Annotated in this window: 40 protein-coding genes and 2 tRNA genes; 7 read left to right on the top strand and 35 right to left on the bottom strand. The window is 71.4% G+C overall.

Features of this window, described 5'->3' with window-relative positions; all coding sequences use genetic code 11:
* Positions 1-106 precede the first annotated feature (106 nt).
* The 3 genes from ACZ5FU_RS16915 to leuS all read right to left on the bottom strand — a co-directional run bounded on the left by ACZ5FU_RS16915 (position 107) and on the right by leuS (position 4,920).
* On the bottom strand, positions 107-952 hold the full coding sequence (locus ACZ5FU_RS16915) for a DegV family protein (RefSeq protein WP_451528213.1): 846 nt from the start codon (positions 950-952) through the stop codon (positions 107-109).
* Positions 953-1,045: 93 nt separating this feature from the next.
* Entirely contained in the window at positions 1,046-1,783 is a 738-nt protein-coding gene (locus tag ACZ5FU_RS16910; RefSeq protein ID WP_469045490.1) for a hypothetical protein, read from the bottom strand.
* Positions 1,784-2,043: 260 nt separating this feature from the next.
* Entirely contained in the window at positions 2,044-4,920 is a 2,877-nt protein-coding gene (leuS, locus tag ACZ5FU_RS16905) for a leucine--tRNA ligase (RefSeq protein ID WP_469045489.1), read from the bottom strand.
* Between the two features lie 413 nt (positions 4,921-5,333).
* Between leuS and ACZ5FU_RS16900 the strand changes: the two genes are divergently transcribed.
* Positions 5,334-6,626 carry a cytochrome b/b6 domain-containing protein gene (locus ACZ5FU_RS16900; protein WP_469045488.1) on the top strand — a complete coding sequence of 431 codons (1,293 nt, stop codon included), beginning with the start codon at positions 5,334-5,336 and terminating at the stop codon, positions 6,624-6,626.
* Complete coding sequence (locus ACZ5FU_RS16895) at positions 6,623-8,233, top strand: NADH-ubiquinone oxidoreductase-F iron-sulfur binding region domain-containing protein (protein ID WP_401469612.1); 1,611 nt, start codon at positions 6,623-6,625, stop codon at positions 8,231-8,233. Before ACZ5FU_RS16900 ends, ACZ5FU_RS16895 begins: the two co-directional genes overlap by 4 nt.
* A gap of 167 nt (positions 8,234-8,400) precedes the next feature.
* Here the strand turns inward: ACZ5FU_RS16895 and ACZ5FU_RS16890 are convergent.
* The 4 genes from ACZ5FU_RS16890 to ACZ5FU_RS16875 form a co-directional block, all read right to left on the bottom strand.
* Positions 8,401-8,473 (bottom strand) — tRNA-Ala (locus ACZ5FU_RS16890).
* Positions 8,474-8,593: 120 nt separating this feature from the next.
* Positions 8,594-8,827 carry a hypothetical protein gene (locus tag ACZ5FU_RS16885; RefSeq protein WP_003976229.1) on the bottom strand — a complete coding sequence of 78 codons (234 nt, stop codon included), beginning with the start codon at positions 8,825-8,827 and terminating at the stop codon, positions 8,594-8,596.
* Between the two features lie 3 nt (positions 8,828-8,830).
* Positions 8,831-9,004, bottom strand: a complete 174-nt coding sequence (locus ACZ5FU_RS16880; protein ID WP_451528209.1) for a hypothetical protein — start codon at positions 9,002-9,004, stop codon at positions 8,831-8,833.
* A 69-nt stretch (positions 9,005-9,073) separates the two neighbouring features.
* Positions 9,074-10,438, bottom strand: coding sequence for an MFS transporter (locus tag ACZ5FU_RS16875; RefSeq protein ID WP_451776188.1), 1,365 nt, complete (start codon positions 10,436-10,438; stop codon positions 9,074-9,076).
* 199 nt (positions 10,439-10,637) lie between these two features.
* Between ACZ5FU_RS16875 and ACZ5FU_RS16870 the strand changes: the two genes are divergently transcribed.
* Positions 10,638-11,534 carry a helix-turn-helix transcriptional regulator gene (locus ACZ5FU_RS16870; RefSeq protein ID WP_451528208.1) on the top strand — a complete coding sequence of 299 codons (897 nt, stop codon included), beginning with the start codon at positions 10,638-10,640 and terminating at the stop codon, positions 11,532-11,534.
* A 54-nt stretch (positions 11,535-11,588) separates the two neighbouring features.
* On the opposite strand, the gene ACZ5FU_RS16865 is transcribed toward ACZ5FU_RS16870, so the two are convergent.
* The 7 genes from ACZ5FU_RS16865 to ACZ5FU_RS16835 all read right to left on the bottom strand — a co-directional run bounded on the left by ACZ5FU_RS16865 (position 11,589) and on the right by ACZ5FU_RS16835 (position 16,046).
* Positions 11,589-11,661 (bottom strand) — tRNA-Ala (locus tag ACZ5FU_RS16865).
* 93 nt (positions 11,662-11,754) lie between these two features.
* The gene (locus ACZ5FU_RS16860) at positions 11,755-12,435 is read right to left on the bottom strand and encodes a histidine phosphatase family protein (protein WP_451528207.1); all 681 of its coding nucleotides are present in this window, start codon (positions 12,433-12,435) and stop codon (positions 11,755-11,757) included.
* Positions 12,432-12,875: a ribosome silencing factor gene (rsfS, locus tag ACZ5FU_RS16855; protein WP_451528206.1), complete on the bottom strand. Its 444-nt coding sequence runs from the start codon at positions 12,873-12,875 to the stop codon at positions 12,432-12,434. Before rsfS ends, ACZ5FU_RS16860 begins: the two co-directional genes overlap by 4 nt.
* Positions 12,876-13,009: 134 nt before the next feature.
* Positions 13,010-14,779, bottom strand: coding sequence for an LCP family protein (locus tag ACZ5FU_RS16850; RefSeq protein ID WP_469045487.1), 1,770 nt, complete (start codon positions 14,777-14,779; stop codon positions 13,010-13,012).
* A gap of 16 nt (positions 14,780-14,795) precedes the next feature.
* A complete protein-coding gene (gene nadD, locus ACZ5FU_RS16845) occupies positions 14,796-15,434 on the bottom strand; it encodes a nicotinate-nucleotide adenylyltransferase (RefSeq protein WP_451528204.1) in 639 nt (212 codons plus the stop codon).
* A 78-nt stretch (positions 15,435-15,512) separates the two neighbouring features.
* Positions 15,513-15,677, bottom strand: coding sequence for a hypothetical protein (locus ACZ5FU_RS16840; protein ID WP_451528203.1), 165 nt, complete (start codon positions 15,675-15,677; stop codon positions 15,513-15,515).
* 207 nt (positions 15,678-15,884) lie between these two features.
* Positions 15,885-16,046 (bottom strand): hypothetical protein, encoded by a 162-nt coding sequence (locus ACZ5FU_RS16835; RefSeq protein WP_451528202.1) that lies wholly within the window; start codon positions 16,044-16,046, stop codon positions 15,885-15,887.
* A gap of 140 nt (positions 16,047-16,186) precedes the next feature.
* Here ACZ5FU_RS16835 and ACZ5FU_RS16830 point away from each other — a divergent pair, with 140 nt between their 5' ends.
* Positions 16,187-17,281 (top strand): M48 family metallopeptidase, encoded by a 1,095-nt coding sequence (locus tag ACZ5FU_RS16830; protein ID WP_468836121.1) that lies wholly within the window; start codon positions 16,187-16,189, stop codon positions 17,279-17,281.
* A 229-nt stretch (positions 17,282-17,510) separates the two neighbouring features.
* Here the strand turns inward: ACZ5FU_RS16830 and ACZ5FU_RS16825 are convergent, their stop codons facing one another.
* From ACZ5FU_RS16825 to proB, 5 genes are all read right to left on the bottom strand, one after another.
* A complete protein-coding gene (locus tag ACZ5FU_RS16825; protein WP_469045486.1) occupies positions 17,511-18,584 on the bottom strand; it encodes an SCO2583 family membrane protein in 1,074 nt (357 codons plus the stop codon).
* 88 nt (positions 18,585-18,672) lie between these two features.
* Positions 18,673-19,260 carry an SCO2584 family spore wall biosynthesis protein gene (locus ACZ5FU_RS16820; protein WP_469045485.1) on the bottom strand — a complete coding sequence of 196 codons (588 nt, stop codon included), beginning with the start codon at positions 19,258-19,260 and terminating at the stop codon, positions 18,673-18,675.
* A 104-nt stretch (positions 19,261-19,364) separates the two neighbouring features.
* The gene (locus ACZ5FU_RS16815; protein WP_451528198.1) at positions 19,365-20,651 is read right to left on the bottom strand and encodes a glutamate-5-semialdehyde dehydrogenase; all 1,287 of its coding nucleotides are present in this window, start codon (positions 20,649-20,651) and stop codon (positions 19,365-19,367) included.
* Positions 20,652-20,846: 195 nt separating this feature from the next.
* A complete protein-coding gene (locus tag ACZ5FU_RS16810) occupies positions 20,847-21,359 on the bottom strand; it encodes a hypothetical protein (RefSeq protein ID WP_451528197.1) in 513 nt (170 codons plus the stop codon).
* A gap of 165 nt (positions 21,360-21,524) precedes the next feature.
* Positions 21,525-22,685, bottom strand: coding sequence for a glutamate 5-kinase (gene proB / locus ACZ5FU_RS16805; RefSeq protein WP_451528265.1), 1,161 nt, complete (start codon positions 22,683-22,685; stop codon positions 21,525-21,527).
* Positions 22,686-22,945: 260 nt separating this feature from the next.
* Here proB and ACZ5FU_RS16800 point away from each other — a divergent pair, with 260 nt between their 5' ends.
* Complete coding sequence (locus tag ACZ5FU_RS16800) at positions 22,946-24,340, top strand: polysaccharide pyruvyl transferase family protein (protein ID WP_451775759.1); 1,395 nt, start codon at positions 22,946-22,948, stop codon at positions 24,338-24,340.
* 73 nt (positions 24,341-24,413) lie between these two features.
* Here the strand turns inward: ACZ5FU_RS16800 and ACZ5FU_RS16795 are convergent, their stop codons facing one another.
* From ACZ5FU_RS16795 to ACZ5FU_RS16750, 10 genes are all read right to left on the bottom strand, one after another.
* On the bottom strand, positions 24,414-25,628 hold the full coding sequence (locus ACZ5FU_RS16795) for a glycosyltransferase family 2 protein (RefSeq protein WP_451775760.1): 1,215 nt from the start codon (positions 25,626-25,628) through the stop codon (positions 24,414-24,416).
* 201 nt (positions 25,629-25,829) lie between these two features.
* Positions 25,830-27,899, bottom strand: a complete 2,070-nt coding sequence (locus ACZ5FU_RS16790; protein ID WP_468836141.1) for a hypothetical protein — start codon at positions 27,897-27,899, stop codon at positions 25,830-25,832.
* A 156-nt stretch (positions 27,900-28,055) separates the two neighbouring features.
* Positions 28,056-29,555, bottom strand: a complete 1,500-nt coding sequence (locus ACZ5FU_RS16785; protein ID WP_451528193.1) for a D-ribitol-5-phosphate cytidylyltransferase — start codon at positions 29,553-29,555, stop codon at positions 28,056-28,058.
* Between the two features lie 837 nt (positions 29,556-30,392).
* Positions 30,393-31,838 (bottom strand): GTPase ObgE, encoded by a 1,446-nt coding sequence (obgE, locus tag ACZ5FU_RS16780; protein ID WP_451528192.1) that lies wholly within the window; start codon positions 31,836-31,838, stop codon positions 30,393-30,395.
* 125 nt (positions 31,839-31,963) lie between these two features.
* Positions 31,964-32,218 carry a 50S ribosomal protein L27 gene (gene rpmA / locus ACZ5FU_RS16775; RefSeq protein WP_040253648.1) on the bottom strand — a complete coding sequence of 85 codons (255 nt, stop codon included), beginning with the start codon at positions 32,216-32,218 and terminating at the stop codon, positions 31,964-31,966.
* Positions 32,219-32,232: 14 nt separating this feature from the next.
* Positions 32,233-32,553 carry a 50S ribosomal protein L21 gene (rplU, locus tag ACZ5FU_RS16770; RefSeq protein WP_007381993.1) on the bottom strand — a complete coding sequence of 107 codons (321 nt, stop codon included), beginning with the start codon at positions 32,551-32,553 and terminating at the stop codon, positions 32,233-32,235.
* 218 nt (positions 32,554-32,771) lie between these two features.
* Positions 32,772-33,005, bottom strand: coding sequence for a hypothetical protein (locus ACZ5FU_RS16765; protein ID WP_468836146.1), 234 nt, complete (start codon positions 33,003-33,005; stop codon positions 32,772-32,774).
* 2 nt (positions 33,006-33,007) lie between these two features.
* Positions 33,008-39,934, bottom strand: a complete 6,927-nt coding sequence (locus ACZ5FU_RS16760; protein ID WP_468836151.1) for a polymorphic toxin-type HINT domain-containing protein — start codon at positions 39,932-39,934, stop codon at positions 33,008-33,010.
* 145 nt (positions 39,935-40,079) lie between these two features.
* On the bottom strand, positions 40,080-43,748 hold the full coding sequence (locus ACZ5FU_RS16755; protein ID WP_468836154.1) for a LamG domain-containing protein: 3,669 nt from the start codon (positions 43,746-43,748) through the stop codon (positions 40,080-40,082).
* Between the two features lie 252 nt (positions 43,749-44,000).
* On the bottom strand, positions 44,001-45,503 hold the full coding sequence (locus ACZ5FU_RS16750) for a VCBS repeat-containing protein (protein WP_451775769.1): 1,503 nt from the start codon (positions 45,501-45,503) through the stop codon (positions 44,001-44,003).
* 273 nt (positions 45,504-45,776) lie between these two features.
* Between ACZ5FU_RS16750 and ACZ5FU_RS16745 the strand changes: the two genes are divergently transcribed.
* Positions 45,777-46,379, top strand: a complete 603-nt coding sequence (locus ACZ5FU_RS16745; protein ID WP_366057503.1) for an acyltransferase — start codon at positions 45,777-45,779, stop codon at positions 46,377-46,379.
* A gap of 121 nt (positions 46,380-46,500) precedes the next feature.
* Positions 46,501-47,667 carry an acyltransferase family protein gene (locus ACZ5FU_RS16740; protein ID WP_451528188.1) on the top strand — a complete coding sequence of 389 codons (1,167 nt, stop codon included), beginning with the start codon at positions 46,501-46,503 and terminating at the stop codon, positions 47,665-47,667.
* 89 nt (positions 47,668-47,756) lie between these two features.
* On the opposite strand, the gene ACZ5FU_RS16735 is transcribed toward ACZ5FU_RS16740, so the two are convergent.
* From ACZ5FU_RS16735 to ACZ5FU_RS16710, 6 genes are all read right to left on the bottom strand, one after another.
* Positions 47,757-49,040: a nucleotide sugar dehydrogenase gene (locus ACZ5FU_RS16735; protein ID WP_451526752.1), complete on the bottom strand. Its 1,284-nt coding sequence runs from the start codon at positions 49,038-49,040 to the stop codon at positions 47,757-47,759.
* Between the two features lie 36 nt (positions 49,041-49,076).
* Complete coding sequence (locus ACZ5FU_RS16730) at positions 49,077-50,771, bottom strand: glycosyltransferase family 2 protein (protein WP_451526751.1); 1,695 nt, start codon at positions 50,769-50,771, stop codon at positions 49,077-49,079.
* Positions 50,768-52,351: a glycosyltransferase family 4 protein gene (locus ACZ5FU_RS16725; RefSeq protein ID WP_451526750.1), complete on the bottom strand. Its 1,584-nt coding sequence runs from the start codon at positions 52,349-52,351 to the stop codon at positions 50,768-50,770. The genes ACZ5FU_RS16730 and ACZ5FU_RS16725 overlap by 4 nt, the downstream gene beginning before the upstream one ends.
* A gap of 20 nt (positions 52,352-52,371) precedes the next feature.
* A complete protein-coding gene (locus ACZ5FU_RS16720; RefSeq protein WP_451526749.1) occupies positions 52,372-54,957 on the bottom strand; it encodes a glycosyltransferase family 4 protein in 2,586 nt (861 codons plus the stop codon).
* 83 nt (positions 54,958-55,040) lie between these two features.
* Positions 55,041-56,015 carry a Gfo/Idh/MocA family protein gene (locus ACZ5FU_RS16715; protein WP_451526756.1) on the bottom strand — a complete coding sequence of 325 codons (975 nt, stop codon included), beginning with the start codon at positions 56,013-56,015 and terminating at the stop codon, positions 55,041-55,043.
* Between the two features lie 38 nt (positions 56,016-56,053).
* Complete coding sequence (locus tag ACZ5FU_RS16710) at positions 56,054-57,169, bottom strand: DegT/DnrJ/EryC1/StrS family aminotransferase (protein WP_451526748.1); 1,116 nt, start codon at positions 57,167-57,169, stop codon at positions 56,054-56,056.
* Between the last annotated feature and the right edge of the window lie 502 nt (positions 57,170-57,671).

The following is a 57,671-nucleotide window of genomic DNA, read 5'->3' as shown; positions in this document are numbered from 1 at the left end:
GGCAAGCCGGACCAGCGGCCGGACGGACCGACGCGCCGACCCGCGTCACTGCGCCGAACAAGTCGATGGGCCGACCCGCGTCACCGAGCCGAAGCCCCGGCCCGCCTCACCGTGCCGCGACCACGACCCCCAGCAAGCCGGGCCCGGTGTGCGCCCCGATCACCGCACCGACCTCGCTCACGTGCAGCTCCCCGAGTCCGGGCACCCGCGCCCGCAGCCGGTCCGCCAGGGCTGACGCCCGGTCGGGGGCCGCGAGATGGTGGACGGCGACGTCCACACGGGCGCCGCCCGCGCGGTCGGCGGCCAGTTCCTCGAGGCGGGCGATCGCCCTCGATGCCGTCCGCACCTTCTCCAGCGGCTCGATGCGCCCCCCGTCCAGCTGGAGCAGCGGCTTCACCGCGAGCGCGGAGCCGAAGAGGGCCTGGGCGGCGCCGATGCGGCCGCCGCGGCGCAGATAGTCGAGGGTGTCGACGTAGAAGAAGGCGGAGGTGCCGGAAGCGCGTTTCTCCGCGGCCGCGACCGCCTCGTCCACCGTGCCGCCCGCTTCCGCCGTCTCGGACGCCGAGAGCGCGCAGAACCCGAGTGCCATCGCGATCATGCCGGTGTCCACCACCCGCACCGGGACCGGGGCCTCGCGCGCCGCGAGGACCGCCGCGTCGTGAGTGCCCGACAGTTCGGCGGACAGGTGGAGGGAGACGATGCCGGTGGCGCCGGCCTCGGCGACCCTGCGGTAGGTCTCCGCGAAGACCTGGGGGCTGGGGCGCGAGGTGGTGACGGAGCGTCGCTTCTGCAGGGCCAGGGCCAGGGATCGGGTCGAGATCTCGGTGCCCTCTTCGAGTGCCCGGTCGCCGAGGACGACGGTCAGGGGCACCGCGGTGATGCCGTGGCGCTCCATCGTCCGCTGCGGCAGGTAGGCCGTTGAATCCGTGACGATAGCGACATGGCGGGACATGAGCTGGAGGTTACCTGCCGTATCCGCGGGACGGGAGTCCGGGACCTCGCGGCCGGGAGGCAGTTGACCGGATCGGGTACCGGGCCGGGCGGCTCAGGTGGTGCTCTCGGGCCGGGGCTTCTTCTGCCAGGGGTGGACGGGGCGCGGCCCCGGCGGGGTGATGGCGGGCCGTGCGGGAGTCTCCGCCGGGCGCGGGGCGGTCGTCTCCGACCAGGTCTGGTCCCCGGCCGCGCCGCCGGTCCCGGGGGCTTCGGGCCAGGGCGAGGGCGCCCGCACCGGGTCGTCCGCGGTGGTCCAGTGGCGCAGGGCGCCGGCCTCGACGTCGATCTGTGCGTGGAGGGTGTCGAGGTCGTCGTCGGCGAAGCGGTGGGCCCGGTCACGGGCGGCCCAGCGCAGGGAGTCGGCCGACGACGTGATCCGCCCGGTGCGCTCGCGCAGCGACGGCAGCCGCTCGGCGAGGGCGGCCCGGTCGGGTTCGGACTCCAGTCGCTTGAGTTCGTCGTCCAGTTCGCGCCCGTGCCCGCTGAGGCGCGCGAAGAGGGCGAGGGACTCCTTGAGGGACTCGTCCTCGGCGACGCCGGTCTGGAGCGCCTCCTGGGTGGCCCGCATCGAGGTGCGCAGCGTGAGGCGGAGCTGGGCGATCTCGCCGGCCGGGCCGGGCTGGGCGAAGGACTTGGCCCGCAGGGTGTGGTCCTCGACGGTGCGGCGGGCCTGGGTGAGGGTGCGGTCGACGCCGCGCTTGGCGGCACCGACGACCTTCACCGTCGCATAGGCCCCCACCGCCAGGAAGAGCACGAAAAGCAGGGCAAAGATCGCGATCACTGCTTCCACGAGCTCCTCCTCCGGTCCGACACGGCGCGCCACGCGCCGCTCTTCAACGGTAAACGCAACGGGCAGGCGCGGAGTTCCGCCGGAACCCCGAACCTGCCCGTAGGGGACCACCCCGAAGCGGGTGCCGGCCGGAGCCGCGCGCACCGGCGCCCCTCAGCCGTCGGCCGGAGCCGCGCGCACGGGGCACCCCGCGCACCGGCCCCGGCCGCACGCCCTCCGCGACGCTCGAACGCCGGCCCGGCCGTACCCGCCCGTGTTCGTCAGGCCGGCACGATGTTGACCAGCTTCGGCGCCCGCACGATCACCTTGCGGATCCCGGCGCCGCCCAGCGCGCCGACGACGTTCTCGTCGGCCAGCGCCACCTTCTCCAGCTCCTCGTCGGAGATGGCCGGCGACACCTCCAGGCGCGCCTTGACCTTGCCCTTGATCTGCACCACGCAGGTCACGGTCTCGTCCACGACGTACGCCGGGTCGGCCACCGGGAAGTCCCGGTGGACGACGGAGTCGGTGTGGCCCAGTTTGCGCCACAGCTCCTCGGCGATGTGCGGGGCCAGCGGCGCCACCAGCAGCACCAGGGCCTCGGCGACACCGCGCGACAGCGGGCCGCCGGCCTTGGTCAGGTGGTTGTTCAGCTCGGTGACCTTGGCGATGGCGGTGTTGAAGCGCATGCCCTCCAGGTCCTGGCGCACCCCGTCGACGGCCTTGTGCAGGGCGCGCAGGGTGTCCTCGTCCGGCTCGGTGTCGACGACGGTGACCTCACCGGTCGCCTCGTCGACGACGTTGCGCCACAGTCGCTGGAGCAGCCGGAACTGGCCCACCACCGCGCGCGTGTCCCACGGCCGCGAGACGTCCAGCGGGCCCATCGCCATCTCGTACAGGCGCAGGGTGTCGGCACCGTACTCGGCGCAGATCTCGTCCGGGGTGACCGCGTTCTTCAGGGACTTGCCCATCTTGCCCAGCAGCCGGGAGACCTTCTCGCCCTGGTGGTGGTACGCCCCGTCGCGCTCCTCCACCTCGACGGCCGGTACGGCGATGCCGCGGCTGTCACGGTAGACGTAGGCCTGGATCATGCCCTGGTTGAACAGCTTGTGGAACGGCTCCGCGGACGAGACGTGGCCCAGGTCGAACAGGACCTTGGACCAGAAGCGGGCGTACAGCAGGTGCAGCACGGCGTGCTCGGCACCGCCGACGTACAGGTCGACCCCGCCGTGCGGCTGTCCCGCACGCGGGCCCATCCAGTACTGCTCGATCTCGGGGTCGACCAGCTTCTCGGAGTTGTGCGGATCCAGGTAGCGCAGCTCGTACCAGCAGGAACCGGCCCAGTTGGGCATGGTGTTGGTCTCGCGGCGGTACTTGCGCGGGCCGCGGCCGTCCCCCAGGTCCAGGGTGACGTCGACCCAGTCCTCGTTGCGCGACAGCGGCGTCTCGGGCTGCGTGTCGGCGTCGTCCGGGTCGAAGGTGCGCGGCGAGTAGTCCTCGACCTCGGGCAGCTCCAGCGGCAGCATCGACTCGGGCAGCGCGTGGGCGACGCCGTCCTCGTCGTAGACGATCGGGAAGGGCTCGCCCCAGTAACGCTGACGGCTGAACAGCCAGTCGCGCAGCCGGAAGTTGACCGTGCCCGCGCCGAGGCCGGACCGCTCCAGCCACTCGGTGACGCGCTCCTTGGCCTCGGCGACGCCCAGGCCGTCCAGGGAGACCCGCTCGTTCGACGAGTTGACGATCCTCGCGTCGTGGGAGGCGAAGGCGTCCTCCCACGTCGAGGTGTCGGTGCCGCGGCCGTCGGTGGGCTCGACGACGCAGCGGATCGGCAGCTCGAAGGCGCGCGCGAACTCGAAGTCGCGCTGGTCGCCGGCCGGGACGGCCATGATCGCGCCGGTGCCGTAGCCCATCAGGACGTAGTCGGCGATGAAGACGGGGACGCGCTCGCCGTTGACCGGGTTCGTCGCGTACGCGCCGATGAAGACGCCGGTCTTGTCCTTGGCCTCGGCCTGGCGCTCCACGTCGGACTTGGAGGCGGCCTGCGCGCGGTACGCGGCGACGGCGTCGGCCGGGGTCGCGTGGCCCCCGGTCCACACGTCGTGCGTGCCCTCGGGCCAGGCGTCCGGGGTGAACTTCTCGACCAGCGGGTGTTCGGGGGCGAGCACCATGTAGGTCGCGCCGAACAGGGTGTCGGGACGCGTGGTGAAGACGGTGATGCGCTCGCCGTCGATCGGGAAGTCGACGCGGGCACCCTCGGAGCGGCCGATCCAGTTGCGCTGCTGGAGCTTGATGGCCTCGGGCCAGTCCAGCGCGTCCAGGTCGTCGAGCAGCCGGTCGGCGTAGGCGGTGATGCGCATGTTCCACTGGCGCAGCTTGGCCTTGAAGACCGGGTAGTTGCCGCGCTCGGAGCGGCCGTCGGCGGTGACTTCCTCGTTGGCCAGCACGGTGCCCAGGCCGGGGCACCAGTTGACGGGCGCGTCGGAGGCATAGGCCAGGCGGTACTCGCTCAGGACGTCCGCGCGCTCCACCTCGCTCAGCTCGCCCCAGGAGCGGTCGCCGGGCAGGCTCCGCTCACCGGACTCGAACCGGGCGACCAGTTCGGCGATCGGGCGGGCCTTCTTCGCCTCGTCGTCGTACCAGGAGTTGAAGATCTGCAGGAAGATCCACTGGGTCCACTTGTAGTAGTCCGGGTCGATCGTGGCGAACGACCGGCGCCTGTCGTGGCCCAGGCCCAGCCTGCGCAGCTGGGACTTCATGTTGCCGATGGCGGCCTCGGTGGTGATCCGGGGGTGCTCGCCGGTCTGCACGGCGTGCTGCTCGGCGGGCAGGCCGAAGGCGTCGAAGCCGAGGGTGTGCAGGACGTTGTGGCCGGTCATCCGCTGGTAGCGGGCGAAGACGTCGGTCGCGATGTAGCCCAGGGGGTGGCCGACGTGCAGGCCCGCACCCGAGGGGTACGGGAACATGTCCATGATGAACTTCTTCGGCCGGGCGACGACCGCAGGGTCGCCCGCCAGGTCGCCCTTCGGGTTCGGTGCCGCGTACGTGCCGTCGGCGTCCCAGACGTCCTGCCAGCGTGCCTCGATGTCGGCCGCCATGGCGGCCGTGTACCGGTGCGGCGCGGCCACCTCGACGGGGGCGGCGGGGTTCGTCTCGCTCATGTCCTCAAAGCTCCATCGATCGTCTCTGCCAGCGGCTGCCACTCGGGAAACGAAAAATCCCCTCGCACAGGAGGGGACGCCGCGCCGATTCCGAACCGTCCGGTTCTCCGGTGTTCGGGACTGATCAGCGCGGCTCGCTAAGCAGAAGGCGTACGGCACGCATGACCTCAGGGTACCGCAGGGCTTGAGCAAGCCGCGACGCGCTTGCGTATGCCTGGTCGACACGTACGCACCACGCCACAACTGAACCAAGGTCAGGGATTACTTCGCGTAACAGCCACTAAGGGACACCGGCCACGGTCGCATTGTCCTTTGATAACAACGCAATAACTCAAACCTCGTACCCATCGGTATGGCGCCCACTTAGAGTTCGGCATCGGGACCGCTTTCCCGAACTGCTCGGAGTTGCCCCCATGAACCCTCTTCGTAGTAACAGCTCGCTCCCCCAGCCCGGCCGGTCGGCCTACGGGGTGGCGTCCGCCGTCGTCCTGCTCCTCATACCCGTGGTCGTGCTGGTCGGAGGCGACCAGTTCCGCGCGTTCCTGAACTTCGGCGCGGGCGTGCTGTCCCTCGTCTCGCTCAGCTGCTCGGTGATCTGGGGTCTGGTCGCCCAGGACCGGATCTTCCTCAACACGCGCCAGCGGCTCATCGGCCAGGCCGTGCACCGGACGACGGCGGTCGCCTCGATCGCGTTCCTGCTGCTGCACATCACCACGAAGATCGCGCTGGACCACACCCAGCTCATCGCCGCGGTCATCCCGTTCTCGCTCGGCGTCACCGGAATCGCCGGCCTGATCGGCCTCGGCTCGCTGGCCGGACTGCTGATGATCTTCGTGGGCATCACCGGCGCGCTGCGCAGCCGGTTCGCCTCGCCCGCCCCGGTGGCCGCCCGCTGGCGGGCCATGCACATGCTGGCCTACCCGGCCTGGTGCGCCGCGCTGATCCACGGACTCTACGCGGGTCGCGCGGCCAAACCGATCTTCACCATCCTCTACAGCCTGTGCCTGCTGGGCGTCATGGCCGCCCTCGCCCTGCGCTCCGCACCGCGCCCCTTCAAGCGCCAGGTCGCCGACCGCATCGCCACGGTCCTGGGCACCGACGAGCCGGCCGGCCGCGACGCCCTGGACGCGAGCCGGGCCCGGATGGCCGAGTCCCAGTCGCTGCCGGGCTACGGGAGCCGCCCCGGCCGGGGGGCGGACACGGCGGACTCCGGGCGCGGCACGCCCCCGTCGTCGCCCCTGTTCGACACCCCCGCGCCCGAGCCGGCGAACGGCTTCGCGGCCGCCTACCGCGCCGTCTCGACGCCCCCGCGCGCGGAGCAGTCGTTCGCGTCCGGCCAGACCGCGCGCATGGACCTCCCGTTCGACCTGCAGGCCACCGAGGCCGTCCCGCGCGTGGACGGCGGCGGCAGCACCTCCGGCAGCTGGCCGATCCCCTCCCCGCCACCGGTCGGCGAGGCCCCGCAGTCGGTCTACGACCCGCTCCAGGACACGGGATTCACCATCCCGGTCTATGGCAATCCGGGCACCGGCGGGTACGGCGGGAGTGATGTGTACGACACCGGTGAGACAAACACCCGGTATGACGCGTACAACCCGAACGACACGTACAACAGCGGTCCCGCCGATGAACCATCCCCCGGGGCGTCCTTCGACGCGCCGGGTTCGGGCGAACCTTGGAACATGCCTTCCGGAGGCTATAGGTGAACGAGGCCCTGCCCGACGTCCCGGAAGTCCGCGTGGTCGGCCTTCCGCAGCTCACGTCGGGCTTCGACCTTGTCGAGAGACTCGATCTGCCCATGCACCTGAAGGTGCACGGGCCACTCGAACCCATGGGCGGGGAGAAACTCGCGCAGCTCTCGGAACGCATCAACCTCAAGGGCCGCGGCGGCGCGGGCTTCCCCTTCCACAAGAAACTGCGTTCCGTCGCCGACGCGGCGATCAAACGGGGTGTCCGGCCGGTCGTCGTCGTCAACGGCAGCGAGGACGAGCCGGCCTGCCGCAAGGACACGGTCCTGATCAACCGTGCCCCGCACCTCATCCTGGACGGCGCGCTGCTGGTCGCGGAGGCGCTGGGTGCCCGCACGCTCGTGGTGGCGGTCACCCGCGAGTCGACCCAGCGCTCCATGGAGGCCGCACTGGCCGAGCGCGGCCTCAGCAACGGCCGCCGCTCGGCACTGAAGGCGTTCGTCCAGCGCAACCCGATCCGCATGGTCACCGGCGCCGCCGCGTCCGTGATCCGCTCCATCGACGGTGGTCCGGCGATCCCGCCCGGCCGCAAGGTCAGCGCCTCGCAGAACGGCGTCGGCGGCGCCCCGACCCTGCTGTCCAACGCCGAGACGTTCGCCCAGCTGGCCATCGGCGCCCGCATCGGCCCCGAGCGCTACGGCAACACCGGCCTGTACGACGAGCCGGGCACCGTCATGCTGACGGTCTCCGGCGCGGTCGCCCGCCCGATGGTGATCGAGGTCCCCACGGGCGTCCCGCTGCGCTACGTCCTCCAGCTGGCCGGCGCCCCGCCGGTCCCGCAGGGCGTGCTGACCGGCGGCTACCACGGCAAGTGGATCGACGCGGCGACGGTCAACGAGGCGGTCGTCTCGCGCAACTCCCTGGACGCGGTGGGCGGCGCGCTCGGCGCCGGCGCGATCCTGCCGATCAGCCAGGAGACCTGCCCCCTGGGCGAGTCCCTGCGCGTGGCCCAGTGGCTGGCCGAGGAGAGCGCGGGGCAGTGCGGTCCCTGCTACCTCGGCCTGCCGGCCGCCGCCCGCGGCCTGGAGGACATCATCAACGGCGGCGGCCCGGCCGCCCTGGAAGCGCTCAAGCAGGTCGCCAAGAACGTCAAGCGGCGCGGCGCCTGCTCGCACCCGGACGGCTCCGCGATGTTCCTGGAGTCGACCATCAAGGCGTTCACGGACGACCTCGCGGCCCACGTCCTGGGCAACGGCTGCGGACGGCCCGTGGAGGGCGTCCTGCCGCTCTTCGAGGGCGGCATGGCCCCCGCGGGCATCTCGGCCGGCGGAGCGCCCGAGGACGCCGGGGACAGCCGTCAGAAGATCTTCGTCGACTGGACCCTGTGCCGTGGCCACGGCCTGTGCGCGGACATCCTCCCGGAGGTCTTCCAGCTCGGTGCCGACGGCTTTCCGACGGTCGCGCAGGCCAAGGTGCCGCGTTACGCGGAGGCGAAGGCGCTGCGCGCGGTGCGTCGCTGCCCGGCGCTCGCCCTGCGCATCGAGGAGGACACGCGCGCGAAGGAGCCCTCCCGCAACCTTCCGGTCCTCTCCCAGGGCCGCGGCCGCCGCGCCCTGGGCCGCTGACCGCCGCCGGCCGCCGCCGCGCTCCCGTCGCCGCGGCGGCACCGGGAGGGGCCGCACCGCGCGGAGCGCGGCCCCTCGGCCCGTTTTCCGCCGTACGCGCGCGGGGGGCACGAGCGGGGGAACACGAAAAGATCCCGCCGGGTCTTCCGACCCGGCGGGATCCACTGTGGAGCTAAGGAGAATTGAACTCCTGACCTCCTGCATGCCATGCAGGCGCTCTACCAACTGAGCTATAGCCCCTCGCACTGCCCTCCGGGCTTCCCTTGCGGGTTTCCCTGGCGGCGACGCCAACATTACACGGTCCGGGGGGTGCACCACCAAATCGTTTCCGTTCTGCCCGGTTTCGAACGGAATGCCGCTTCAGGCGGTGACGAACGAATAGAACCGCTTGAGGGTGCAGTGCTCTTCGAGGAGCCGGCCGTAGATCGGCTCGCCCTCCAGCTCCCGGTAGGTCTCGATCGGGTCGCCCTTGATGATCAGCGCCCGCGCGCACTCCTCGCACCAGTACTGGTAGTCGGGGTTGACCGGCTCCATGTCGCGGACGATCGGGGTGCCACTGCCGCACCAGTCGCACTTTCGCCTGTGGGCACCCATCGATCAGCTCCAGCTGTGGCCGCAGGCCGTGCACACGTAGGAGATCCCGCCGTTGTCGCCGAGGACCTGGGCCACGAACGCGGAACCGCAGGAAGGGCAGCCGAGCCGGGTGGCCGTGTTCCGTGCCACCGCCGCTCCGGAGAGGTGGCCGCCCTCTCCGAGGATGCTCGCAGGCATCGCAACTCCCTCCCGTCGGGCCGCGCCCCCTTCCGGCCGTTTGATTCTGCCACGGCCGGGCCGATACGGTCAGCGACGCCTGAGTACCGGTCCGGACGCGGCACCCAGCGCGGCCGTCGCGGCGAGCGCGGACATGCATGTGAGCAGCGCTTGTGAAGAGGTATACGCCGCCGGGCCCCCGAGTGACTCAAGCCGGCCGAGGAAGAGTGTGCCGAAGGCCGCGACCCCCGTCAGCTGCCCGAGCTGCGTGACCGTGGCCAGCAGCCCGCTGGCGTCCGCCGCGTCCTCGGGGCGCACGGCGGCCAGGGCCCGGGTGAGCGTGGGACTGAACGCCAGCGCGAGCCCCGCCCCCACTCCGGCGTACGCCGGATACAGCCACACGCCCCCGTGGCCGCCGCCCCTGAAGACCAGGCCCACCGCCGCCATCGAGACGGCGGTGAGCGCGAACCCGGTCGGGGCGAGCGCCCGTTGCCAGGCCACGGGCCACCTGCGCCAGGTCAGACCGACCGCGCCGAAGACCACCGCGGTCGGCGCGAACGTCAGACCGGCGCGCAGCGCGCTGTATCCCAGGCCCGCCTGGACGTGCAGGGTGAGGACGAACAGGAAGCCGCCGTTGACCGCCATGACGGCCGCGATCCGCAGCACGGCGAGCCCCATGCCGGGCAGGCGCAGCACGCGGGGCGCGATCAGCGGGGCACCGCCGCGCCGGGCGAGCCGGGACTCGTGGCCGCGGAACACGACGAACAGCAGCGCGCCGACGGCCGGCGAGAGCAGGGTCCACGACGGCCAGTCCTCCTCCTGGCCGAGCACGAGCGGCACGGTGACCAGGGAGACGGCCGCGCCGAGCAGCACCAGGCCGGGCACGTCCAGGCCGCGGGCCCGCTCCGACGGTGCCCCGGTGTCACGCGGCAGGACCCGCCCGCCGACGGCCAGCAGGAAGATCCCCACCGGCACGTTCACCAGGAACACCGGCCGCCAGCCGGTGCCCAGCAGGTCGGCACCGACCAGCACACCGCCGACGACCTGGCCGGCCGCCGCGCCGACGGCGAGGACCGCCGCGTACGCGCCGAGCGCGCGGACCCGGGCCTCGCCGCCGAAGGTGCGCTGGATCAGGCTCAGCACCTGAGGGATCATCACCGCCGACCCGGCGCCCTGCACCAGCCGGAACGCGATCAGCTCGGTGCTGCCCCGCGCCAGCCCGCAGGCCAGCGAGGCGGCGGTGAACAGGGCCAGCCCGGCGAGGTGGACCCGCCCGTGACCGAACCGGTCGCCGAGCCGCGCACCGGTGATCAGCAGCACGGAGTAGGTGATGGCGTAGCCCGCCACGACCAGCTGGAGTTCGGCTCCCGAGGCGTTCAGGTCGGAACCGATCGCGGGGGCCGCGACGTTCACGATGAAGACGTCCAGCAGCGCCATGAACTGGGCGGCGAGCACGACCGCGAGCAGGCGCCGGGCCCGGTTGTCGGTGCCAGGGTCTTTACTGGTGACAGGAGTTGGAGCGGGCACGGAAGCCGGGCCCGTCCTGGGTGAGGTCGTCATGCCGCCGAGCCTGACGCGATGTCGGTACGGGTGCCGAGAGCCCGCTGATGCTGGTACCGACAGCACCTGGCAGAGGAGGAACGGGGGACCGACGATGGCGGACGTGACGACGCGGACGAGGACGGCCGCGGACTCGGGGAGCGGGTCGGCGCAGCGGCGCCGGCCGGAGCTCGCGGCCTTCCTGCGCAGCAGGCGGGCCCGGGTCACACCGGCCGACGTCGGCATGCCGCCCGGCCCGCGGCGCCGCACTCCGGGGCTGCGGCGGGAGGAGGTGGCCCAGCTCTCGGGTGTGGGCGTCACCTGGTACACCTGGCTGGAGCAGGGCCGGCCGATCAACGCGTCGGCCCAGGTGCTGGACGCGGTGGCGCGCACCCTGCGGCTGGACCCGCCGGAGCGGGAGCACCTCTACCACCTGGCGGAGGTGCCGTGCGCGCCCGCGCCGGAATCGCTCGCGCGGAGCGTGGGCCCGGAGGTCCGGGGCATCATCGACGCCCTCGCGCCCCGGCCCGCGGTGGTCTACAACTCGCGCTACGACATCCTGGCCGCCAACGCGGTGTACGAGAGCCTGTTCCTGACCCCGGCACGGGCGTCGGCCGGGACGCCGGCCAACGCGCTGCGGATGCTGTTCACGGTGCCCGAGGAGGACTGCCCGCTGCTGTTCCGGGAGACGGAGCTGCCGGTGATGGTGGCGATCCTGCGGGCGGCGTACGGCCTGCACGCCGGAGAGCCCGTCTGGGAGGACTTCATCGGCGCGCTGTCGGCGGCGAGCCCGTTGTTCACGCGACTGTGGGAGTCCGGTGACGTGGCGGAACCGGGGCGCCGCGTGAAGGTCTTCCGGCACCCGGCGGTGGGCGAGCTGCGCATGACGTCCATGTCGCTGTCGATCGACGGGATGCCGGAGTGCCGCATCGTGGTCTACACGCCGGAGGACGAGGAGACGGCGCGGCGGGCGGAGACACTGCGCGCGCAAACGGAAGATCCCGCCCCCTGAGGGACGGGATCTTCCCGAAACCGATCTTTGACCACTCGACAGAGTGCCGATCAGTGGAGCTAAGGAGAATTGAACTCCTGACCTCCTGCATGCCATGCAGGCGCTCTACCAACTGAGCTATAGCCCCTTGCGTTCTTCCCGCTCGGCGGGGCGAACAAGAAGAACTTTAGCCTGCGACCTGCCGGAAAGTGAAATCCGGGGCCGGGCCGCCCCGGGACGCTCAGTCGTCGTCGCCGAGGACCGGCTCCGGCAGGGTGCCGGCGTTGTGCTCGAGGAGCCGCCAGCCTCGGGCGCCTTCACCGAGGACGGACCAGCAGCAGTTGGAGAGGCCGCCGAGGCTCTCCCAGTCGTGCGCCTCCAGGCCGAGCAGACGGCCGATGGTGGTGCGGATCGTGCCGCCGTGGCTGACGACGACGAGCGTGCCGTCCTCGGGCAGCTTCTCGGCGTGCCGCAGCACGACGGGGGCGGAGCGGTCGGCGACCTCCGTCTCCAGTTCGCCGCCGCCGCGGCGGACGGGCTCACCGCGCTTCCACGCGGTGTACTCGTCGCCGTACCGGGAGACGATCTCCTCGTGCGTCAGCCCCTGCCAGACGCCCGCGTACGTCTCGCGCAGGGCCTCGTCGTGGGCCACCTCGAGGCCGGTGAGCGCGGCCAGCTCGGCGGCCGTGTCCGCGGCCCGCTGGAGGTCCGAGGCGATGATCGCGTCGGGCTTGAGGGAGGCCAGCAGCCTGGCGGCCCGGCGGGCCTGGGCCACGCCGGTCCCGGTCAGCGGGACGTCCGTGGTGCCCTGGAAGCGGCGTTCCACGTTCCACAGGGTCTGGCCGTGCCGCCAGAGGATGACCCGCCGGCCGCGGCCCGGCGTGCGGCCGGCCGCGGCCCCGGCACCGGGCGGGGTCGTCACCAGTCACCCCCGGGCTCGGCGTCGTCCTGGGCGGCCTGCAGCTCGGCGTGCTCCTTGGCCTTGCCCCGGGTCGCCAGGGCGTCGGCGGGCAGGTCCAGCTCGGGGCAGTCCTTCCACAGCCGCTCCAGGGCGTAGAAGACGCGCTCCTCGCTGTGCTGGACGTGGACGACGATGTCGACGTAGTCGAGCAGGACCCAGCGGGCCTCGCGGTCGCCCTCGCGGCGGACCGGCTTGGCGCCGAGTTCCTTCTGCAGGCGCTCCTCGATCTCGTCGACGATCGACTTGACCTGGCGGTCGTTGGGGGCGGAGGCCAGCAGGAAGGCGTCCGTGATCGACAGCACGTCGCTGACGTCGTAGGCGATGATGTCGTGCGCGAGCTTGTCGGCGGCCGCCTGGGCGGCGGTCCGGATGAGCTCGATGGAGCGGTCTGTGGCGGTCACTGCGTGGCTTTCCGTCGGCGGTCGTCTGACCCCTCAAGGGTCTCACGGCCACCGACGGCGCCCCACGTGAATACGCCGGGACCGGTTTGGCCGGAGGCCCGCCGCCGTGACGGGCTCCCGGCTTCCCGCCCCGGCTAGGACGACGAGGGCTCGTAGTCCTTGCCGAGGACCACCCGGACGTCCGCGTTCGCGGGGACCGTGCCCTTCGCGACGACGGTGCCGGGCAGGCCCAGGGTCTTGGCGACCTCGGTGGCGTTCTCCTTGTCGGCGGCGTCCGCGTAGAGCACCTCGGACGTGGACGCGGTGCCGCCCGGGGCCGTGCCGCCGTCCAGGAAGGTGAAGCCGCCGTTGAGCAGCACCACGCGCGCGTCCTCGACGGTGGCGTTGGTCCCGCCGGCGTTCTGCACGGAGACGCTGACCGCCGCGTCCTCGTCGGGGCTCTTCGCGGTGCCGCCGAGGACGTTCTCGACCACGCCGGCACCGGCCTCGGCGCTGAGCGTGCCGTCGGCCTCCACGGGCAGCAGGGTGGTCTTGTAGGCGCCGCTCTTGGCGAGGTCGGCGAGGTGGGCGAGGAAGGCGCCGAGGTCCTTGTCGGTGAGCGAGGGGTCGAGGATCTGCGCCAGGGTCTGCACGGTGACGGTGGCGCCCTCCGGGTCGGAGGACACCTTGCGCAGTACGGCCTGCATGACCTGGCCGAACCGCTCCAACTGGGCGTTCTGGGCCTCGCCCTCGGCGCGGTAGGTGGCGTAGGCGACGGCCGTCCTGCCGCTGAGGGTCTGGTTCTCGCCCTTGCCGACGAGCGGGGCCTGGCCCTTCTTCTTGGCGGCCGGGTCCGGTACGGCGGTGTCGGTGTCCACCTCGATGTTGCCGACGAGGTCGACGAGGTTCTGCAGATAGGGGGTGTCCAGCCGCCAGGTGCCCTGGATCCGGGTGCCGAGGACGGTGTCCAGCGACTCGCGCGTCCCCGCGGAGCCGTCACCGTCGACGGACTTCGCGAGGGTCGTCGTGGTGCCGTCGTCGGTGGTGACGACGAGGGAGTTGGGCAGCAGGACCGTGGTGCCCTGCCCGGTGGTGGTGTTGTCGACCAGCAGGACCGTGGAGGTGCCGCCCTGGGTGGTGTCGTGCAGGTGGACCACGATCACGTCGCGCTTCTGGGCGGCGGGGGCGGCCGTGGTGCCGGCCCCGGAGTCGTCGGACGACGACAGTCCCGGCAGTTTCCCTGCGTACCAGAGGTAGCCCACTCCGCCGACCGCGGTCAGCACGAGGACGACGACCAGGGCGACCAGGCGGCTGCGGGCGCGGCGCTTGGCCTCCTCGCGGCGCTCGGTGCGGTTCTCGGTGAAGTTCAGCCAGTCGATGACGTCCTCGGAATCCCCGTCGGGATCTTCGACGAACGCGAACTGTTCGGTGTGGTAATCCCGTTGGGGGCGCGCGGAGGTGTCCGGTTCCTCCTGGGCCTCCGCCGGTCCGGCCTGCTGCGGGATGTGGGCGGTCTGCCCGGCGACCCGCGGCTGCTGCCCGGCAGTGGCCGTCTGCCCGTAAGGGTCGTACGGGGCCGCGGTCCCGCCGGCCTGCTGCGCGCGCGTGCCGGTGCCGTAGGGGTCCTGGACGGGAGCCTGCCGGCCGGTGTCGTACGGGTCGTGGGCGGGGGTGACCGGCTGCCGACCGGTGTCGTACGGGTCGTGGGCGGGCGTGACGGGCTGCCGGCCCGTGTCGTACGGGTCGTGGGGCGGCTGCTGTCCCTCGCCCTGGGCGTACGGGTCGTAGCCGTAGCCCTGCTGCTGCCCGTACGGGTCGTAGGCCTGCTGCTGCGGGACCTGCCGGTACACCGGCCGGCCGTACTCGTCGTAGCCGACGAGTTCGTAGGGGGTCTCCCCGTAGCCCGCGTCGTTCTGGTCGTTCACCGGTGCCCCTCTCGGCTCACTCGCCGCGGTACAGCTCGCGCTTGTCGATGTAGCGCACGACTCCGTCCGGCACCAGATACCAGACGGGGTCGCCCTTGGCGACTCTCGCGCGGCAGTCCGTGGAGGAGATGGCCAGTGCGGGGACCTCGACGAGGGAGACTCCGCCCTCGGGGAGGCCGGGGTCCGCCAGGTTGTGGCCGGGCCGGGTGACGCCGATGAAGTGGGCGAGGGAGAACAGTTCCTCGCTGTCCCGCCAGGTCAGGATCTGGCCCAGGGCGTCCGCGCCCGTGATGAAGAAGAGGTCCGTGTCGGGATTGAGGGACCGCAGGTCCCGCAGGGTGTCCACGGTGTAGGTCGGGCCGCCGCGGTCGATGTCGATGCGGCTGACCGAGAACTGCGGGTTCTCGGCGGTGGCGATGACCGTCATCAGATAGCGGTCCTCGGCCAGGGAGACCCTGCGGTGACTCTTCTGCCACGGCTCACCGGTCGGGACGAACACGACCTCGTCCAGGTGGAACTGCGCGGCGACCTCACTGGCCGCCACGAGGTGCCCGTGGTGGATCGGGTCGAAGGTCCCGCCCATGACGCCGAGGCGGCGCTTGCCCGGCTTCGACGGCCTGTTCGACGGACCGGTAGGCATGTCCTGCTCTCCCATGCGTGCAGACCCTACCGGCCCGTCCCGAGGACACGGTCCGACCGCTGTCCGAAGTGCCCCGCTATGAACACGCCGGCCTCAGCGGTCGCGGTTGAAGAGGGTGGTGACCCACAGCAGGAGCACCAGGATCAGGAAGGCGGCACCACCGGTGACCAGGGGGCTCAGGCTCTCGTGGTTGCCACCGTGCTCCTCGCCCTCGGCGGCGAGAGTGACCAACTGGGCGGCTGCGCTGTGGAAGCTCATCTTCGGCAGGACCTATCCGATGGAGGGCGGGATAAAGATGTCGGCCCATCGTAAGCGGGCGCCCCGGCGCGCCACACGCCGACTCCGCCGTTGCGGAGGCCGGTCGTCCCACGGGCACCGACGGCGGCGGCTCCGCTGGCAGTTGCCGGGGCGGTCGGGGAGGAGGCGGACGCGGGGCGGGGAGTGCGGGGGAACCTTCCCGACGGCTCAGTCGTCTTTCCGCTTGTAGCCCCGCAACAGGAACCAGGCCGTCAGCGCACAACCCACCATCATCACGATCAGTACGACCCGGAGCAGATACCCCGAACCCTGCTGCTGCGCGGCGCCTGTGGCCTGCGCGATCCAGGCGGCGGCGGGGGTGTGCTCCATGGCGCGGGACTCCTTCGGTGTGGTGCCCGTCCACCGTAACTCCGCCCGGGACGGTCCCCGCTCCGGGAGCGCAAAGGGCTGCACAAAGGTCCGCAAAGGACCACACGTACAAGGGCCATACACACGCACTTGGGGGATGGATGTCCGACGACGGCCACGAGCACAACGGTCACGAGAACGTGCCGAGCAGGCAGCGCAGGCGCTTCCCCGGGATCTCCTCGCGTGCGTACGAGCACCCGGCCGACCGCTCCGCGCTGGTGGCGCTGCGCAAGCTGAGCGGTTTCGACACGGTCTTCAAGGCGCTCAGCGGGCTGCTGCCCGAGCGGAGTCTGCGTCTGCTGTTCCTGTCCGACTCGGTCCGCGTCTCGGACCAGCAGTTCAGCCACCTGAACGACATGCTGCGGGACGCGTGCTACATCCTGGACCTGGAGAAGGTCCCGGCGATGTACGTCACCCAGGACCCGCAGCCCAACGCCATGTGCATCGGCCTGGACGAGCCGATCATCGTGGTGACCACCGGCCTCGTCGAGCTGCTCGACGAGGAGGAGATGCGGGCCGTCGTCGGTCACGAGGTGGGCCACGCCCTCTCCGGGCACTCCGTGTACCGCACGATCCTGCTGTTCCTGACGACCCTCGCCCTCAAGGTCGCCTGGATCCCGCTGGGCAACCTCGCGATCATGGCGATCGTGACCGCGCTGCGCGAGTGGTTCCGCAAGTCGGAGCTGTCCGCGGACCGGGCCGGCCTTCTGGTCGGCCAGGACCTGAAGGCCTCGATGCGCGGCCTGATGAAGATCGCGGGCGGCAACCACCTGCACGAGATGAACGTGGACGCGTTCCTCAAGCAGGCCGAGGAGTACGAGGCCGGCGGTGACCTGCGCGACTCCGTGCTGAAGATCCTCAACGTGCTGCCCCGCTCCCACCCCTTCACCACCGTGCGCGCGGCCGAGCTGAAGAAGTGGGCCGAGTCCCGCGACCACCAGCGGATCCTGGACGGTCACTACCCGCGTCGCACCGAGGACAAGGAGACCTCGGTCACCGACTCCTTCCGCGAGTCGGCCTCGCACTACGCCGATCACGTGAAGAGCTCGAAGGACCCGCTGATGAAGCTGGTCACCGACCTCGCGGGCGGGGCGGGCAACCTGGGCGGCCGGGTGCGCCGCGGTTTCGACGGCTTCACCGGCAGCGCACCTTCGCAGGAGCGTCCGACGGACGCGCCCCCGCGCGACGAGGCCTGACGGGACCCGGCCGGCGGGGCACACCCGCGCCACCGTCCGGGCCCCGCCGGCCCGGCTCCCATCGGCTCAGCCCCCGCCGGCCCGGCCCCCGCCGGTCGGACCTCTGCCGGCCCTCGCCCCCGTTGGCGCGCCCCGCTCCCCGGGCCCGTCCTTCCCGCTCTCGCCCCTCCGCCCCCCAGTCCCTCCGGCCTTGGTCTCTCCCCGACCCCAGTCCCTCCGGCCCCGCCGCTCACACGCTCGGCTGTGCGCTCGCCGCCAGCGATCCGCAGAGCGCCGTGGCCCCGCCCGTCGCGTAGGGGTCGGTGCCGGCCGGGCCGCCCGTCCCGGCGGTCTGGCCGGCGAGCAGGGGCCGCAGATGGTTCGTGGAGTCCTCGCCGCAGGACAGCGGGCCGGCCTGCACGTAGGAGACGATCAGCTGGGTCTGGCGCAGCCGCAGGTCGTCGCGGTCGAAGCGGAACTGGAGCTCGCGGCGGACGGTGAACAGCGAGACCGGGGTCTCGGCCTCGGCTCCGGCCGGGCGCAGGGCGTAGACGAAGGTGTGGTCGGCGGTGACCTCGAGGGTGGCGGCGTCGGCCTCGGCGGCCTGGAGGGTGCCCTGGACGCGGATCCCTCGGTCGGCGAGTTCGGCGCGGGCGGGGTCGAAGCGCACGAGCCATCCGGTGGGCGCGTGCCGTCCGTCGGCGGCCGGGTGGGTGAAGCTCTCGTCGAACTGGCCGAGCTGATCGGGGGTAAGCAGCATGCGTACGGGTCTGACCTGCTGCCCGGTGAGCACCTCCGGGTAGAGCGAGGAGCGCACGATGTAGTCCTTGGCGGTGGTCAGGGCGGTGACGACCTGGCTGTCGGAGAAGTGCGCGGTGCGCCGGGAGGGCGGCAGCGGGATGCCCTCGGCACCGAGGCGGTACCCGGCGGCGGGGCTGTGCGCGAACAGGCGGGCGGGATCGGGGGTGCCGGGCACGACGCCCTGCGGGGCGAGCGGGATGACGGTCATCCGCAGCGGCTCGGCGGCCCGGCGGGCGGCCGGGTTCTGGTAGGGGTGCCGGACGCCCATGTAGATCGCGGTGCCGAAGGCGAGGGCGATCAGCAGGACCAGGGCGAAGGCCTGCCGGGACAGACCGGTCCGCCGCGCGGGCGGGCGACGGCGTACGGCGGGGGCGTGGTCGGCGATGCGCTCCTCGGCGGAGTACTCCTGCAGGCGGGCAGCGCGGACGAACGACTCGTCGAAGACGACGGATCGGTACTCGTCCTCGCCGCCACCGGGGGTTCCCTCGGGTGCCCCCTCCGGTGGCTCTCCGGGCCCGCCCATACCTTCAGAGTAGGTCGCCGGAAGCCCGGGTAAACGCCCCGCTGCGCCACAAGTTCTGACAGGTTCTCACCCGGTCGGCGGCACTCGCTCAGGGTGTGTGCGGGACGGCCGCGACGGGCGGCCGCACCTGGTCGGCGGAGGCGGACGGGACCGGCCCGGTACCGGTCTCGAGGCCGGTCGACGTGGGTGACGGAGCGTGGTCGCGGTCGCCGGAGGAGGCGGCTCCCCGGTAGACCGCGGCGAAGGCCAGCGCGACCATGCCCACGCCCATGATCACGGCGAGGATCCAGGCGACGGGCCGGTGCCAGCGGACCTGCTTGCCGTACGGCCCGAAACCGCCGTGCCGGCGGCCCCAGGTGTCCGGGTCGTCGGGGTCCCCCGCGTCGTCCGGATCGTCGTGGTCCGGATCAGGGCCGAAGGCGCCAAGCCCGTACAGGTCGTCGTAGTCGTAGTGGTCGCCGCGGGCGCGTCGGGCTTCCGCCTCCGAGGCCTCGGCTCTCGCCTGTGCGGCGGCCAGGAGGCGCTCGACGGCGGTCGGCTCGTGCACCGGCGCCGCCCGCACGAAGGCCTCGTCGAAGACCACGGAGGCGAACTCTTCGTCCGACACCCCGCGGTCGTGGTCGTCGTCGGGCTTCCAGCCGTCCGGGAACGGCGTGCCCCCCACGTCCTCCGGCACGGATCCAGAGTAGACCTGGGGGGTCAATTTGGGCAGACGGTACGGAAATTCATCCGTCTGCTGAGACGCCTCTCACGCCCCTGACGGACGCCGTCGCGCCCCCGTCAGCGCCGTACGTGGCCGTCGCCGGTGACGATGTACTTGGTGCTGGTCAGCTCCGGCAGGCCCATGGGGCCGCGGGCGTGCAGCTTCTGGGTGGAGATGCCGATCTCCGCGCCGAAGCCGAACTGGCCGCCGTCGGTGAAGCGGGTGGAGGCGTTCACGGCGACCGTCGTGGAGTCGACCAACTGGGTGAACCGGCGGGCGGCCTGCTGGGAGGTGGTCACGATGGCCTCGGTGTGGCCGGAGGTCCACAGCCGGATGTGCTCGACGGCCTTGTCGAGCGAGTCGACGACGGCGGCGGCGATGTCGTGGGAGAGGTACTCGGTCTCCCAGTCCTCCGGGGTGGCCTCGACGACGGTCGCCCGGGAGTCCTTGGCGTAGGCCAGGACGCGTTCGTCGGCGTGGACGGTGACCCCGGCGTCCGCGAGGGCGTCGAGGGCGCGGGGCAGGAACTCGGGGGCGATGTCCTGGTGGACCAGGAGGGTCTCGGCGGCGTTGCAGACGCTGACCCGGTGGGCCTTGGAGTTGATGAGGATGTCGACCGCCATGTCGAGGTCGGCCTGGGCGTCGACGTAGACGTGGCAGTTCCCGGTGCCGGTCTCGATCACCGGAACGGTCGACTCCGATACGACCGTCCGGATCAGCGAGGCGCCGCCGCGCGGGATCAGCACGTCGACGAGGCCGCGGGCGCGCATCAGCTCGCGCACGCTCTCCCGGCCCTCCCCCGGCACGAGCTGGACGGCGTCGGCGGGCAGCCCGGCGCCGCCGACGGCGTCGCGGATCACCCGCACCAGAGCGCTGTTCGACGCGTAGGCGGAGCCGGAGCCGCGCAGCAGGACCGCGTTGCCGGACTTCAGGCACAGGGCGGCGGCGTCGACGGTGACGTTCGGGCGGGCCTCGTAGATGATGCCGACCACGCCGAGCGGGACGCGGACCTGGCGCAGGTCGATGCCGTTCGGAAGGGTGGAGCCGCGCACCACCTCGCCGACGGGGTCGGGCAGGGCGACGACGTCGCGCACGTCGGAGGCGATGGCCCGCACCCGCTCCGGGGTGAGGGTGAGCCGGTCGACGATCGCCTCGCCGGTGCCGGCCTCGCGGGCCTTGGCGACGTCCCTGGCGTTGGCCTCGACGATCTCGCTCGTACGGACCTCCAGCGCGTCCGCGATGGCGAGCAGCGCGTCGTCCTTGGCGGCCCGCGGCAGCGGCGCGAGGTCGGCGGCGGCCGCCTTGGCGCGGTAGGCGGCCTGGGTCACCGGGGAGAGGGCGTCGTACGGCGAGAGCGTGGTCATGGGAAAAGGGTAGTGCGCGGCGCGGGCCCGTTCACGGCTCGTTCCACACCCCGAGACACCGTTCCGGGCACCGGTCGAGCCGCCTCCCCGGGCTCCCGCCCTGAGCCGGGCGGGGACGGGCGGAACCGGGCGGGGACGGCCCAGGTCACCCGGGGCCTGGCCGGGCCGGGCGAAGCCACCCGGGGCCGGGCCGGGTCAGTAGGGGTGGACCCCGACGGGGGTCGCCGGGGCCGGGCCGTAGCCCTCGGCGATGCGCTGGTGGTAGGTCCGGCGGTCGATGACCTCCAGGCCGACGATCTCCCACGGCGGGAGGCCGGCCGTCTGCCGGTGCTCGCCCCACAGGCGCAGGGCGACGGCGGCCGCGTCGTGCAGGTCGCGGGCCTCCTCCCAGTAGCGGATCTCCGCGTGGTCGACGGCGTAGCGGCTGGTCAGGAGGAAGGGGTGGTCGTGGGCGAGCTGCTCCAGGGCGCGCCGCACCTCCGTGAGGTCGGCCTCCTCGCCGGAGACGCTGAGGGTGACGTGCCACAGCCGGGGCAGGTCCGCGGGGCGGGTCCGCCCCGGGGCTCCGTCCTCCTGCCGCCCCCGGTAGTTCTCCCCGGCCGCCACGCTCGTCAGGGCGCGTTCCTCGCCCACCGGGCGCGAGGCCGCCGGACTCGCCCCGCCGACGCTCCCACGGGCCGCTGCCACCCCAGGGCGTACTCGTCTCACGACGGCCTCCTTCACGCAGCGCTCGTGCGGAACATGCCCCATGTCCCCGAGACAAAGTTGAGCAGGCCGCACGGCTCCGTGGGGCCGTTTCACGGAACGTCCCCCACCGGTACGGACCGTTCGAGCGCCGCCGGAGGCCGCCGTTCGACCGCCGGGGCGGCGGCCTCAGGGGTGCAGGATCACCAGGTCGTCCCGGTGGACGACCTCCCGCTCGTACTCGGCGCCGAGCTCGCGCGCCAGTTCGCGGGTGGAGCGGCCGAGCAGCTGGGGGATCTCCTTGGCGTCGAAGTTGACGAGGCCGCGGGCCACGGCGTGCCCGGAGCCGTCGCGCAGCTCGACCGGGTCGCCCGCGCTGAAGTCGCCCTCGACGGCGGCGATCCCGGCCGGCAGCAGCGAGGTGCGGCGTTCGACGACCGCCCGCACGGCTCCGTCGTCCAGGGTCAGCGAGCCCTGCGGGGTGGACGCGTGCTGGAGCCACAGCAGCCGGCCGGCGGAGCGCTTGCCGGTGGCGTGGAAGTAGGTGCCGGTGTCACCGCCCGAGAGGGCGTCGGCCGCGTGGACGGCGCTGGTGAGGACGACGGGGATGCCCGCGGCGGCCGCGATCCGGGCGGCCTCGACCTTGGTGACCATGCCGCCGGTCCCGACGCCCGCCTTGCCGGCGCTGCCGATCTCGACGCCGTCCAGGTCGGCGGGTTCGCGCACCTCGGCGATCCGCGAGGTGCCGGGTTTGCTGGGGTTGCCGTCGTACACGCCGTCGATGTCGGAGAGGAGCACGAGGAGGTCGGCGTGGACGAGGTGGGCGACGAGGGCGGCGAGCCGGTCGTTGTCACCGAAGCGGATCTCGTCGGTGGCGACGGTGTCGTTCTCGTTGACGACCGGGAAGGCACCCATCGCGAGCAGCTCGTCGAGGGTGCGGGAGGCGTTGCGGTGGTGGGCGCGGCGGCTCATGTCGTCGGAGGTGAGCAGGACCTGGCCGACGCGGACGCCGTAGCGGGCGAAGGAGGCGGTGTAGCGGGCCACGAGGAGGCCCTGGCCGACGCTGGCCGCGGCCTGCTGCCGGGCGAGGTCCTTCGGCCGGCGGCGCAGGCCCAGCGGTGCCAGTCCGGCGGCGATCGCGCCGGAGGAGACCAGCACGATCTCGCGCTCTCCCGCACCCGCCCGTCTCCCGCCACCGCCCTCGGCCGAGGTCCTGCGGGCCACTCCCTCTTTCCGGATCTTGGCGAGGACGTCGACGAGGGCGTCCACCCGGTCGGCGTCCAGGCCGCCGGAGGCGGTGGTCAGCGACGAGGAGCCCACCTTGACCACGATCCTGCGGGCCTCGCGCACGGCCTGCCTTGCCCCTGCCACCTTGTTCTTCGTCCCCTCGCGTAGTCCACGGCTGCCCCGTCACGCAATCTACGCGAACGGGGGCGGAGGGCGCGCCGGGGTTTCACGTGCCGGGACGGTCACGCCGCGCTCACGGCCGTTCACTCGGCGCTCGCGGACGTTCACCGTTCGCGGAGGGCAAAGAGCCTGTGCGGGTTCCACAGGAAGTTTGAAGAGATCCAAAATTTCCTTCGAAGTTCGCGTGACCTAAAGTTCGGCCTGTGAAGCGCATACTCCTGAGGTCGGGGAAGAGCCCCTTCGACGTACTTCCCGTCGAGGAGGCCCTGCACCGCGATGTGATCGCCACCAACTCCGGCAACCTGATCTTCAGCGATGCCGCCCACAAGATCCTCACCACTCCGGACACCGAGGTGGTCTCGAACGGCATGCGGACCGAGGTGGCCGCGGCGGGGCGGATCAACGAGGAGTACGACGCCTTCGTCGTGCCCCTCGCCAACGCCTTCAGGCCGTCGTTCGAACCGGCGCTCCAGCGGCTGACCCGGCTCATCGGGAAGCTGCGCATCCCGGTCGTGGTGCTGGGCGTCGGCGCGCAGGCCGGCCTCGACCAGGACCCCGCGCGGCTGAAGGCCATGGAGCCCACCGTGCGGGCGTTCTGCTCGGCGGTGCTGGAGCGCAGCGCGTCGATCGGCGTGCGGGGCGAGTTCACCGAGAAGTACCTGACCGGCATGGGCTTCCGGGACGTGGAGGTCATCGGCTGCCCGTCGATGTTCCTGCACGGCGACCGGCTGACCGTGGAGAAGCGGGCCGCGTCGCTCACCCCGGAGTCGCGCATAGCCGTCAACGGCTCGCACACCGCGGTGCGCAGCGGGGGTCTGCACAGGATCATCACGCGGACCCACGCGCACTACCCGAACCTGCGGTACATAGGCCAGAACCTCACCGACGCCAAGCAGCTCCACTGGCGTGACGTGGACTCCCCGGCCGGCCGCGTGACGCAGATGCCGACCCACCCCGACCACCCGATGTACCGGGAGGACAAGGTCCGGGTGTACGTCGACCCGGTCACCTGGATGGACGACCTCCGCGAGTTCGACTACTCGTTCGGCTCGCGGATCCACGGCAACATCGCGGCGCTGCTGGCGGGCACGCCCGCGACGGTGCTGGCCTTCGACTCGCGCACGCTGGAGCTGTGCCGCTACTTCGAGATCCCGCACCGGATCCTCAACGAGGTGCCCGCGGACCTCGACCCGGCCGTCCTGTACGAGGAGGCGGACTTCGGTCCGCTGACCGGCAACCACCGGGAGCGCTTCGAGCGGTTCACCGGCTTCCTCGACAAGAACGGCCTGGAGAACACCTTCACGCACGGCGACGGCGGTGCGGCCTTCGACAAGAAGCTGCGGTCGCTGTCCTTCCCGGCCGGGGTGCGGCCCTGGAACGACACGGACCTCGCCTCGCTGACGAGCCGGTTCGGATGGCTGCAGCAGCGGGTCGACCGACTGGACGCGCAGAACACCGAGTTGAAGCGGGAGCTGGCGAAGAGCCGGGCGGCGGCACGGGGCGCGGCCAAGGCCGCGCTGGTCACCCCGTCGATCTACCGGCGTGCCCGGCGGGTGGTCGGGGGGCCGCTGCGGCGGGCGCTGAAGCCGTCGAAGTAGCCCCCGGCACCTTGGGGGCCGTGGCGGCCCCGGCGGGGTTCCCGCCCCCGCACGGCCGCCGTGGCCGTCCTCGTCACGCCGCCGCCGTCACCCGGGTCCTCAGCCGGCGCAGGACGCGCCGCACCTTGCGGGTCGCCCGGCGCAGGAAGGACTCGGCCGGGCCCTGGCGCCAGCCCGGGAAATCCCTGGCCTCCCGGGGCTCGGCGAGGTAGACCCGGTCCGGGACGCCGGCCGCCCGGTCCCGGAAGTGCGGGTAGGCGAGGTAGAGCCGCGTGCCGCGCTTCTCCAGGACGGGGTCGGGCTCGCGCTTGGCCTTGATGAACTCGATGACCTCCGCGAGGAGGTCGGGGCGCCTCTCGGCGACCAGGTGCAGGCGCAGCCGCTCGTGGACACGGAGGCGGTGGGAGACGCCCTCGTTCCAGTACGCGTCCATCAGCGGCCCGGCCAGTTCGAGTTTGGTGCGCCGGATCTCCTCGTCGTTCCTGAGGAAGACCGGGCCGAACTGCGGCAGGAGGGTCACCAGGAACGGGCGGACCATGAGCACGTCCCGCTTGGGGCCGGGCGGCAGCATCCGGGCGATCAGCTCCATCAGGGCGCGCGCGGAGTCGAAGCGCAGGGTGTAGCTGCCGCTCTTGGTCACGTGCTTGCCGTCGCTGCGGCCCACCAGGTAGTAACAGGTGTGGTCGGCGACCACGGAGACGCCGTCGGCCCGCAGGTAGGCCTCCATGGTGAACACCGCGTCCTCGCCGGTCCACAGGGACTCGTCGAAGCGGATGCCGTGCCGCTCCAGCAGCGCGCGCCGGAACAGCTTCTGCGCGCTGAGCGTGAACTTGATGTTGGACGAGAAGACGTCGGTCCGTTCCAAGGTCTTTCCCCACATGGAGCGGGGTGCCTTGCGGTTGACGCCCTCGACGCGGCCGAGGACCACGTCCGTGCCGTTGCGGTCGGCCATGGCGACCATGCGCTCCAGGGCCTCGGGCCCGAGCCGGTCGTCGGCGTCGAGGAAGAAGACGTAACGGCCGGTGGCCTTGGCCAGGCCGACGTTGCGCGGGCCGCTGGGGCCGCCGGAGTTCGCCTGGCGGATCACGGTGACCGCCATGGGCACGCGGGCGGCGAACTCCTCCAGGTAGTCGCCGCTGCCGTCCGTGGAGCCGTCGTCGACCGCGATCACCTCGACGCGCGCCGGGTCCAGGGACTGCGCCTCCACCGATGCCAGGCATTCGACCAGGTACGGCATCGCCTCGTACGCCCCGATGATCACGCTGACATCGGGCTCCACCACGGTCACTTCTCCCCCTCGTCATGCACGGTTCTCCCCCTGGCCAACGATCCGGCAACCCGGTAGACGGGGGATTACGGAACGGGGTTGCGCGCGTTACCGGCGCCCTGGATGTGTGCCGCGTCACAGCCTACGGAAACGGACGGGCCCCCGGAGATTCCCTCTCCGGGGGCCCGTCCGACGGCGTACGGCCGATGGCGTACCGGTGTCTCAGGCCGCGGTCACGCCACCCTCCGCCAGCTCCGCCTCTCCGGCCTCCGCGACGACGTGGGACTCCTGGCCGGCGTTGCGGACCTCGGCCTTCAGCGCGAGGTCGGCGACGGCTGCGTCGAACCGCTCGATGGAGGTCGGCTCGTCAGGGCCGAGCAGGTACTCCTTCAGTTCCTTGCGGTCCTCGGCCAGCGTGTCGGCGGCCGGGTCGCGGACGGCGTCCAGCAGCTGCTGCACCCCGGCGGCGTCGTTGGTGAGGATCACGGCCGCGCGCACCGCGGTGTTCTGCCGCCGGAACTCCTCCGCGCCCAGCTCCGCCGAGTCGGTGACGGCGTACGGCTTGCCGCTGGCGATGAAGTCGGAGACGACGCTGGAGATGTCCGAGACCATCGCCTCGGAGGCGTTGAAGCAGTCGTACAGCCGTGGCTCGCCGCCCGTGACGACGCGGTGCTCGTACGACGGGAAGGAGCGCCAGTAGGCGTCGTTCCACTCGGCGCGCAGCCGGGCGGCCTCCTGGTGCTTGCGCAGGTCGACGAGGCCGTCGCGGCTCGTCACCGCCTCGTCGGCCTTCGCGTCGAAGGCGAGGGAGAGCCTGTCGAGGCGGGCCTTGAGGCGGGTCAGCTCGGCCCGGGCCTCCGCCTGGGCGGCCGGGTCCGCGGTGAACCGGGGGTCGGCGGCGCGCTCGGCGGCGGCCTTCTCCACCAGGGCGGTGATCCTGTGGTGCGCGGCGCGGGCCTTGGCGCTGCGGGTGCCGGTGAAGGGGTGCGGCTTGTACAGGACCCGGACCGGGGGTTCGGCCGCGACCAGCTTCCTCACGATGTTCTCGCCGGCCAGCAGGATCGAGGTGTTGCCCGGGTCGTCGTCCCAGCCCTCCCAGGTGGGCGCGTACAGCACGGTCGGGATCCGGTCCGCCGGCGCGCCCTGCCAGGGCTCGATGGGCGCGAGCTGCGGGCGGCCCACCTCGACGATGTCCTCGTCGCGGATGCCGACGTCGGCGATGGCGTAGCGGTCGCGGCCCGCACGGCCCGCGGTCCACACCTCGTCGTACACCTTGCTGAAGGGATTGACGCTGGCGAGCTTGTCGCTGTCGCCGTGGCCGATGAAGACGTGCTTCATGGTGGGCACGCGCAGCAGGTGGATGTTCTTGCCGACGTTCGCCGCGTACAACGCGACCCGCACCATGGAGAGGTCCATGTTCATCAGGTGCACCCCCCCGGGCACGCAGACGACCGGGACCGTGGTGGGCGCCATCTTCTCCAGGATGACGCGCTCCCGCAGGATGATCAGCGGGCGGGACTCCAGCTGCTCCATCGTCTCCAGCCACATGTTGAGCTGGTAGGCGGAGTCGGCGGAGCCGGAGAAGTACAGCACCGTCTCCGGGCGGTACTCGCGCAGCCAGGCGCTGACGGCCTTGAGCACCTTGTCGGCCTTCGGCGGGATCCGCTCGGCGCGCAGGTACGGCATCAGCGCGAGGACGTACAGGGCGCCCAGGCCGAGGGTGACGCCGACCCCGGCGAAGCCCGCGGCCTCGCTGTCGGTGACGGCGTACGCGAGCAGGCCCGCGACGGCCGCGAGGTCGAGGTGGAGCATCTTCACGTCGGCCCGGCGCAGCAGCGGGCGCGGCGGGGCGTCGGGGACGGGCAGGCGGGAGACCAGGTCGACGTTGCGGGTCGCGACCGGCATCTGACGTCGGTTGCCGATCAGGGTGACCAGGGCGCCGTGCGGGGCCTGGAGGCCGAAGAAGACGGTGAAGCAGGCGATCGCCGCGTAGAAGACCGGCTCCTCCGACAGCTCGAGCCGGGCCAGGAGCAGGATCAGGAGCAGTTCCCTGACCAGGAACCGGGTCGACAGGCCGGCCCTGACCTTGCCCAGGAGGCTGACGAGGTAGCTGCCCTTGCGGTGGAGGTGGAGGTCGGCGAGGTAGGTCACGGCCGCCGCGGCGGCGAAGGCGGGGACGTTCGGGACGAGCGCGGCCAGCATGAGGCAGGGGAAGCCCAGCGTCATGAGGGCCGCCGCGGCCAGCTCGGCCACGCTGCCCACCCGGGCGACGCGAATGGCGGTCGTTATCACGGAGAAACCTGCTCTGGGAGGGGGCCGGTCAGTGAATCCGAAAAGTCCGGAAAATACGTTGTGAAGGTTTCCGGAGTTTTACGGATTCAGGCCTCTGTGAATATCCCGTAAACAGGGAGTCACAGAGGCCTGAATTTCAAGGCTGATTGCGGTTGATTATGCCACGCCGTCCTGTCGGTCGAGCACGCCCGCCAGGGCCTGCTCGAAGCCGGAGGCGCGGGAGGCGTCGGCGGTGGGGTCCTGCTGGCGGACGTCGATCACGTGTCCGGTCAGCTCGGAGAGCAGCACGTCGAGGGAGGTGCGGGCCACGGCCTCCGAGGACAGCAGGCTGCCCGCCGGCTCCTGGCCGAAGGCCTTGGTCCGCATGGGGGTCGCCGTGCGCTCCGGGTTGACACAGTTGACGCGGACACCCTCGGCCGCCCACTCGTCGGACAGGGCCTGGGTGAGATTCACCATGGCGGCCTTCGTCGAGGAGTAGAGGCTGTACTCGGCACGGCCGCGGGTGTAGCTGCTGGAGGTGTAGAGCAGCAGCTGGCCCTTGGTCTCGGAGAGGTACTTGTAGGCGGAGCGGGCGATCTGGACCGGGGCCAGGTAGTTGACCTTCAGCGCTTCCTCGATGGTCGCGTTGTCGGTCTCGGCGAGCTTGCCGATGCGCAGCACGCCCGCGGTGTTGACGACGTAGTCGATGCGGCCGGTCTCGGCGTAGGCCTTGGACAGCGCGTCGTCGACCTCCTCCGGGTTCTCCACGTGGGTGTTGGTGGTGGAGCGGCCGAGGGCGTAGACGTGGGCGCCGTAGGACCGGGCGAGTTCGGCGATGTCCTTGCCGATGCCGTACGAGCCGCCGAAGACGACGAGGGTCCGGCCGGTGAGCAGGTCGCGGTAGGCCTCCTCGCCCATCTGCTCGGGCGCGGCGGTGGAGCCGAGCTGGAACAGCTTGTCGGCGATGAAGACGTCGACGGGCTGCGTCACCTTCATGTTGTACTCGTCGCCCGCCACGACGTGGATCGGCACGTCCGGCAGGTAGCGCAGGACGACGGTGCAGTCGTCGGTGGCCTGGAAGTGGGGGTCGCCCGCCGCGACCTCGTAGGCCCGCCGGATGGTGGAGAGCTTGAAGGCCTGCGGGGTCTGGCCGCGGCGCAGCCGGGAGCGGTCCGGGATCTCGGTGATGAACTCCCCGTCCTCGCCGTGGGTGCGGGTGACGATGATGGTGTCGGCGGACGGGATGGCCACGTCGACGGCCTGGTAGCGCTCCAGCGCGGTGACGCAGTCGTCGATGACGCGCTGCGAGAGCAGGGGGCGCACGGCGTCGTGGAAGAGGACGTTGAGGTCCTCGCCCTCGGCCAGGCCCTCGCCGAGGGCGGAGATGGCCCGCTCGGTGGTCTCGTTGCGGGTGGAGCCGCCCTCGATGATGCGGGAGACCTTCGTGAGCCCGGCCTTGGCGACGATCTTCTCGACGTCCGGCACGTAGCCCGGCGCCATCAGCACGATGATGTCGTCGACGGAGTCGGCGTGCTCGAAGGTGGTCAGGGTGTGCTCGATGACGGCCTTGCCGGCGATCTTCAGCAACTGCTTCGGGATCGACAGACCCACCCGCTGGCCGGTGCCACCGGCCAGGATCACTGCGGTGGTACGGGGCTTGGCTATGCGCTGCGACACGGGTGACCTACCTTGGGGCGACAGGGAACGGGGAAATGCTCCCACTTGCGGTAACCGCGATGCAAGGCGAGTGTCGTTCAACGCATATGTGCGCGCCACCCGCCATTCACCTTGCGGCGCGGATGAAGCCGGTGCGGATGAACCGTACGGTGCGGATGATTGGCCCGGCGCGGGTGAGTCCTCCTGACACCGTCTCATTAAATCCTGTGAGTAACCGCACAGACGGTAACGGATTGCCGAGAGTGACGGGATTGCGGCTCACCGGTGTCGCAGCCGTTTCGAACGGTGACGACCGGGCGCTTTCACAAGTTCCTTCGAGGGCGTCCGGCGCATTGGCCCCGCGGAACGCCGTCCGGAGGCCACGGGCCGCCGCCGCGAGCGCCCCGTGCGGCGTCTGCGCCTGCCGCCTCCGGCATGACGACGGGCTCGCCCGGACCTGCGTGGGGATCCTCACGCCCCGGGTCGTGGGGCTGCATGTGTCCTTCATGCGCGGGAGCGCGCCGTTGCGGACCGGACTCGAATAGAGCTCCCGGGGAAGACCCTGCTCACGGAATTCCTCATGGGATTCCGGAGCGTCTCGGTTTCGCCGGGAGTGAGGGAACGGATCGTCGTGCCGGGTACGGCTCGCGGCAGCCGTTCGGGCGATCGGCGCCGCCCGCACGGAATGCCTGCCGGCTGCCGAGAACTCCACGCCGTACGCCGGCAGCGCGTCCCGGGCGGAGAACAGGGCGCCCCGGGATCGAAGCGGTGCCGGGCATCTCGACAGGGGAGGAACCCGAAAAAAGACCCGCCACGGCGCATGCCGTGACGGGTCTCCGTGCCGGTGGGGCCGGTCGCTCAGAAGGGCTTGAAGCCCTCGAACTCCTCGTCCGCCTCGTCGTGTTCGGCCTGGCGGTCGCGGCGGCGCTGGGCGGCCGGGCGCGGGGCCTCGAAGCGGTGGTCCTCGCCGCGGCGGCCGAGCATCTCGGCGCCGGCCGTCACGGTCGGCTCCCAGTCGAAGACGACCGCGTTGTCCTCGGGGCCGATGGCGACGCCGTCGCCGGAGCGGGCGCCCGCCTTCATCAGCTCGGCCTCGACACCGAGCCGGTTGAGGCGGTCGGCGAGGTAGCCGACGGCCTCGTCGTTGCTGAAGTCGGTCTGGCGCACCCAGCGTTCGGGCTTCTCGCCGCGGACGCGGAACACCAGCTCCCCCTCGACCTCCTCGCGCGTGACGGTGAAGCCGGCGTCGTCCACGGCCTTGGGCCGGATGACGATCCGGGTGGCCTCCTCCTTCGGCTTCGCGGCGCGCGCCTTGCCGACGATGTCGGCCAGCGCGAACGACAGCTCCTTGAGGCCCAGGTGCGCCACCGCCGACACCTCGAAGACGCGGTACCCGCGCGCCTCCAGGTCCGGCCGCACCATCTCCGCCAGGTCCTTGCCGTCCGGTACGTCGATCTTGTTCAGGACGACGACGCGCGGGCGGTTGCCGAGCCCGCCGTACTGGCGCAGCTCCTCCTCGATGATGTCGAGGTCGGAGACCGGGTCGCGCTCGGACTCCAGGGTCGCCGTGTCCAGGACGTGCACGAGCACGCTGCACCGCTCGACGTGGCGCAGGAACTCCAGGCCGAGGCCCTTGCCCTGGCTGGCACCGGGGATGAGACCGGGGACGTCGGCGATGGTGTAGACGGTCGATCCGGCGGTGACGACACCGAGGTTCGGCACCAGGGTGGTGAACGGGTAGTCGGCGATCTTCGGCTTGGCGGCGCTGAGCACCGAGATCAGGGACGACTTGCCGGCGCTCGGGTAGCCGACCAGCGCCACGTCGGCGACGGTCTTCAGCTCCAGCACGATGTCCTGCAGGTCGCCGGGCTCGCCGAGCAGCGCGAAGCCGGGGGCCTTGCGGCGGGCCGAGGACAGCGCCGCGTTGCCGAGACCGCCGCGGCCGCCCTGGGCGGCGACGTAGGAGGTGCCGTGGCCGACGAGGTCGGCGAGGACGTTGCCGGCCTTGTCCAGGACGACGGTGCCGTCCGGCACGGGCAGGACCAGGTCCTGGCCGTCCTTGCCGGAGCGGTTGCCGCCCTCGCCGGGCTTGCCGTTGGTGGCCTTGCGGTGCGGGGAGTGGTGGTACTCGAGCAGGGTGGTCACCGACTGGTCCACGGTGAGGATGACATCCCCGCCGCGGCCGCCGTTGCCGCCGTCCGGGCCGCCGAGCGGCTTGAACTTCTCACGGTGGACGGAGGCACAGCCGTGACCTCCGTTACCCGCGGCGACGTGCAGCTCGACGCGGTCCACGAAGGTGGTCATGGTGGGTGCCTCCAGTGATGTACGTGATGTACGGGTGTTACCTGTGCTAACACGCGAAAGGCGGACCCGCCTTCCCGGAAGGGAAGTGAGGTCCGCCTCGCGAAGCGTTCCCGGAAAGCCTGAGGTCAGGCGACCGGAACGATGTTCACGACCTTGCGGCCGCGGAAGGTACCGAACTCCACCGCACCGGGCTGGAGCGCGAACAGCGTGTCGTCGCCGCCGCGGCCGACGCCGGAGCCGGGGTGGAAGTGGGTGCCGCGCTGGCGGACCAGGATCTCACCCGCGTTGACGACCTGACCGCCGAAGCGCTTCACGCCGAGCCGCTGGGCATTGGAGTCGCGACCGTTCCGGGTGGACGATGCGCCCTTCTTGTGTGCCATGTCTCCTCAGTCCCTTACTTCGCAGCCGCGGGGATCTCAGTGACCTTGATCGCCGTGTACTGCTGGCGGTGGCCCTGACGACGGCGGTAACCGGTCTTGTTCTTGTAGCGAAGGATGTCGATCTTGACGCCCTTGTGGTGGTCCACGACCTCGGCCTGGACCTTGATGCCGGCCAGCACCCACGGGTCGCTGGTCACAGCGTCGCCGTCGACAACGAGCAGGGTCGAGAGCTCGACCGTGTCGCCAACCTTGGCGGTGGAAATCTTGTCAACCTCAACGATGTCGCCGACAGCAACCTTGTGCTGGCGACCACCGCTGCGCACGATGGCGTACACGCGGGTCTCTCTTTCGCTCGGAGAACGGCACCCCCGCAGGCCAGCCGCCCGGGCGGGAAACACGGGCGACCTCTCCCGGCCACCGGAGACCGGCGTCCGGAAGGAAGAGGTTTACGGGGATGTGGCGTGCCGATCGACACGCCGACGGTCAAGATTACGGGGCCCGGCTTGAGGGGTCAAACCGGGCCCCGTGACCATCCCGCTCGGTGAGGTGCGGATCAGATCGGCGGGCGTCGGAACCGAGCCGCTTCCTCCCGATGCCTGGCGGCGGCGTCCCTCGCCTGCACCCGGTCCGTCTCATGGATCAGGTGTCCCGCGAGGGACTGCAAGGCGACCGCCATCCTCTCGTGCCAGTCGACGAACTCTGCCACCTCAGCGGACTTGAGCGGCTTTTGAGAACGTACCGCGCGAAAGTCACGCAGAGCGCTTCGAAGCTCGTCCGGGATGCTCATCGCTATCCCTTGCCTCCGATCAGCGGGAGGAAGCGAGTACAGGCGGGGCAAGGGCCCAGCAACTCGCCGTGTTCATCCAGGGGAAAGGCATTGCCTCTCGCGCCTCCCCCGATTTTCACCGACTGAAACGTTGCGCCTTCCAGTGCCTGGAAGTTCTCCAGTTGAACGGCGCAGCCGACCTCACCACAGCCACCGTGGTGCCCTGACTGGGCCACCGCTCTGGCGGTCTTCTCCGGCATGCCGCCGGTTCGCGAGTCTTGCGCGTAGGAGTAGACCGTGTGCTTCCCGTCCGCCGACGTCGCCTTGGTGGCAACGTTCGGACGAATCGACGAGTCGATGCTCAGCGCCTCGTCGGCGAAGTCCAGGAGGTCGTCATCGGCCTCCCCGCAGTTGTGGACGAGAAGTGACGTGCTGCCCGCCCTCACGTAATAGGTGTGGACGTCCTCGACCGTCAGGTCGTGCGTGCGCCGGCGCTGGTCGAAGGCGCGGATCGCCGTGAGCTCGACCGCCCCGCCGTTCGCCGTGTGCAGGCGCATGCCCGGCTTCAGGTCGCCGGCCTCGATCCACGCCTGCTCGGAGTCCGACCAGAAGGGGTGGGTCGTGGTGGAGACCAGGGTCTCGGGATCGCCCGAGGCCCCCTTGATCGTCAGGTCGACGAAGTGCTTGTCGTCCTCGGTGACGATCGTGCCGACGACCTCACGGACCGTCGTGCCCCCGGCGGCGGGGTCGGTGACGATGATCTTGTCGCCGAGCCTCACCTTCTCGATCGGCTTGACCTTGCCGCCCGCGAGCAGCACCTTCGTGCCCGGCAGGAAGCTGTGCTTGCCCTTGACCGGGCAGGAGCCGCCCTCCTCGTTCTTCTTCCGTTTCTTGAGGGCCTCGGCCGCCTTCTTCTTGGCGGCCTTGAGCTTGTCCCCGGCCTTGGCGAGCCCGGCCTGGGCCTTGCCCACCGCCTTGTTGGCCTTCCACAGGTCCTTGGCGCCGCCGATCAGATCCCCGACCAGGCCGGTGACCCGCTTGGCGAGTTTGAGGCCCTTGGCCCAGTTCCACGGCGCGCCGTACTTGGCGAGGATCTTGCCCGCGAGGCCGCCCGCGAAGCTGCCGGCGATGTTGAGCAGGGTCTCGCCGCATGCTCCGACGTCACCGCTGGAGATGCAGTCCAGGGCCGCGTCGACACCGAGGATGTCGCGTGCGATCTTGACCAGCGCCTTGCCCGCGGACTTGATGCGCTGCTTGGCCGCGGACTGCTGTCCCTGGGCCTGCGTGACGTTCCAGGACGCCTTGTCGTAGTCCGACTGCGCCTTTTCCTCGTTGGTCTTCGGGAAGTACGGCTGGCCGCCGCGGCACTCGATCAGACCCTCCCGGCACTCCGGGATGATCATGCCGCTGGGGTCGGCGTGCGTGACCGGGGAGTTGTTGGCGTACGCGTAGCCGTTGATCTGCTGCGGCTGGGTGTAGTCGATGATCGGGTCGACCGAGATGAACTTGCCGATCACCGCGTCGTACTCACGTGCGCCCAGGTGGGTCAGGCCGGTGGAGGCGTCGATCGTGCCTCCGACGTAGCCCTTCTCCCCGGGCCAGACGCCGGTCTTCTCGCCGCGGTCGACACCGAAGGGGTCGAAGCGGCGCTGGCTGATCGCGCCGGTCGCGGCGTCGATCGCCACCTCGCCCGTGCCGTGGTGGTCGGAGGCGACGAAGGACACCTTGGCCGCCGTGCGTACGGCGACCGTCTGGCCGGCGTACTCGTAGTAGCGGGTGGCTTCCTTCTTGGTGCCGTCCGCCGACAGCTTCAGCTCGGTGCCGGGCAGGTAGACCGTCGTCCCCGACGGGTCCTTGCGCACCAGGCGGTTGCCGGAGCCGTCGTAGAGGTAGCTGGTCTTCGAGCTGTTCGCCTCGGTGGCCTCGCCCAGCTTGCCCTGGTCGGTCCAGAGCAGGGACTGCGCGTTGCCGCCGATGGTGCGCTTGGTGGTGTTGCCCGCGTCGTCGTACTCGTACGTCGACTGCCGGTCACCGGTCGGGGTCTTCTCTGTGATCTTGGTGACCTGGTGCGGCCCGTCGCCCAGCGTGCCGGCGGTGCCGTACTCGTAGCTGCGGGTGATGTTCTTCGCGGCGTCGAGCCCGGTGTCGTGGACGGTCTCCGAGACGCGGTTGCCGACGGCGTCGGTCTCGTACGACTTCCAGTACGGGGCCGGCCCACCGAGGGCGCTCGTACCGGCGGCGGAGTCACAGGCCGTCGGGCCGGAGCCGTCCACCGGAGTGGTGGAACCACGGGTGCCCATGCCGGCCGCGGTCGTCGCGGTGGCCGTCGGCGTCCAGGCGTCCTTCAGCCGTTGGCGGTCGTCGTAGGCGAAGCACTGCGTGTCCGGCGAGGCGGAGTTCGCGGTGTCCGCGATGGACAGGACGTTGCCGGCCTGGTCGTAGGAGTACCGGGAGTCCTTGGCCGGCGCGGTCGCGCCGTAGACGTCGACGATCGAGCGGGTGAGCCGGTCGGTGCCCTTCTCGTAGTTGAAGGTCTGCCAGACCTTCTTTCCGCTGCCGGTGTTCAGCTCCAGCTGTTGGAGGAGGCTGTTGCCGGAGTAGACGGTGTTGGTGACGTACGAGGTGGTGCCCGTCATGGTCGTCGGACGCTGCAGGCTGTCGTACGTGTAGGTCAGCGCCTCGGCCGGCAGGTCACCGATGGCCGGCATGCCGGTGCTCTGAAGGGTTCCGTCACGGTTGTAGGTGGACGTGTAGACGTAAGTGCCGGCCAGGTCGCCCTGTGAGGCGGGGACCTGGTAGGCGGTCTTCAGCGGGCGGTAGAACTCGTCCATCGACTGGATCGCCGTGGCGAAGTACTCCGTGGCCGAGGTGTAGTTCAGGAAGCCGTACGCCTGGCCCAGCCAGCCCGCCTTGTCGTACCGGGTCTCCGTGAGCTTGGTGCCCGTGTTGGCGTCGCCCTGCCAGGTGGTCAGGACGCGGCCGAGACCGTCGTAGACCGTGGACGTCTTCTTGTTCCGGCCGTCGTACGTGGCGACCGGACGGTCCAGCTCGTCGTACTCCACGCGCGAGGTGCCCGCGTCCGGGTCGACCGACTTGGTTTTGCGGCCCAGCTGGTCGTACTCGTACCGCCACACGTTGCCCTTGGCGTCGGTGACGGTCTCCAGCTGGCCCAGGGCGGTGTACGTGTACTTCGTCGAGTCGTACGGCACACCGGCGGCCGGTGAGGCGCCGCGGTAGTGGCGGATCTCGGAGACGTTGCCCTGGCCGTCGGTGATCGTCGTGGTGGGCACGCCGCCGACCGGCGGGTCGACGCTGGTCAGCTCACCGTTGTAGGTGGTCGTGGTGCGCCACTGCTCGCCCCCTCCGACAGCGAGGATCTGCGCCGTCGGGCGGCCCAGACCGTCGTACTCCATCAGGCTCTGCTGGCCGACCTGGCCGTTGGCGACGAGCAGCAGCTCGTCGGCGGCGGCACCGGCCGCGTTGTAGGTGGCGTTGGTCTTCCTGACGTTGCCCGTGCCGTCGTACCAGGTGTCGGCGACCATGCGGGTGCCGTCCGGGCCCTCGGTCTGGATCTGGCGGGGCCTGAGGAAGGCGTCGTAGAGCTGGTACTCGGCGCCGTAGCTGCCGTCGTTCTCGATCTTCTCGGTCTTGATCGAGGTGACCTTGTCCTTGCGGACGTCGTAGGAGTACTTGATGCTCGGGGTCTGCGTCGACACCCGGTCCGCCAGCCAGACGGAGGTCAGCCGGCCCAGCGCGTCGTACGCGAGGTCCGTCCGCTTGCCGTTCGGGTCGGTCTGGCCCTTGGACATGCCCCAGGCGGGGCTGTAGTCGGTGATGGTGACGTGACCGGCGGCGTTGGTGACGGTGGTCTTCGTCAGCAGGCCGTTGGTCTCGGCGTAGACGGTCTTCGTCTGTTCCGTCGTGCCCTGCTGCTCGGCGTCCTTCTGCGTCAGCGGGCGGCCGAAGGCGTCGTAGGTCGTGGTGCCGGTGACCTGGTACGTCGCCGTGGTGCCGTTGTGCGACGTCATCCGCTCGGTCTTGGTGGCGTCACCCTTGGTGGGTGCCGCGCCGAACGCGAGGTTGTCGTACGAGGTGCGCTCGTCGGCCAGGACCTGCGTCTTGCGGTCGGGCGTGGTCGCGCACCTCACGGACACCGACTCGCTGCGCGCGGGCAGCGACAGGATGTTCTTCGCCGTGTTGTCCGCGTACGTGGTGCGGGTGCAGGTGTCGTCCTTGGCCGTGGAGACGTCGCCCTGGTCGTCGACCGCCAGCACCCGGCCGGTGCCGTTGGACGTGTCGTACGTCGTGGTGGACTTCGTCTCCAGCCAGGTGCCGTCGGACTGGAGGTTGAAGCCGCGGCCGGTCTGGGAGCGCACGATCACCGCACGGGTGGTGCCCCAGCTCTGGGTCTGGGTGGCCGTGTAGTGCTTCCAGGGGGTCTGGACCGACTTGGAGATCAGCTTGGCGCCGTCGTACGTGGCGACCTCCAGCTGGTGGCCCGTGAACTCCTCGTCGTCGGTGTACGACGCTCCCGTGGAGTCCTTCACCGTCACCGAGCGGGCGTTGCCGGAGGCGTCCTTGTCGCCGTCCATGCCCTGCATGAACGTGTAGTCGACGCGGGTCTTCTGCACGTCGGCGGTGCCGGAGGTGACCTTGACCTTGCCGTAGCCCTGCCAGCCGCCCCAGGTGAGGTACTTGGCGTCGGTGATGCCGTCCGGCTTCGCCTTCCGCCAGGCCGCGTCGCCCTGGTAGTCGTAGCGGGTGACCATGCCGTCGCTGCCGCCGGTGCGGTCGGTCTCGACGACCGCGGAGACGACGTACTTGTGGAACCAGTCGGTGATCGGCTCCAGGTAACCCGGCGGGGCCCACTTCACGGGGTAGCAGCGCTTGGTGGACTCGCCCGGCTTGGGCAGCGTGGCCTTGGTGCAGTCGGCGGGAGCGTAGTTCACGTCGAGCTGGGCGCCGGTCTCGCTGAGGACCATCGAGAGCCGGAAGCGGTGGAACGGCGCGATGTTGTCGCCGATCGCGTCGACGCGGTTGGCGAGCTGCTCGCCGAACAGGTCGACGGAGGGCAGCTTGATCGCCGTGCCGGCGCGACCCTCGTGCTCGATCTTCGACAGCCACAGCGTCTTGGAGTCGTCACCGTTGTCGGTGAACAGGTGCGTCAGCGTCCAGGCGTCCACGTCGTCGTAGCCCGTGGCGTCCTTGCGCATCTGGGTGACGACCGAGGTCAGCCGCTTGGTGGTGAAGAAGGTCTGGAAGGGCGAGGTGCACTTCGTGCTCGCCTTGCACTCCTGGTCGACCGGGACGTCGGGCCACTTGGCGGCGTTCGCCTTGGTCCGCTTGCTCTCCGCGCAGTCGAAGTCGGCGGTGGGCAGACAGCGTTCGGCGGTGTTGAAGACGATCCGCGCCGGGGCCTTGGCCGCGTAGACCTTGCCGTCCTGCTGACCGTAGTCGATGCGCTTGAGCCAGCCGCCGCGGTGGTACGCGGTGCCGTTGACGTCCGTCTTGCCGTTGAGCGCGTAGTAGTTGGTCTCGCGGTCGTAGAAGTAGGACATCACGTTGCCGTGGGTGTCCTTGACGTAGTCCAGGCTCCAGCGCCAGGCCTGCTGGCAGTGCGCGCTGGTGAAGGTGGCGTTGTAGCAGGGCTCGCCGGAGTCGTCGCCGAAGACCGGCGCGGTCCAGGTGGAGTTGGTCTCCTCGTTGCCCGTGGCCCAGCCCGGCAGGCGGTTCTGGCCGAAGTAGTACTCGGTGCCGTCCGAGGTGGTGATGCGCCAGTACTCGCCGTCGTTGTCGCCGTTGGTGGCACCGGTCAGCTTCTCGACCTTGCTGCCGTCGTCGGACGACATGTGCCACTTGCCGGTGGTGTCGTCCTTGACCAGCTCGCCGGCGGAGCCGTTGAGCATGACCGTGGCGTTCTCGAACGCCCAGCACTGCTCGGCGGAGCTGTCGTGGCCGTCGTCGGCGCACGGCTTGTAGCGGCGCTCGATGTAGCCGGGGTCGTAGGAGAAGCCCTCGCCGATCCACGAGCCCTGGTTGTTGGTGGCCGAGGTACGGCCGTCCGCCGACTGGGAGGAGTAGCCGAGGCCGACGGTCGGCGTCAGGCCGCCCGGGGTGGGCACCGACCGGAAGGGATAGTTCCAGCTGAACGCGCCGGAGGAGGTGGAGACGCTCCAGCTCGATGACGGCGCGAGGGCCGTGGCCTTGTAGGTGCCCTGGGCGCCGGACGGGCCGGCCGCGACGGCGACGAGGGAGGTCGCGGTCCCCGCCATCGTGGACACGCCCTCGGCCGGGGCGGGAGCGGCGGTCACGTCGGCGGAGACGGTGCCCGCCTCCACGTCGTTGACCGTGGGCAGCGCCTTGGGCTGCTCCGGGCACTCCTTGCTGCCGGGCACGGCGACCGTGGCGCAGGAAGGAAGCTGCACGAGCTGGAGGCGGGAGCCGTAGGAGCCGCCGAAGCCCTCGGCGAACTCCGAGTAGTCGACGGTCAGGCGGACCTTGGCCGCCTTGTCCGCGCCGTCGGCACGCTCGACGCCCAGCAGGACACCGGCGCCCAGCTGTCCGGCCCGCTTCGGGTCGAGGACGTCGACACGGACCTTGTCGGCCGCCGTCGCCGCCGTCTTGGCCTGCGCCTGCGTCTTCGTCCTGCCGACCTTGACCGGCAGCCCGCCGGCCTCGGTCGCGGCGGCCGCGCCGACGGCCATCTCGGCGCCGCCCTGCTTCGGCCACACCGCCTTGTCGAGACCCTTGACCGCGGCCTTGCGCGCCGGGTCGGAGGGACGTTTTTTCGCCTTGGCGTCGGATCCCTCGGCGGGATCCCCGTCGTCCTGGACGCCGGGGCGGCTGGTGCGGCCCCGGTCGCCGTCGTCGAGCACCACTGCCTGGACCGACGTGGCGGACAGCGCGAGGGAGAGCCCCATCACTGTCGCGACCAGCGCCTGTCTGGGCATGCGGCGGCTCAGTGAGCGGCCACGGAAGAACATCTGCCAACTTCCTGATCGGAGGAACGGGAGAAGGAAAAGGGAGAGGAAAGGGTGTGCAGGACAGGTGTGCCGGGCCTTGGGGGGCCCGGCACACCTCAGTCGTGACGGTTCGTCACATGTCGGTCACGGCCGTCAGCGCGGCCATCTGCTGCACCGCGACCGGGTCGGCCGCGCCGCTGTAGACCCGCACCTCGTCGATCGCGCCGGCGAAGTACTCGCTCGCCCCGCGCAGCGAACGGCCCACCTGGAGACCGCCGGTGGCGGACCACAGGGTGTTGTCCGTGCCGTAGGCGCCGGCGACGAGCTGGCCCTCGACGTACAGGCGGATCGCGTTGGCGAAGGCGTCGTAGACGACCGCCAGGTGCTGGCCGGAGCCACCGGTGTCGGGGAGTTCCTGGTCGTCGGTGAAGGTGACGACCGCGGGGGCGGCCACGTCGGTCTTCGCCACGGCCAGCTCCCACTGCCCGGTGGTCGCCTGGTAGCGGACCTGGACGCGGTTGGCGTTGGCGCCCGGCAGCGACAGCACCGTCTGCGACTTCTCCGGGTCCAGCGAGGTGAGCTGGGCGCGGGCGGTCACGGTGAAGCTGCTGGTGCCGGTGACCGGGGCGGTGGCGGTGGACGCGTAGTCGCCGTCGCCGTCCAGGACGAGGTTGCCGTCGCCGACCAGGGCGGCGGTGTCGAACAGCGGGTCGGCCGGGCGGTAGACGGAGGCGTTGCCCGCGAGGGTGAGCGCCTGGCCGCCGCCGGTCTCGGCCACCGAGCCGTCGACGGCCTGGTCCAGCTGCCAGTAGCCCTTGCGCACCGGCATGATCGTCATCAGTTCGGCGACCTGGGCGGCCGGCAGGACGCGGTCGAAGACGCGGATCTCGGCTAGGTCACCGGTGAAGTGGTCGCGGTAGCCGCTCTTGGCCGTCGACCGGCCGATCTGCAGCGGGCCGTACGACTTCCAGGTGGAGCGCCGGACGGCCGAGCCCTTCAGGTCCTTGTTGACGTAGAGCTGGAGCTGCGGGCCGCCGCTCTTCTGCGCGTCGTACACGCCGGTCAGCAGGACCCACTGGTCCTTGACGACGGTGATGCCGGTGGAGACGGCCTTCCACTCGCCGAGCGAGTCCACGTCGTTGACCGGGACGGAGAACTTCCAGGTCTTCGCGGCGGCGTCGTAGCCGAGGGTGAAGCCGGGCTCGCCGGTGCCGTCCTGGCTGACGACCGTCATGTCCTTGTCCAGGGCGGTGGGCCGCACCCAGGCGCTGACGCTGAAGCTCTTGGCGGTGTCCAGCACGGTCTCGCCGGCGTCGAGGTAGGACTCGGCGCCGCCGTCGAAGCGGGCCGCCTTGTCGACCTTGCCGCCGGGGCCGTCCGCGCCGAAGGCGACGGCGGTGCCGGAGGTCGCCGAGAACTGGCCGCTCTCGTCGTGCGCCTCGGTGTCACCGGCCTGGTCGGCGAGGTTCCACTGGGCGACGACCGGCTTGCCCTCGCTCACCAGGAAGTCGTACGGCGTGCTGCTGGCGTGCGCCGCCTTGTCGATGGCGACCACCTCCAGCACCTGGCGTCCGGACCGGGTGGGCATCCACTGGAGGGAGACCGCGCCGCCCGGCGAGGCCGGGGTGAGGGTGGTCATCGCCGCGCCGTTGAAGGAGTACTGGTACTTGACGACGTCGTTGTCCGGGATGGAGTCGTTCGGGTTCGGCGAGAAGGTGAAGGTGCCGTAGGTGCCCACGCCGTCGTGGTAGACGGTGTCGGACGGGTACTGCTTGGACAGCACGAGCGGCTTGCCCGGCCAGGTCTTGTCGTAGGTGAACTCGCAGCGCTGCGCGGGGTCGCCGTCCGAACTCCACGGGCCATAGCCGTCACCGTCGTGCGCCCGGGCGCTCCAGTAGACGGGGGTGTTCTGCGGGATCGTCGACTTGACGGTGTGCACGAACTTGGTGCTGGTCGTCGGGGAGAGCCAGTCGGGGGTGGTGTACGTGTAGGAGCCGGGGGTGGTCCCGCCCCACTCCACCTTGAACTGGACCTTCACCTTGTCGGTCTGGCCGTTGCCGTGGTCGGGGTCGCTCGCGATGGCCTGGAGCTTCGGCGGCACGTCGGTGGTGGGACGGCTCGCGCCCCACTTGCACACCCCGCCCGGGTCCGAGGACATGTCCGAGGTCTTGATCTGCCGGGGCAGGTTGTTGTACTTGATCGACAGGTAGGCGTTGCCGCAGATCCGCTTCCACTCCGCGAAGCGGGACTCGTCGGCCGCGCGCAGGCCCAGCGTCATCGCGTTCCAGCCGCCCGCGGCGGCCGTCTTGACCTCGGTGGTCAGCTCGCCGGTCGCACCGCTCTCGAAGTGCAGGTTGGCCTGGCTGGAGCAGGAGGTCGGGGAGATCGCCTTGTCGACGGTCTGGAGGTGGTCGTCCCAGTCGTCCGAGGTGTTGGACCAGCTGCTCGACGAGCTGAGGCTGTAGTTGGCGCCGCCGATCCGGTAGAGCTGGATGGGCTCGGCGGTCGGGGAGGCGCTGTAGATGTGCTCGACGCGGGCGGAGAAGGTCGCGCCCAGGATCTGCTTCCCCTTGTAGAAGGACAGCGGCATCGTGAACATGACGCGCCGGGTGCCGACCCCGTTGCAGGAGACCGGGTTGTAGTCGGTGGGGCACTTGCCGACGCCCGCGCTGCCCGAGTACTTCCAGTCCTGCTCACCGGGCATCCCGGACATGACGCCGGTCCAGGAGGTGCGCGAGGTGGTGCGCTGGATCGGGTCGATGACCACGGGGAAGACGGTGTCCGCGCCCTTGAGGAGCTTCTGGTCGGGGACCAGGCTCAGCTTGTCCTTGCCGACCTCGACGCCCAGCGGGGCCACGCGGCCGCCGCCGCCGGGGCCTTCGAGGGCGGGCTCGGGGGCCGCCTGCGGTCCGGGGGCGGCGGAGGGAGTCGCAGGAGCGGTGGAGGCTGCCGAAGCGGTCGCCTCGGCTCCCGCCGCCGCCGACTTCAGCGCCCTGGCGACCGCCTTGGGTCCCTGCTTCCTGGCAGCCGTCTCCTTGACCGCCGCCGAGTCCCACATGGCCGGCTTCCCGGCCTGGAAGACGGTGCCGCCGACAACGGCGTCCTTCGCGAGGACGGCGCCCTCCGCGTCCTCGGTGACCTTGAGGCCGTCGGTGGTCATGCCGAGGTCGAGCCGGGCCAGCCGGGCGTCGGCCGCGGCCTCGGGCGTCTTGACGACGATCAGGTGGCCGAAGCCGTCCGGCTCCGCCCGCACCGTCAGGTCGACGCCGGGCAGCACCTCGGCGTAGGTGGCGGTGTCGCCGTCGACGCTGGGCGCGGGCAGCTTGCCGTACGGCCAGGTCAGGGCGAACTCGCGGCCGGCGCGCCGCATCGTGACGAAGGGCTCGCCCGGCTGTCCGGCGGAGAAGGCCAGGTCGACGGTGGCGGCCTTCGGCCCCCAGGTGCCGTCGGCGCGCCGGACGAGCGTCGGGTCGACGGAGACCCACTTGCCGCCCTGGACGGTGCGGACGGGCTCGGTGTACTCGCGGGCGGTGAAGGTGCCGTCGGGCTCGGCGAAGATCTCCCTGCGCTCGGTGCGCATCCCGACGACCTCGGCCCGCTTGCCGCTGTCCTTCGCGGAGGCCATCGCCTGCTGCTCGGTGACCAGCGGCTGGTCGGCCGCGACGGGGGCGGGGCCCCGGTCCGGTCCGCCGCCGTCGGGGAGCGCCCCGGCGCCGGCCACCACGGCGCCGGCGACGGCCGCCGCGACGGCGGCGCGCAGCACGGGGCCGCGCCGTATCGGTCTGGGTCCTGCTGCGGACACGCGTCCACTCTCCCGTCGGTTCATGTCTGTCTGGGAAGTCGAGGGGCCACGGGCACGGGTCCGGCACACCGGGCCCGCGATCCGCGGGCCGTCACCGGAGCGTCGCCGTGCGAGGAGGGGATGCCGCCCTCGCCGGGCCCCGGTGTGTGCGTCGGCCCGTTCGCACGGGAGGCCGTGCGCGGCCGTCGGGGTGGGGTGGGGGTGGTGGCGCGACGGCCGGCCGGTTCCGGAACGGCCGCCGCGCGGACGTCGTCAGCGGACGGTCGCCCCGAACGCCACGCCGGTCGCGGGCAGGCCGCCCTCACCGGGCTTGATCGTCACCGTCGGCGCGCCGCCGGAGGCCACGTTCCACGGGAAGCCGTGGACCGCGCGGGCCTCGACGGGGCCGTAGGGCATGCCGACGTAGAGCAGCGAGGGGGTGGCGGCCAGCGAGAGGCCGGCGAGCTGGCGCGGGGCGGGGACGCCCGGAACGCCGTAGCCGGGGTCGATCCACTGGTCGGAGGCGCCGGCCGCGCCGACCAGCGGGACGATCTGGACGCCGCCCTTCTCCATGTGCTCCTCGGACGACTCCTCCCCCGGCACGCCGATGGCGAGGCGGGTGGTGGTGGCCGTGGAGATGGCGTTCGGCGAGGTGTTGACGGCGGCGAGCCGCTTGCCGAAGAAGTCGCCGGCCTCGGCGTCCTGGTCCACGTCGGCGGTGTTCTGGTCGATCCAGGCGGTCTGGGTGAACGTGCCGTTGGCGGCGAGCTTGAACACCTGGACGGCGCCCGCGTCCACGGTGGTCGACAGGTCCTCGCCCGGAACGCCGACCACGAGCAGCGACTCGGTGGTGGAGGTGGCGCCGGAGGCCCGGTAGGGGACCATGGCGAGCGCGTCGCCGAACTGGTCGCCGGCCTCCTCGGCGCCGCTGATCACGTCCTGGTCCTGGGCGAGTCCGCCGAGCGGCTTGGGGTAGCCGGAGGTGAGCGTGTGGTTGAAGTAGGCCACGCCGCCGGCGAACGGCGTGGTGCCGATCGCCTCGCCGGGGGTGCCGACCGCGAAGTGGGTGGGGGTCGCGGCGAGGGAGGACCCGAAACGGTCGTCCTGCTCCGCCACGCCGGCCACGGCGCCGCCGTTCTCGGTGTCCTGGTGGGTGAGGGTGACCGTCTGCGCGGTGCCGCCGACGTAGTAGAAGCCGCCGGCGTCCTCGATGGTGCCGATGGACTCGCCCGGGGAGCCGATCAGCAGGTACGGCTGGCCTGCCGAGGTCTTCCCGGCGGCGACCGCGTAACCGACCCAGTCGTCGGCCTCGGCACCGCCGCCGAGCGGCTTGTCGGTGCCCTGGTAGAACTCCTTGACGGGCTTGGTGCCGCCGTTGAGCCCGTTGGTGGAGCCGTAGATCACGTGCACGGAACCGGAGTCGGCCGCCGTGCCGATGTCCTCGTACGGGATGCCGACGGCGAGGTCGCTGCAGCCGTCGAGGTCGGCGTCGTAGACGGCCAGCGCGTAGCCGTACCGGTCACCGGCCTCGGGCACGCCGGGAATGCTCTCCAGCGTCTGATCCAGCGTCAGCGTGCCCTTGCCGCCGCCGTAGACGATGTGCACCGCGCCCGCCTTCGGCACGCCGGCGTCGGTCGCCTCCGGGTCGGCGATCGCCGTGTCCCGGATGCCGTCGCCGTTGAAGTCCGAGTCGACCCCGGACGGGCACGCGACCGCGGCGGCGGCCGGCGTGCCGCCGGCGCCGAGACCCCAGGCCAGCAGTGCTCCCGTCACCACCGCGGCAGCGCTGTGCCGCCATGTCCTGCCTGCGTGTAACACAGCCCTGCCCCCGCAGATAAAGAGGAACTAAAAAACGTCACCGGATCATCGCCACGGGTGACGTCCCCGTGCAAGAGATCACTTGAGCACCAGGACATGACAAGAATCACAGGAAACACACACCGGCTTCACCGCTTCCGGCCCGCGCGGGGACCGCTGCGGACCGTCCCTGCGGGGGACGGGCCGCTCCCCGTATGCTCGCCCGGAAGTCAGACACCGGAAGGCATCGAAGTGAACTACAGGGTCCAGCCCAGCGCTCAGGTCGACGACACCGCCGAGATCGGCGCCGGCAGCAGCGTCTGGGACCTGGCACAGGTCCGCGAGGGCGCCCGCCTCGGCGAGGGCTGCGTGATCGGCCGCGGCGCCTACGTGGGCACGGGCGTGCGCATGGGCGACAACTGCAAGCTCCAGAACTACGCGCTCGTCTACGAACCGGCCGAGCTGGGCGACGGCGTCTTCATCGGCCCCGCCGTGGTCCTCACCAACGACCACAACCCCCGTTCCGTGGACCCCGAGGGCAAGCAGAAGCGCGGCGGCGACTGGGAGGCCGTCGGCGTGAAGATCGCCGACGGCGCCTCCATCGGCGCCCGGTCGGTGTGCGTCGCCCCGATCGAGATCGGCCGCTGGGCCATGGTCGCGGCCGGTGCCGTCGTCACCAAGGACGTCCCCGACTTCGCCCTGGTCGTCGGCGTCCCCGCCCGCCGCATCGGCTGGGTCGGCCACGAGGGCGTCCGGCTGGTCCCGCGCGAGGACCGGCCCGGCGTGTGGGAGTGCCCGAAGTCGGGCCGCCTGTACCGGGAGACGGCCGAGGGGACGCTCACCGAGTCGGAGTGAGCCGGACAGCACCAGGAGGGTGGGAACCGGCCCGGGGCACCCCGGGCCGCTCGGTCCTCCAGCCCGTGACGGCGCCCGGACCACGCGAGGGGGCGCCCAGGACACACAACGAGGACGACACATGTCTCAGACCGACGTCAAGGTCCCGGCACCGCAGGACGCGGCCGGCACCGGGGACGCGCCCGAGCCCGCGCCACCCGCGCCCGCACGGGCCCCGCGGCTCTACGCGCTGGACGCGCTGCGCGTCATAGCGGCGCTCTCCGTGCTGCTCTTCCACTTCACCGGCGTGGACGCGGCCACCGAGGCCAACTGGGGCATCAACCCGAAGGCGCTGTTCCCGTCGATCTTCCCGTACACCTCCTACGGCTCGTACGGCGTCCAGCTGTTCTTCATCATCAGCGGCTTCGTGATCTGCCTGTCCGCCTGGGGCCGCACCCCGGGACAGTTCGTCCAGGCCCGCTTCCTGCGCCTCTTCCCCGCCTACTGGTTCTCGGTCGTCGTCGCCGTCCTCGTCTGGCGCGGACTGCCCGACGGCGAACGCAAGGCGCCGAGCTTCAGCGAGTCGCTGACCAACCTCACCATGGTCCAGGCGCCGCTCTCGGCCCGGCACCTGGTCGGCGCCTACTGGACGCTGTGGGTGGAACTCACCTTCTACCTGATCTTCCTGGTGGTGCTCTGGAAGGGGGTGGACTACGTCCGGGTCTCCGTCTTCTGCTGGCTGTGGCTGCTCGCGAGCGTCCTGGTGCAGAAGGAGCAGATCCCCCTGGTCGGCATCTTCGCCCAGCCGCTGAACACCGCGCTGTTCGTCTCCGGCATCGCGATGTACCTGATGTACCGGTTCGGGCCCGACCTCAAGCTGTGGGGCCTGCTCGCCGCGGGCTGGCTGGTGATGCAGGGCGACCTCGTCCAGCACGCCGACCACGTGCGCGACGAGCAGGGCATGGACCGCTCGCCGTACGTCGCCCTCGCCCTGGTCACCGTCTTCTACCTGATCGTCCTCGCCGTCGCGCTGCACAAGTTCGACCGGCTCGAGTGGAAGTGGCTGACCACGGCCGGCGCCCTGGTGTACCCGCTCTACCTGCTCCACGAGGAGCTGGGCTGGGCCATGATCCGCAAGCTGTACGGCGGCGGCCACCTGGGCGCGTGGGCCACCCTGGCCACCACCACGGCCGTACTGGTCGTGCTGGCCTGGCTCGTCCACCGGTTCGTGGAGAAACCCTCCCAGCGGTGGCTGCGCAACCGTCTGGCCAAGGAGTCCGGCCGGCACACGGCGGCGGCCCGCGGCTGATCCGACGACGAAGGGCCTGACGCCACCCGCTGGTGGCGTCAGGCCCTTCGTCGTCGAGGGGGCCGGACGGACAGGTCCGTCCGGACGGGTCAGCCGCCGATGACGACCCGCCGGACGCCCTTCCAGGCCTCCGGGTCGGTCGTGCGGCGGCCGTCGACCAGGACCGTGACGTCCGGCAGGTCGGCCGGGGTCAGGGAGCGGTACTCGGCGTGGTCGGCCTGCAGGATCGCGGCCGTGACCTTCTCGCCCGCGTGCGGGGGGAGACCGTGCGCCGCCAGCTCCTCGGCCGTGTACATCGGGTCCGAGACGAACGGGACCGCGCCGCGCGCCTTCAGCGCCTCCACGGTCGGGAAGACGCCCGAGAACGCGGTCTCCTTGACGCCACCGCGGTAGGCGGCGCCCAGCACGAGCACGTTCACCCCGGTCAGGTCGCCGTGGGCGGCGGCCAGCAGGTCCACGGCGTACTCCGGCATCGCCGCGTTCGCCTCGCGCGCGGAACGCACGACGGTCGCCGCCGGGTCGTTCCACAGGTACATCCGCGGGTAGATCGGGATGCAGTGGCCGCCGACGGCGATGCCGGGCTGGTGGATGTGGCTGTAGGGCTGCGAGTTGCAGGCCTCGATGACCTTCTTGACGTCGATGCCGTTGCTGTCGGCGAAGCGCGCGAACTGGTTCGCCAGGCCGATGTTGACGTCCCGGTAGGTGGTCTCGGCGAGCTTGGCGAGCTCGGAGGCCTCCACGGTGCCCAGGTCCCACACGCCGTTGGCCCGCGGCAGGTCGGCGCGCTCGTCGAAGTCGAGGACCTGCTCGTAGAACTCCACACCGCGGGCCGTCGACGCCTCGTCTATGCCGCCGACCAGCTTCGGGTAGCGGCGCAGGTCCGCGAAGACCCGGCCGGTCAGGACCCGCTCCGGGGAGAACACCAGGTGGAAGTCCTCCCCCGGGGTCAGGCCGGAGCCCTCCGCCAGCATCGGCGCCCAGCGGGTGCGCGTGGTGCCGACCGGCAGCGTGGTCTCGTACGAGACGAGCGTTCCCGGCTTCATGCCCTGGGCGATGGCCTTGGTCGCCGAGTCCATCCAGCCGAAGTCCGGCACGCCCTCGGCGTCGACGAACAGCGGCACGACCACGACGACGGCGTCGCTCTCGGCGACCGCGGACGCGGTGTCCGTCGTCGCGCTCAGCAGCCCGGCGTCGACGGCCTGCTTCAGCTTGACGTCGAGGTCGTGCTCACCCGGGAAGGGCTCGACGCCGGCGTTGACCAGCTCGACGACCTTCTCGTTGACGTCCGCGCCGATGACCCGGTGCCCCTTGGACGCGAACTGCACGGCCAGCGGAAGCCCGATCTTGCCGAGCGCTACTACACAGATGTTCATGGACGGTGGCTACTTCCTTCTGGAACCCGTTCGGCTTCAGGAACCGTTCGACTTCGACTTCGACTTCTTGGAACCGTTCGACTTCGAGCCGACGGAGCGGGACTTCACCTTCCGCGCCAGACGCCCGAGCGCCCGCCGCACCAAAGTCCTCTTCGGGGGGTACAGCTGGGCCGTGTCGATGACCACACGCCCCTTGTCGTTCACGATGGCGGACGCCCGGTACGGATCGGCGTCCCGGCCCCATCGCCGGGCGAGGGGCATCGGCAGCCCCGCACCGCGCACCGGGATCTCGTACGTCCGGCCGGCGAGGTCCAGGTACACCCGGACGCCCCTCCTGGCGGTGACGTACTCCAGCGGCACCCGGGCGTGCAGCACGGTGGCCGCGCCGTCCGGGGCCGTCTCCACCCGCATCTCGCCGACCGGCGCCGGCAGCGCGTGATCCGCCTTGAGACGGCGCGCGCCCGGTTTGTCGGCCGACTTGGGCATGGCGCCCCTGGCGAGCCGCAGCACCGCTCCCGCGCCGTCCGCCTGCCCGACCACGGGTACCCGCACGGACGCCGTGTAGGCGAGCTGGTCGCCCTGCTGCTCCCAGTCGGAGGCGAGCAGCTCGGTGCCCTGGGCCAGGCGGCCCGGGACCGACTCGTCGATCAGCTCGTAGACACGGTCGGGGAGCCCGAGGAGCGGGTCGCGGAAGCCGGGGTAGCGGGCGTAGGCACGGCCGTCCTCGACGACGAACGGCGGTGCCCCGTGCTCCTGCTCGGCGCTGATCGCCTCGGACAGCGCGTCGACCGCCCCCGCGTGGGCCAGGGCGATGCGCACCCGGCGCTTGACGTCCATGGCGTCGCGGATGCCGTCGGTGAAGTAGGTGTCGGCGAGCCGCGCGATGCCCGCGCAGAGCCGGCGCTGCAGCTCGCGGTCGAGGGCCGGGAAGTCGTCCTGGACGAGCTTGGCCAGCTCCCAGGTGAAGTGCCGGCGCAGGACGGCGTCACGCTTCGGCCCGGCCTCGATGAGCCCGGCGGTGAAGTCCACGATCTCCGCGGCGGCCCGCAGCCGCGCCAGGTGGTCGGCGCGGTAGGTGATGTTGCTGGCGTCGCCGCGCTTGACCGCGAAGTAGCAGATGTAGTCGGCGACCACCGAGATCTTCCGGGCGCGCACGCACGCCTCGATGGTGAACGGCTGGTCGCTGCCCACGGGCAGGTGCTCCGGGAAGCGCAGCTTGTGCTTCTCGACGAGCTCCCGGCGGAACAGCTTGGTGTTGGCGAGGGTGAACGGCAGCGCGGAGTCGTACAGGCTGACGTCCGGGTCGTTCTCCTTGTACAGCGCCTGATGGACGTACCGGCCGTTGGTGCCGACCATCTTGCCGACCACGACGTCCGAGCCGTTGCGGTCGGCGCACTTCACCATGCGCTCCAGGGCTTCCTCGCCGAGGTAGTCGTCGGAGCCTATGAAGTACACGTAACGGCCCGTGGCCACCTCCAGCGCCCTGTTGCTGGGCGCCGCCGGGCCTCCGGAGTTCGGCTGGTGGATCACCTTGACGGTGTCCGGGTACAGCGCCGCGAACCGGTCGAGTTCGCGGCCGCTGTCGTCGGTGGAGCCGTCGTCGACGGCGACGACCTCCAGCCGGTCACGGCCGATGCTCTGCCCGACGAGGGAGTTCAGGCACTCCGTCAGGTAGGGCATCGTGTTGTAGACGGCGACGACGACGGTGACGTCGGGAACGGCCCCGCTCATGAACCCGCCTTCGAGGATCTGGCGACCAGCCGGGTGTAGAGCCCGTCCAGCACCTCGGCCTGCGCCTCCCACGTCCAGGTGTCGAGCAGCCCGGGCTTGTCGTAGGCGGCCGTGTACTTCCGGGGGTCGGCCAGTACGGCCTTGATGGCGCGGGCGAGATCGTCGACGTCCTCGGCCCGGCAGACCTCGCCCTGCCCGGTGGACCGGGTCACCTCGGACATGGTCCTCACGTCGCTGACCACCAGCGGCAGCCGCGCGTGCGAGTACTCGAAGAACTTCGTGATCAGGGCGATCTCGTGGTTGGGCCAGTGGTGGATCGGGATGCAGCCGACGTTCGCCGCGGCCAGGAAACGGACCACCTGCCAGTGCTTGACGTACGGCACGGCGTGCAGCCGGTCGCCCACCCCGAGTTCCTGCGCGCGGCGCAGCAGGCCCTGTATGTAGCCGGCGGCCGGCGCCGGGACGACGAACGCCATGTGGACGCCGTCCAGCTTCGGCAGGGCCTCCACCATGTCACCGAGGCCGCGCTGCGGGCCGGGCGAGCCGCTGTAGACCACCAGCGGGACGTCCGGTCCGATGCCGCACAGGGCGCGCAGGTCCGGCTCCGGCTCGGCGTCGTCGAGCAGCGGGTCCCGCTCGACGGGCCGGTCGGGGGCGTTGAGGACCACGGTCGGCTGTTCCCGGAGGCCGTGGCGCTCCACCAGCAGGTCGGCCAGGCCCTCGGAGACGGTGACCACGGCGTCGGCGAACGGGGCGTACTCGCTCTCGTGCGCGGTGTTGCCCGGGATCCAGTGCGCGTTGTCCTCCCAGGGGCGCACCCCGGGCAGGAACTCGTGGGCGTCCCACACCAGCTTGACCGACCGGCCGGCGGCACGGGCCCGCACCGCGGCGCGGGCGCCGACCCCGAGCATCCGGAAGTCGTTGGCGTGGATGAGATCGGGCTTGAGGGCGTCGATCTCCTTGCCGTAGGTCAGTTCGTAGTCCCACAGCACGGGTTCCAGACGACGCCAGGCGCGCTTGCCCTTGGCCGCCTTCCACAGGGCCGTGAAGGCGCGGTCCAGGGGCCCGCGCAGGGCACGGCCCGCGGTCTGTGCCCGGCTGCTCTGGCGGGCCCGGAACTCGATCCACTTCTGCATGAACCTGGAGACCGGTCCGGCCACCACGAGGCGCAGCTTCTCGACCCGGCGGAACAGCGGGCCGCCCACGGCCTGCGGCGCCACCTTCAGGGCGGCCCGGCGGGCGGCGAGGTCCGCGCGCCACGCCTTGGCCCACTGCCGGCGGTAGGCCGCCATCGGCCCCGGCGGGTAGGCGAGCGGACGGCGCAGCGGCGAGCGGTGCCGCTCGGCGTGCCGCTTGGCCAGCGGCGTCTTCAGCGGCAGCAGCCGCACCTCGGCGTCGCCGAGCTTCCAGGTACGCCCGTTGCCGGAGCGGACGAGGCCGAGGAGCACCACGTCCCAGCCGGCGGCCGCCGCGGACTCCGCGGCCTTCTGCACGCGCGAGTCGCCGTCGACCTTGTTGTCGACCAGCATGACGACCCGGCCCTTGGTCGGGCGGGGCGCGTCGGTGCGCTGCGCTTCCATGAACAGCCTTTCTGAACCGGTCACTTCAGGAAATCGCTCAGGACCTGGGCGGTCCATGTGCCGTCGTGGTAGGTGCGGGCGAACTCGAGGGACTCCCGGCCGATGCGGGCCGTGCCCTCGGGGTCGCCGACGAGCCCCTCCAGGACCTCGCGGAGGGTTTCGGGGGTGGCGCCGACGATGGGCAGGGCGCCGTCCGTGGCGAGTTTCACGCTGTCGCTGATGTAGGCGACGACGGGCTTGCCGGCCGCCATGGCCTCCACGGCGAAGGTGCCGTAGCTGCCGGTGGTGAACTGGTCGAGCACCAGGTCGCAGCTCTGCACCAGCTCGCGCATCTCGGCCCACGGGATGCCCTCGGCGAGCCGGAACTCGATGACGCCCCGGTCGTGCAGCTCGGTGAGGACCGGCATGATCCGGTCGGTTCCCTTGGTCCACCGCTTCGACGGGGCGTGCAGCACCAGCGGCCGCTTGCGCTCCATGACCGGGCGGTCGGTGGCCCACTTGTCGACGTCCACGACCAGCGGCAGCCACTTCGCCGTCGGGAGGTCCTCCAAAAGGTCGGGCGTGGTGACGTAGAGCGGCAGTCCGGCCTCGGTCGCGATCCGCTTGTTCACCTCGGCCTTGGCCTGGAGCTTCTTCGCGATGCCGTCGGGGGCGTCGTGGAACAGCGAGAAGGGGTGGCGCGCCATGTGGTGGGCGGGGTTGCGGATCTCGCTGCCGTGGGCGAGCAGCGCCACCTTGATCCTGGCCTGCTTCAGGGCGTCCAGGTCACCGGCGATGCTGGTGCCGTTGAGGTGTCCGAACACCGGCATGAAGGCGTCGACCAGCAGGTGGGTGAAGCGGCCGATGACCCGCTCCATCTGCTGGACCTGCACGTCGAGGTCGCGCAGCCGGTCCGCGTCCACGTACACGTCGGCCGGGTAGTCGAAGGACTCCGGCCGCTTGTTCATGACGACCTCGGCCGACACGTCCGGGTTGAGGCGCGTGACGGCCTGCGCGAACGCGGCGCCCTGGCCCGCGTAGTTGGCGGGGCCCAGACCGAGGCGGACCCGGGTGTCGCGGAGCTTGCGCCACAGCGGCTTGCCGTCGGCGCCGGTGTTGTCCGCCGTCCGCACCGCCTCCGGGGTCTCCTGGACCGTCCAGGACACCTCGGGCCGGGGGCCCGGCGGGGTCTTCTTCGACAGGTCCCGGTACAGCTGCAGCAGCTTGCCGCTCTGCGCCTCCCAGGACAGGTCGGTGAGGACGTCCTCGGTGATCGCGTCGGCGAGCTTGCCGCGGTTCTGCATGGCCCGTGCGGCGGCTTCGGCGAACGTCCCGGGGTCGTCCCACGTCCACACCTCGCCCAGGCCGTGCTGCTCCACGTACGCCTTGATGACCTTGACGTCGCTGGTGACCAGCGGCAGTCCGGCCTGCAGGTACTCGGAGACCTTCGTCGGCAGCGACACCTCGCAGTTGGGGACGCGCCGGAAGGGGGTGAGGCCGAGGTCGGCGGAGGAGAGGTAGTCGGCGACCTCGTGCTGCGGCACGTACGGCACCAGGTGGATGCGGTCGCGCACGCCCAGCGCCTCGGCCTGCGCGAGGAGTTGTTCCAGAAGGGGCGTCATCCGGCCGTGCACCAGGGCGAGGTGGAAGTCGGGCAGCCGGGGCAGACCGTCGATGACGGCGTCCACGCCGCGCTCCGGACCGATCCAGCCGGAGTAGACCATCAGCGGGACCTCGGGGCCCAGGCCGCAGGCCGCGCGCACCGACGAGGCGGCCGTGCCGGCCCCGATCACCTCGCGGACCGGCGCGTTGCCGACCACCAGCGGCGCCTTCGCCAGCCCGTGGTCGTTCTTCAGCAGCTCCGCCATCTGGCTGGAGACGGTGACGACGGCGTCGGCCCGGCCGATGAACTCGGCCTCCACCGCGGGCAGCGCGTACGCCTGGCGGGGGTTCGGCCACTCCACGCCTTTGATGTACTCGTGCGCGTCGTACAGCCAGGCGCACCTGCGGCCCCGGGCACGCAACCGGGCGGCGCTGAGGGCGGCCGTCGCGATCATCGTCACGTCGTTGGCGTGGATGACGTCCGGCTCGAGTTCCTCGATCACCGGGCCGAAGGCGAGGTCGAGGTCGACCACCTGCGGCCAGTCGACCCGCCAGTCCCGGGCCAGGTCGTCCTTGGACTTCTGCCGCTGCTCCCACTTGAACGCCTGCACCCGCAGCCGGTGGACCGACCGGCGCGCCCGGAGCACCGCCTTGATCGACGTACGGCGCGGAGCGCTCGCCCAGTTGCTCTCGGCCGACTTCTGCCGGACCCAGGCCCGGTACTCCGCGGTGTAACGGTTGAGAGCCGCCTGGTCCGGAAGATGGAACTGGGTGGCAGCGGCCCGCAGGGAGCGCTCCCTGCGCACCTTCACACCGCGCAGGTAGTCCGAAGTCACCGGTACCCGGACGACGTCGATCGGCCCCATCTTCGACCGCTGGACACGCTTGGTGTCGCTCCGGCCGATCAGCGTCACGTCCCAGCCGTCTCGGGCCGCGGCAACGGCTGTCTTCTGGACACGGGAGTCACCCGTGATGCCGTTGGCGACGATCACTGCGATCCTCGGCCTGCGGGCAGGGGATTCCATTACGTACTTCCTCCGGGGGTACAGGAGCGCGGCCCCCCCTGTTCCAGGGGGGGCCGGCGGGTGGCAGTGGCGCGCACCGGAAGCTACCGGGCGGCCACGTGCTCGACCGGGTCGATAAGGACGGTACCGCCGTTGGTCGCCGAAGCGAGAACCGCCGCCGCGACCTCCACGGTACGCATGCCCTGCCGCAGGGTGCAGATGTCGGCGGGCTCGCCGAGCACCGCGTCCCGGAACAGCTCGTGCTCCACCTGGAGCGGCTCGCGCTTGGGGATGGCGTAGCGGATCATGTCGCCCTCGGAGACACCGCGGAAGGCCTGGAGGGCCTCCCACTCGGTGGTCACCGCCGCGTTGGAGTGGAAGGTCAGGTCGGCGGTGAGGGTGTCGGCGATGAAGCAGCCGCGCTCACCGGTGACCGAGGTGAACCGCTCCTTGAGCGGGCTCAGCCAGTTGACCAGGTGGTTGACCATGGTGCCGTCGTCCAGGCGGCCGACCGCGGAGACCATGTCCTCGTGCTCACGGCCGCTCTTGGAGACGGTGTGCGCGGCGATGGACACGTACTGGCGGCCCGTCACCCAGCCGGTGAGGTCGATGTCGTGCGTGGCCAGGTCCTTGACCACGCCGACGTCGGCGATGCGGTGCGGGAACGGGCCCTGGCGCCGGGTGACGACCTGGTAGACGTCGCCCAGTTCGCCGGCCTCCAGGCGGGCGCGCAGCGAGCGCAGTGCCGGGTTGCACCGCTCGATGTGGCCCACGCCGGCCACCAGGCCGCGCGACTCGAAGGCCTCGACGAGCCGGCGGGCGCCCTCGACGGTGTCGGCGACCGGCTTCTCGATCAGCGCGCAGACGCCGGCCCCGGCGAGCGCCAGACCGACCTCCTCGTGCAGGTGGGTGGGGCAGGCCACGACCGCGTAGTCCACGCCGAGCGCGATCAGCTCCTCGACCGTGTTCAGGACCGGCGCACCCTGCGCGGCACCGAACTTGTCGCCCATCGGGTCGACGACGCCGACGAAGTCGACGCCGTCCAGGCCCGCCAGGACACGGGCGTGGTGACGCCCCATCGAGCCGAGGCCGACGAGTCCGGCCCGCAGACGCTTGGTCACAGCTGCTCTCCCAGCGCGTTCACGGCGGTCACGATGCGCTCCAGGTCCTGCGCCGACAGCGCGGGGTGGACGGGCAGCGAGACGACCTCGGCGGCCGCGCGCTCCGTCTCCGGCAGGTCCCAGGAGCGGCCCGCCTTCTGGTCCGGCTCCCAGTACGGCTTGAGCCGGTGGATCGGGGTCGGGTAGTACACCGCGTTGCCGATGCCGGCCTCGGTCAGCTGGGCCATGGCGGCCTCACGGTCACCCTGGATGCGCACCGTGTACTGGTGGTACACGTGGCGGGCGCCCTCGGCGACCTTCGGGGTCACCACGTTGGGCGCGGTGATGTGCTCGGTGAGGTAGGCGGCGTTGGCGATGCGCTGCTCGGTCCAGCCGCCGAGCTTGGCGCGCTGCACGCGGCCGATCGCCGCGGACACGTCCGTCATCCGCACGTTGGCGCCGACGATCTCGTTGGCGTACCGCTTCTCCATGCCCTGGTTGCGCAGCAGGCGCAGGGTCCGCGCGGTCTCCGCGTCACCCGTGGAGATGATGCCGCCCTCGAGGCTGTGCATGTTCTTCGTCGGGTAGAAGCTGAAGGTGCCCGCGGCACCGAACGCGCCGACCGGCGTGCCGTGCAGCGCGGCCGCGTGGGCCTGGCAGGCGTCCTCGACGACGGCGAGCCCGTGCGCCTGCGCGATCGCCGTGATGCGGTCCATCGCGGCGGGGTGGCCGTAGAGGTGGACGGGCATGACGGCGGCGGTGCGCGGGGTGATCGCGGCCTCGAAGGCGGCCGGGTCCAGGCAGAAGGTGTCGGCCTCGATGTCGGCGAAGACCACGTCCGCGCCGACCAGACGCACCGCGTTGGCGGAGGCGGCGAACGAGAACGAGGGGACGACGACCTCGTCGCCCGGACCGATGCCGAGGGCCAGCAGCGCCAGGTGCAGCGCCGAGGTGCCGGAGTTGACGGCGACGCAGTGGCGCCCGTCGACCAGCTCCGAGAACTCCTCCTCGAAGGCGGCCACCTCGGGCCCCTGGACGACCAGGCCGCTGCGCAGCACGCGGACCGCGGCCTCGATCTCCTCCTCGCCGATCACAGGCTTGGCGGCCGGTATGAACTCATGGGCGTCGGTCATCGACATCCCCTCCTCTACGGCGACCTCAAGGGCGCGTCGTGCTTCGTCGGGAAGGGGCCGCGTCGAGATCAGCACGGCCGCATCCCTGGGTGTTCACCGCTGCCGGTGGGCGGGCGAACGGCTTGTACACAGGACCCCGCCCCCGGAGGGTTCCTTGCGGGAATACAGCCGTATCCGAGCCGGAGGGCCGGAAGTGCTGGTCGGCTGCGGTCACGGCGGGCATGGCTGTCGCCACCGAGACCACGGTTCACGTTACCAGCACGGAGACGGCGATTTTCCCCAGGGTTACCACAGAGAAACCAGTTCTTGAGGTCCGCTTCATCACAGGTGAGAGACAGGCTAACCCGCACGCGAACGCCGGGCGAAGCGGCACAACCGGAGCGGCGGGGGGGGGGGGGGGGGGGGGGGGGGGGGGGGGCGGGCGCGGCGCCCCGGCCCCCGCGCGGCGCGGCCCGCGCGGGGGGGGGGGGGGGGGGGGGGGGGCGGGGGGGGGGGCGCGGGG

The sequence above is a fragment of the Streptomyces sp. NPDC031554 genome (genome assembly GCF_055580685.1).
The sequence above is the reverse complement of the archived record's forward strand: the minus strand, read 5'-3'. Positions and strand labels throughout refer to the sequence as shown.

Bases quoted from the DNA above. Each gene is read 5' to 3' on its own strand.
- ACZ5FU_RS16880 (WP_451528209.1), bottom strand. From the start codon at position 9,004: ATGCCTGCGAGCATCCTCGGAGAGGGCGGCCACCTCTCCGGAGCGGCG.
- ACZ5FU_RS16715 (WP_451526756.1), bottom strand. From the start codon at position 56,015: ATGGGGCGTCACCACGCCCGTGTCCTGGCGGGCCTGGACGGCGTCGAC.
- ACZ5FU_RS16835 (WP_451528202.1), bottom strand. From the start codon at position 16,046: ATGGAGCACACCCCCGCCGCCGCCTGGATCGCGCAGGCCACAGGCGCC.
- ACZ5FU_RS16765 (WP_468836146.1), bottom strand. From the start codon at position 33,005: ATGAGCATCCCGGACGAGCTTCGAAGCGCTCTGCGTGACTTTCGCGCG.
- ACZ5FU_RS16735 (WP_451526752.1), bottom strand. From the start codon at position 49,040: ATGAACATCTGTGTAGTAGCGCTCGGCAAGATCGGGCTTCCGCTGGCC.
- obgE (WP_451528192.1), bottom strand. From the start codon at position 31,838: ATGACCACCTTCGTGGACCGCGTCGAGCTGCACGTCGCCGCGGGTAAC.
- ACZ5FU_RS16900 (WP_469045488.1), top strand. From the start codon at position 5,334: ATGAACCCTCTTCGTAGTAACAGCTCGCTCCCCCAGCCCGGCCGGTCG.
- ACZ5FU_RS16830 (WP_468836121.1), top strand. From the start codon at position 16,187: ATGTCCGACGACGGCCACGAGCACAACGGTCACGAGAACGTGCCGAGC.
- ACZ5FU_RS16710 (WP_451526748.1), bottom strand. From the start codon at position 57,169: ATGACCGACGCCCATGAGTTCATACCGGCCGCCAAGCCTGTGATCGGC.
- ACZ5FU_RS16760 (WP_468836151.1), bottom strand. From the start codon at position 39,934: ATGCCCAGACAGGCGCTGGTCGCGACAGTGATGGGGCTCTCCCTCGCG.
- ACZ5FU_RS16870 (WP_451528208.1), top strand. From the start codon at position 10,638: ATGGCGGACGTGACGACGCGGACGAGGACGGCCGCGGACTCGGGGAGC.
- ACZ5FU_RS16915 (WP_451528213.1), bottom strand. From the start codon at position 952: ATGTCCCGCCATGTCGCTATCGTCACGGATTCAACGGCCTACCTGCCG.
- ACZ5FU_RS16720 (WP_451526749.1), bottom strand. From the start codon at position 54,957: ATGGAATCCCCTGCCCGCAGGCCGAGGATCGCAGTGATCGTCGCCAAC.
- ACZ5FU_RS16825 (WP_469045486.1), bottom strand. From the start codon at position 18,584: ATGGGCGGGCCCGGAGAGCCACCGGAGGGGGCACCCGAGGGAACCCCC.
- ACZ5FU_RS16815 (WP_451528198.1), bottom strand. From the start codon at position 20,651: ATGACCACGCTCTCGCCGTACGACGCCCTCTCCCCGGTGACCCAGGCC.
- leuS (WP_469045489.1), bottom strand. From the start codon at position 4,920: ATGAGCGAGACGAACCCCGCCGCCCCCGTCGAGGTGGCCGCGCCGCAC.
- ACZ5FU_RS16840 (WP_451528203.1), bottom strand. From the start codon at position 15,677: ATGAGCTTCCACAGCGCAGCCGCCCAGTTGGTCACTCTCGCCGCCGAG.
- ACZ5FU_RS16885 (WP_003976229.1), bottom strand. From the start codon at position 8,827: ATGGGTGCCCACAGGCGAAAGTGCGACTGGTGCGGCAGTGGCACCCCG.
- ACZ5FU_RS16740 (WP_451528188.1), top strand. From the start codon at position 46,501: ATGTCTCAGACCGACGTCAAGGTCCCGGCACCGCAGGACGCGGCCGGC.
- ACZ5FU_RS16730 (WP_451526751.1), bottom strand. From the start codon at position 50,771: ATGAGCGGGGCCGTTCCCGACGTCACCGTCGTCGTCGCCGTCTACAAC.
- rpmA (WP_040253648.1), bottom strand. From the start codon at position 32,218: ATGGCACACAAGAAGGGCGCATCGTCCACCCGGAACGGTCGCGACTCC.
- nadD (WP_451528204.1), bottom strand. From the start codon at position 15,434: ATGGGAGAGCAGGACATGCCTACCGGTCCGTCGAACAGGCCGTCGAAG.
- ACZ5FU_RS16725 (WP_451526750.1), bottom strand. From the start codon at position 52,351: ATGGAAGCGCAGCGCACCGACGCGCCCCGCCCGACCAAGGGCCGGGTC.